We start from the raw sequence: 56,068 nt of genomic DNA, 5'->3' as shown, positions 1-56,068 counted from the left end.
GATTTGTTATATCGTGACATTTCTTTCGGTCTTGTTACTCTATTGGCAATGCGAACGTTATTATCCTTCATTAAATAAGATGAGACATTGACGATGAAACAGTTGCCGAAAGATTTTCTGTGGGGAGGCGCGGTCGCCGCGCACCAGGTTGAAGGCGGTTGGGATCGGGGCGGCAAAGGCCCAAGCATCGCCGACGTGCTGTCCGGCGGTTCGCACGGCGTCGATCGCGTGATGACCGACGGCGTGCTCGACGGCTACCGTTACCCCAACCATGAAGCGGTGGACTTCTACGGCCGCTACAAACAGGACGTGGCGCTGTTCGCCGAGATGGGTTTCAAATGCTTCCGCACCTCGATCGCCTGGACGCGCATCTTCCCGAACGGCGACGAAGCAACGCCAAACGAGGCCGGCCTGCAGTTTTACGACGATCTGTTCGACGAGTTGCTGAAATACGGCATCCAGCCGGTGATCACCCTGTCGCACTTCGAAATGCCTTACCATTTGGTGAAAACCTACGGCGGCTGGAAAAACCGCCGGGTGGTGGAATTTTTCGTGCGCTTTAGCGAAGTGGTGATGCGCCGCTACCGCGAGAAGGTGAAGTACTGGATGACCTTCAACGAGATCAACAACCAGAGCAACTACCGCTACCCGCTGTTCGGCTACTGCTGTTCCGGCGTGGACTACACCCAGGAAGACAACCCGGAACAGGCGCTGTACCAGGTATTGCACCACCAGTTCGTCGCCAGCGCGCAGGTGGTCAAACTCGGCCATCAGATCAACCCGGAGTTCAAGATCGGTTGCATGCTGGCCTGCGTGCCGTTCTACCCTTATTCCTGCAAGCCGGACGACGTGATGTACGCCGTGGAGGCGATGCACCAGCGCTATCTGTACACCGACGTGCAGATGCGCGGCTACTACCCAAGCTATCTGCTGCGCGACTGGGAACGCAAAGGGCTGAAGATCGAGATGCAGCCGCAGGACGCGCAGATCCTGCGCGAGGGCTGCACCGACTACATCGGCTTCAGCTATTACATGAGCAACGCGCTGCAGGCCAACGCGGTGGAAGGCAGCGACGGCATGTTCGGCTTCCCGGGCAACGTGCCGAACCCGCACGTCAAGGCTTCCGACTGGGGCTGGCAGATCGATCCGGTCGGGCTGCGCTACTCGCTGAACGTATTGTATGAACGTTACCAGAAACCGCTGTTTATCGTGGAGAACGGCTTCGGCGCCTTCGACAAGGTGGAAGCGGACGGCCAGATCAACGATGACTATCGCATCGACTATCTGCGCGCCCATATCGAAGAGATGAAAAAAGCGGTGATTGAAGACGGCGTAGACCTGATCGGCTATACGCCGTGGGGCTGCATTGACTGCGTGTCGTTCACCACCGGCGAGTACAGCAAGCGCTACGGCTTTATCTACGTCGATAAACACGACGACGGCACCGGCACGCTCGAACGTTCGCGCAAGAAAAGCTTCGACTGGTATCGCCGGGTGATCGCCAGCAACGGCGAACAGCTTTAACCGCACGGCAAACCAATCAGGGGCGATGTTCGCCCCTTTTTACTTTATATTGCGCCTTACTCAGCCGTCTGCCCGGCGGCGAGGTACTTCGCCATTTCCGCCGGCGGCACCATGCCGCCGCCGGTCGCCCACACCAGATGCGTCGCCTGCGCCAGGCTTTCCGCGCTCACCCCTTGCCCGCTAAGCTGTTGCGCATTGGCCACCATGCGCCACGGCCCGGCCATGCCCGCCAGGGCGGAGGGTTCCAGCTGGATATGCTCGTGCCTGTCCAACAACCCGAGCAACGCGAACATCTCTTCGTCGCTCAGCGTGTAAAATGCGCTCAGCAGGCGCTCCATCGCCCGGCCGACAAAACCGGAGGCGCGCCCCACCGCCAGCCCGTCCGCCGCCGTGCGGTTGTCGATGCCGAGATCTTGCACCGCAATGCCGTCATGCAACCCGCTGTAGACGCCGAGCAGCATGCAGGGGGAATGGGTCGGTTCGGCGAAAATGCAGTGAACGTGATCGCCGAACGCCAGCTTGAGGCCAAAGGCCACACCGCCCGGCCCGCCGCCGACGCCGCACGGCAGATACACGAACAGCGGATGCTGCGCGTCCACCACAATACCCTGTTCGGCAAACTGCCGCTTCAGGCGGCCACCCGCCACCGCGTAGCCGAGGAACAGGGTTTGCGAATTTTCATCGTCGATAAAGAAGCAATTCGGATCGTTCGCCGCCTGTTGGCGCCCTTGCTCGACCGCCACGCCGTAATCTTCGGCGTATTCCACCACCGTCACGCCATTGTCACGCAGCTTCTGTTTTTTCCACTCTCGCGCATCCGCCGACATGTGCACGCTGACATCAAATCCCAGGCGGGCGCTGATGATGCCGATGGATAATCCCAGATTGCCGGTTGATCCGACGGCGATGCGGTACTGGCGGAAGAACTGACGAAACGCGTCGGAACACAGCCGGGCGTAGTCGTCGCCACTCTGTAGCAGCCCCGCCTCCAGCGCCAGCTTCTCCGCGTGCGTCAGCACCTCATAGATGCCGCCGCGCGCTTTGATTGAACCGGAAATCGGCAGATGGCTGTCCTTTTTCAATAGCAGACGCCCGCCCAACGCCTGCCCATAGCGCCGATCCAACGCCTGCTGCATGGCGGGGATCGCCACCAGCTCGGATTCGATGATCCCCTTTGCCGGTTGGGTTTCCGGAAAGGCCGCGGCGAGATAAGGCGCGAAACGCGCCAGGCGCTGCTCGGCTTCGGCCACGTCGGCGGCGGTCAGCCCGACATGGGGCAAGCCGGCGGCCAGCGTGGTCGCACGCGGATTGAACCAGGTGATCGGCTCGAGAGCGACCATTCGCTGCAGCAGCGGATGCTGCGCAACCCACGCTTGAATCTGTGATTTTTGCATAAAAGTCCCTGACTGATTTGGCGTTGCCGTCACCATGCCGTGAACGCCGGCGGCTGACAAATGATAAATTCTGAGTTTGAGGTGCACTAGATTGATGCAAGCGCGACGTTAGCCGGCCGTCACGCCAAACAGCAGGCCGACGCCGGAAGAAACCGCCATCGCCAGTGCGCTCCAGATGAGGATGCGCGCCACGCCCGGCAAGATCGGCGCCCCGCCGGTTTTCGCGGCGATGCCGCCGAGAACGCCGAGGGAAATCAGCGCCGACGCCACCAGCGCCGGCCGCGTCCAGGTGACCGGTGCCCACAGCGCCACCAGCAGCGGCAGCAGCGCGCCGAGGGAGAAACTGAGGGCCGACGCCAGCGCGGCCTGCAGCGGCCGGGCGCGGGTGACGGAGGAAATGCCCAGCTCGTCGCGCGCGTGCGCCTCCAGCGCATCATGCGCCATCAGTTTTTCCGCCACCTGCCGGGCCAGCGCCGGATCCAGCCCGCGATGCACGTAGATTGACGTCAGTTCGCGAAACTCCCCCGGATAGTCTTCGAGCAGCTCCGCCTGCTCTTCCGCCAGCGCGGCCTTTTCGGTATCCGCCTGCGACGAGACCGACACATACTCGCCGGTGGCCATCGACATCGCACCGGCCACCCACCCGGCAACGCCGGCGATCATCAGCGCGGAATGCGCGGCGCTGGCCGCCGCCACGCCCAGCAACAGGCTGGCCGTCGAAACGATGCCGTCGTTGGCGCCGAGCACCGCCGCCCGCAGCCAGCCGATGCGTTCAATACTGTGCCGCTCTCGATGCATCCTTTCTCTCCTTCGTTCTCTTTCCGCTAGCCCCGCGCCGCCGCTTCCAGCCCGGCGATGTCGATTTTGCCCATCAGCAGCATCGCTTCCGTGACCCGCCGCACACGAGCGGCGTCGGGATCGTTCATCAACTCCGTCAGGCGCCGCGGCACAATTTGCCAGCACAGCCCCCAGCGATCGCGCAGCCAGCCGCACTGCTCCGCCTCGCCGCCCTCGCTCAACGCATCCCACAGCCGGTCGACTTCCGCCTGATCGTCACATTCCACCATCACGGAGAAACTGTGGTTGAACGGATCCAGCGGCCCGGCTTCGATCGCCGCGTAGCGCTGGTCCCCCAGCGTGAAAGAAGCCAGTTTCACGCTGCCGGCCGGGCCGCTCGGCGTATCCGCCGGCAGGTCGGAAAACCAGTTCACGGACGAACCGGGGATCAACGCGACATAGCAATTCAGCGCCGCTTCCATGTCTTTTTCAAACCACAGATGTTGCGTAATTCTGGCCATTTGCGCCTCCTTTACGCATCGAGGATCGGCGCGAACCCGCCAAAGATCATGCGTTTGCCGTCAAACGGCATCTCACCCAGCGCCTTCATGCGCGGATCGTGCATCATTTTCTCGTTGGCGGCGTCGCGCACCGCTTTGGAGGGGTACTCTATCCAGCTGAACACCACCACTTCACCTTCTTGCGCCTTCACCGCGCCGCGAAAGTCGGTGAGCTTGCCGTCGGGCACGTCATCGCCCCAACACTCCACGATGCGCGTGGCGCCAAACTCTTTGAACAGCGGCGCCGCTGCGGCCGCCAACCGGTGATAAGCCTCCTTGTTGGCGGCCGGTACCGCCACCACAAAACCGTCTACGTATTTCATCCTGGTATCCTCTTGTCTGATTAAGGACAGTCGGTTCAGCGCGGGCGACGTTGCCTGCGCCCCCCTACCAGTTTAGACGGCGGGCGCGCAACCCGGATCGGAAGTTCAGCGCTCAGGATCGTTCGGTGGGGCAGAGTCCGGTGTGGCGACCCGGTTACGGCCGGCGTTTTTCGCTTTGTATACCGCCAGATCCGCCAGTTTGAGCAGGTCGGCCAGGCTTTGGCCGGAACCGCCCGGGCAGGTCACCATGCCGATGCTGACGGTGATCTGCAGCGGATGGCCGGCCGGCATGGTGATCGATTCCGCCTCAATGCGTTGCCGCAGCCGTTCGGCCAGCTGCAACCCCTGCTGCGGCTGGCCGAGCGTCGAGACGATAGCGAACTCTTCGCCGCCCATGCGGCCGAACAGATCATCGCCGCGCAAATCGGCGGCGATCGCGCGGGTAAAGGCCATCAGCGCCTGATCGCCGCCGGCGTGGCCGAAACGATCATTGATCGATTTGAAGTAATCAATATCAAGCATCATGACGCATACCAACTCGCCCTTTTGGTCAATCATCCGCTCGCCGCGCTGCATAAACGCATTGCGCGTCAGCACGTGGGTCAGCGCATCGTGGTTCGCCACATGCTCCAGCGTGCGCAGCAGCGCGCTGCGCGCATAGTTCATGCTGGCCACGGCGATGGGCCCCAGCGCCAGCAGCGCGATGCCCAAACGCATCGATACCGCGTTTTGCAACACCTTCATGTCGAGCGTCGTGCTAAGCAACCCGAAATCGATAGCCAGATGGCACCACAGCACATAGATCAGCACCGCAATCATAGTGCAGAACAGTGAGAAGGACATCGCCAGCCACAGCAGCACCGGCATGGGAAAGATCACCGCCCCGGGGCCGCCGATCAGCACGCTGCACACCGCCGCCAGCAACAGCAGCGCCAACACCGTGAGTTTTCGCCCCGCCCGCGGCCATTGGCTGCGCTGGGTGAACATGGCGCCGGCCGCCGCAAGGCGACGTCGCCAATCGGCGGGAAACGCCAGAATAAACGGCATCAGCGTGACGTAGTTGGTGAACTCGGATGAGAACCACAGCGCCAGCGAGGTCAAATAGGGCCTGCCGAACAGCCACTGCGAGGCCGCCGCGCCCACCAAACCGGTCGCGGCGGCGGCGGCCAGACAGATGCCGAACAGGTACATGCTGGAGGCGCCACGCTGCAGCATACGCGCCGGCGGCGACAGCCGCATGAACAGCAGATACCCCACCACCACGCCGGTCAGATTGGCGGCGTTCAGCAGCAGCGCCTTTTGCAGCGAACTGCCGGTCAGCAGGTCCGCCGCCAGATAGCCCAGCACCGCTATGCCCCATCCGGCGCGCGTGGCCCACTGCGGGCGGCGCACCAGAACCGCCAGCAGTACGGCGTTTACCGGCCAGAATATCGCCAAAAATCCGACGGGGCGGCTCACGATGCCCAACAGGCAAACCGCGAACACCAACAGAAAGACGGTGAGTGCGGGCCAAATTTTCCGGGCATCGGACAACGAGGTGGTTTGCATCTTGGATCCAGAGACTTCTGCTGCGTAAGGTGACAATCTGTTCGTGTCACAACCGTCGACGATGAGGAGAAGATAAGCGGCCGACTCGCCTATTATTGCCAGTTTTGCCGGCCCGGACATCTGTTTATTCATCTAGGAAAAATATATTTGTGTATCAATATATTGACGACACCCGCATGCCTGGCGCAGAAACGGCTAAATCGGACGCTTCACTTTGAACATTTCACGCCTCATTCGGCCTGTTACCGGTAAAAACCGCCGTCTTTTTCCTCATAAGCAAAATAAGATTTTGCTATGTGGGGTTGTTTTTTCATCCCGCGTCAAAACGCCTTGCGATACATCACAAAACCGGGGCGCTCCGCCACCTTGTCGTACAGCCGCATGGCGATCTGGTTGGTTTCGTGGGTATTCCAATAGACGCGCGACAATCCCAACTGCTGCGCGCGCTCGTAAACCGCCGCGATCAGCGCCATAGGCCGCATACCAGATGTGCGCGCCGTCGTGTTTGACAAAGCCCTGCCTGGAACCGGGCGGCAACGGCGGCGCGCCCTGCGCGGCAAAGCGGATCAAATCGTCGTCGGTTTGCACCTTTCTCCCCTCATTCGCCGAGGTTGAGCATCAATACGGCATCCAGGGAGTATAGTTCGCAGCGGCAAGCGGTGCCGTTCGCTTTCCCGGCATATACTTAAAGGAGGAATCGCAATGGAGGACGGTGAGATGAAGAAGATAATTCTCGTGTTTTTGACGTTGATGCTGAGCGGTTGTATCGGCGGAGGCGGCGGCCCATCGAATGCGCCTTCGGCATCGCCAAATGAACCTTACACCTGCACCAAATCCAGCGCCAACAGCGACTGCTCGCAATCGGTGGAACCATCGATGTACTAGCCGCGCTCGGCGGGCCGTCGCTTAACGGCCCGCCGCCTCAAACCGGCACTAGGAGGAGTGCTCCTCTTCATTGGCCTGATATCGCGTCGCCTGCTGCTTCATAAACACCACTTCCTGCGGGCTGGACAGGCTCACTTCCTGCGCGCGCAGCAGCTTGAGGATATTGAACAGCAGTTCACTCTTGGTGGCGCCGACCATGCGCGGGCTCGGCACATAGCCGGTCACGCTCAGGATAATGCCGTCCGGTCCCAGTTGGCTGAAGCGCACGTAAGGTGCCGGCGTGTCCAGAATGGTTTCGTACTCGTTATAGGCGCTGAGCAAGATATTGCGCACCTGCTCCGGATCGATCGAGGTCGGGAACGTCAACGCGATGGTCACCACGCCTTGCGCGTTGCCCATGGTGGCGTTGCGCACGTTCTGCGAGATCAGCTGCGAGTTCGGTACGATCATGGTGGAGCGGTCGCTGAGCTGAATTTCGGTAGCGCGCACGTTGATGCGCCGCACGTCGCCTTCCACGCCGCCGATGCCGATCATATCCCCGACCTTCACCGGGCGTTCGGTCAGCAGGATCAGGCCGGAAATAAAGTTCTTCACAATCTCCTGCAAACCGAAACCGATACCGACCGACAGGGCGCTGACGATCCACGCCAGGTTGCTCCACTGGATGCCCAGCGCCGCCAGGGTGATCAGAATCACCAGCACATAGCCGATATTGCTGAACAGCGTCACCAGCGAGGCGCGGATGCCGACGTCCGAAATGGTCTTCGGCAACAGCTCAGAGCCAAGCCAGCGCCGTACCGCACGCAGGATGTAGATGCCGATCGCCAGGCAGATCACGGCGTTGAGCAGGTTGCCGGGCACGATGTTGAAACGCTGCAGCCCTTCGCCGGTCAGGATGGAGACGATTTTCTCCATCAGCGAGCCCGGCGTGGTGCTGCCAAACGAGCCGTTGAACAACGCGACGATCATCAACAGCAACAGTGAACATTTGGCCAGCGCGGTGGTGATGATCGACATCTGCTCCAGATGGCGATCCTTGAAGCTGAGCGTTTTCTTCAGCATCTTGCCGCTGACGGTCTGCGGCGAAAACAGCGCGGCGCACAGGTCGGTGGCGAACAGCACCATGAAGTAGAACGCCATCAGCACCAGCACCACCCAGATCAGCTGGTAGGTCAGGAAACGGGCGAAGGCGATGTAGCCGATAAGCAGGGAAAGCAGGATCACCACCGAACACACCAGGGTGACGATGTGCACCAGCCCGCCGACCAGCGTGCGTTTTTCCAGGTGCGCGCCCTGCTGCTCCAGACGGCGACGAATGCGCTGGCCGCGCAGCGGCGCCGCCAGCAGCACCATGCCGATCAGCCCCGCCACCAGGCCATTGCCGAAGATGGTGGTGGCCAATGAGGCGCTGACGACGTTGTTGATCAGCTCCACGGTGCCGAACGCCAGCGCCAGACCGGCCAGCAGCGGCGAGAAGTAACGCAGCCCGGCGGCCACTTCATTGTCCAGCGAAGCCAGACGCCACGACGGACGATTCAGCGACAGCGCCGCACGCCCCAACCCGGCGATCAGCGCGCAGAAAATCCCCAGACGGTTAAAGCCTTCGGCGAAGTCTTCCAGCATCACCGGCAGCGGCTGCACGCGGACAAAGACGTAATACAGCAGATTCAGCGCGATCGAGGTGGTGATCACCGTCACCGCCACGGTGACGATCGCCATGAAGCTGCGGCGCAGGCGCCCGTCCGGCAGGAAGCGAATGCTGACCCAGGCGAGGAAACGCTCGGAGAAATAACGCCCCCAGGACCAGACGATCACCGCCAGCGCCAGCAGCGCCAGCGAACCGTAACGCCATTCGTCCTGCCAACTGGCGTCCCAGGCCGCTTTCATCTCGGCGTTGAACTGGTCCAGCCGCTGCACGTCATCCGCTGACGGCTGCACCACCGGCGTCCAGAATTTGACGCCCAAAATGCTGCCGGTGTTCAGCGCCAGCTGGGTTTTGAACGCCACCCGGCGCAGATCGCTGATCTGCTGGCCCAGGTCGAAGGCGCTGGTCTTGATGGCCTGCGCGCGTTTTACCGCATCGTCCAGCTGCTTCTTGCTGTTGTTCAGCGCATTGCGTTGCTGGGCGACGGCCGGGGTTTCCGGCAGCGCGCCGGCCGCCGGAGCCGGCCCCAGCACGTCCAGCTGCGCCTGCAGTTTTTCCTGCACCGGCTGCAGATCGGTAGCGAGTTTGTCCATGCCGGCGACCAGATCGTCCGTCGCCAACCGCAGTTTGCTGAGCTGGGTGTCGGTCGTCGCTTTGGAAACCAGCTGCTTCATGCTGTCCAACTGCTTTTGCGCGGCTTTCAGCTGCGTAGCGGGATCGGGCGCGCTTTCGGCGGCGGGATCATCCTGGGGGGCGGCGACGGCGGCGAACGGCGTCAGTTGCATACCCAACAGCAATAATAACAACAGCAGGAACGGGCGAGGCTTTAACATAAATTCAGTGCTCAGCATCATTATCTGATAGACAGACGAACAGGCGGCGGATGAACCGTCGCTTAACCATAAACGCTAATTATAATAGCTGCTTAATGTCGGCCGAAATACAGTAATTATTCCCATTGTGTGCCACGCACCCGCGCTCGCCTTAGCTTGCTGATTATTCAGGCGCTTTTACACTGGCGATACGGCATGAAGCGCTCTATAATCCAGCCACCGATTAACCTGCAACCAATAAAAGGAGACTTACTATGCTGACGTGTGAATTGGTTTTTCACTCACACTTCTTTGGTAATCGTCGCCGCTCAAGCATTACCGGTATCGTGCTGCGATAACCCAGCTTGAGCGAAGCTTACTAAATCCAGGATCTTCCCTCCGGCTTACCGGGTTGTCGTCAGCAATGTTTGACGATAGGCATTGTCATGCCTGTAACTCTTGAGTAAGCAATGAGCACATTACTGTCTGCACAATCTGTCGGTTACGACAACGCGTTCGGCGTCCTGCTAAGCGAGATTTCCTTCAGCCTGAAAAAAGGCGACCGCATCGGTTTGATCGGCGATAACGGCTGCGGCAAAAGCACCCTGCTGCAAATTCTCAGCGGCGACCTGCCTGCGCACACCGGATCGGTGACATTGTCACATCAATGTCTGATGGCGCGCATTGAGCAGCATCTGCCGCCGGAGCTGCACGCCAGTACCCTGCTGGATGCGGTTCTGGCGCGGCTCCCTGCAGGCCAACACCTCAGCGAACGCTGGCGCTGCGAAGCGCTACTGGCCGAGCTGGGGTTTGAACCAGAGAGCTGGACGTTGACCGCCGGCGCCCTCAGCGGCGGTCAGCATACGCGGCTGCTGTTGGCGCGCGCGCTGATCCGCCAACCCGATCTGCTGCTGCTCGACGAACCCAGCAACCACCTGGACCTGCCCACGCTGCTGTGGCTGGAACAGTTCTTGCGTAACTGGACCGGCAGCTTCGTGCTGGTGTCGCACGATCGCTACCTGCTCGACCAGGTAACCAACTGCACCTGGATCCTGCGCGACAAAACGCTGCAGTTCTTCCGTTTGCCCTGCTCTGCGGCACGCGGCGCGCTGGCGGAACAGGACGCCGCGGACGAACAGCGGCGCCACGCCGAGCAAAAGGAAATCGACCGGGTGGAAAAAAGCGCCAAGCGCCTGGCGACCTGGGGCAAGGTCTACGACAACGAAGATCTGGCGCGCAAGGCCAAGCAAATGGAGAAGCGCGTCGATCGGTTGAAGGAAGAACAGACCACCCTGACCGCCGGCAGCCCGTGGCGGCTGCGGCTGCAGGGAGAAGCGCTGGACGCCGATCGCCTGCTGGCGCTGCCGCACTGGGCGGTGCGCCCGGCGCCGGATGCGCCGGTGCTGTTCAGCCTGGAACATCTGCGCGTGAAAAGCGGCGATCGCATCGCCATCGTCGGGCGCAACGGCTGCGGAAAATCGTCGCTGTTGCGCCTGCTGTGGCGCGAGTATCAGCAACAAACGCAGCGCCCGGCGCTGTTCCATCCGCGCGTGCGCATCGGCTATTACGATCAGAGCCTGCAACAGCTGCGCGATGAAGACACGGTGAGCGAAGCGCTGGTGCAGTTTGCGCCGCTGACCGAGGAACAGCGGAAAATGGCGCTGATCGGCGCCGGGTTCCCTTACCTGCGCCACCATCAGCAGATCCGTTCGCTGAGCGGCGGCGAGCGTTCACGGTTGCTGCTTGTCGGCCTGACGCTGGCCAACCATTCGTTGCTGCTGCTGGACGAGCCCACCAACCACCTGGATATGGCGGGCAAAGAGGAGCTGGCGGAAACGCTGCGTCAGTTCCCCGGCGCCGTCATGCTGGTCACCCACGATCGGATGCTGATCGAACAGAGCTGCAACCGCTTTTGGCTGATAGACCAACAAAAACTGGAGGAGTGGCACGATCTGGCGCCGGTGTACCAGCGTCTGGCGGGTGAAACGCCGGCGCTGCCGACGGCGCACGAGGCCAACGCAGACGCCCCGACGCCAAACCCGCAGTTGGAAGGCGAAGAGGCGTTGCTGACCGCCCTGTTTGCCCTCGAAAGCAAACTGGAGGCCGACCTGGCGCGTAAACCGAAGCATCAAAAACCGGAGCTTCAGGCGCGCTGGCGCCGCGAGATTGCCGACATCACCGCCCGGTTGCATCTGGGCTAATCCCACAGGCCGCCGCCCGGCGGCCTGTTTTTTCCTCTTTGCAAAAACCGCGTGCCGCCGGCGGCTTGAGGCGCGACACGCAGCGCTTGTTTTATCCGCAGCGCTGAGCGACACATTACTTTCATCATTCTCTGGCAGGCTACTGCCATTCTTTTTTTCGTTATCAGGCACTCCATGACGTCACTCTCTCCACGGGACATCGAGGCGCGCTACCGCTTCGCGCGTGAGATCGCCCGCGCCGCCGCCGATCTCGCCTTCAGCTTTTATCAACGCCGGCAAAGTCTGGCCGTCGAGTTTAAACAGGGCCTGCAGGACGTGGTCAGCGAAGCCGATCGCCGCGTCGAGTCGCTGATCCGCCGTATGATCAACCGTCGGTTTCCCCTGGATGGGGGTTTCTCGGCGAAGAGAGCGGCGGCAGCGGCGATAATGCCGCCTGTATTTGGGTGGTCGATCCGATTGACGGCACCGCCTGCTTCCTGAACGGGCTGCATACCTGGTGTATCGCGATAAGCGTGGTGATCGACGGTGAACCGACGATCGGCGTGGTCTACGATCCCAACCACCGCGAGATGTTCCGCGCCTGCCGCGGCCAAGGCGCCTTCCTCAACGGGGAACCGATCGGCGTGCATGCCGGGCGCAGCGTCGCGGATGGCGTGTTGGGCGTTGGGATCTCACCACGCGCCTCGGCGGCGGAATTCAGCGGCTTTCTCTGTCGCCTGCTGCAGGCGGGAGGGATGTTTGTGCGCAATGGTTCCGGCGCGCTGATGACCGCCCAGGTGGCCGCCGGGCGCCTGCTGGGCTATTACGAACCGCATATGAACGCCTGGGACAGCCTGCCAGGGCTGGTGCTGACGCGCGAAGCCGGCGGCGTGGCGAATGACTTTATGCACCACAACGGGCTGCGGCGCGGCAACCCGCTGCTGCTGGCCAACGCGGCGCTCTATCCGCAACTGGCCGAGCTGATTCAAACGCAGGGCTTGATCGGCTCGACGTGCCCTATCGCGCGTGAGATGGCCGGATAAAGCGCGCGCAGCCGCCGCTCGACCCGATCGACCGCATCGTGCGCGGCGGCGATGGTTACCGCCGGCGACACCCGGCAGTGGAAGTTGACGATGATGCCGCCGTCGGTTCTGCGCGCCCGGATGTTGTGCACGTCTTGCACCTTATCCCCCTGCTCCAGCGCCGACTGCAAAATCAGCCGGATATCGGCCAGCTCGGCGGCGGAAACATCCTCGCTGGTCAGCCAGTGCGGCGTCTGCGGCTCCAGATGGGTCTCTATCTCGGTGTCCTCGCCGATCGCCTGACGCAGGATCCCTTCTATCTCCGTGGCGATATCATGCGCCTGCGCCACGCTGGCGTTGGTCGGCACCGCCAAATCCATGCCGATCGCCATGTGCGTCGGCAACTGCTGCAAGGTGACATTCTGCACCTGCGCGCCGTGATTGGCGGCGATCGCCCGAATGCGCGTCGCCATGTCTTCGTCGCTGCGGGTCTGTGGCACCGCGATGACGGTAAACTCCGCCTTGGCATACTGCTCCCGCAGTCGTTCGACGATTTCTCGCTTGAGCGCATCGATGCGCTCCAGCGGCAAGGTGCGGCACACCGCCAGCGTGATCTCGACAAACAGTACGGCGCCGGCGTTGCGAATGCGCACGCTGTCGCAGGCCAGCACCGCCGGGAAGCTGTCCAGCGTGGCGCGAATCGCCTCGGTGGCTCCGGCGGGCGCGGTATCCATCAGCGAGTCGAAGGAGCGTTTACCCAGTTTGATTGCCGCGACAAAGATAAAACCGGCGACGATCAGCGCGGCGATGGCGTCCGCACGGCCAAAGCCCAGCAGCACAAACACCATGCCCAGCAGCACCACGCCGGACGAAAGCATGTCGGAGAAGAAATGCAGCGCATCCGCCTCTAGCGCCGCGCTGTCGGTCGCCTTGGCGACGCGGTTGAGCGCCTGCACGCGGAAAAAATCGACGCAAATGGAAATCAGCAGCACCGCGATCACCACCGGCGCCGCGACGATCTCATGCGGCTGCCCAAACAGGCTGCTGCCCGCCTCGTAGACGATCCAACCGGCGGCGCCGAGCAACAGCAACACCTCGAACAGCGCCGCCAGGTTTTCCACCTTGCCGTGGCCGAAGTGGTGATCGTCATCGGCGGGTTTATCGCTGATGCGCACCGCCAGCCAGGTGATGCTGGTGGCGATAAAATCGGTGAAAGAGTGGATCCCTTCGGATATCAGGCCAATACTGCCGGTAAAAATGCCGGCGACGAATTTGCCCGTGGCCAGCAACCCGCTGGCGATCATCGAGTTTCTGGCCACGGCCTGTTTTTCATTTTGCATGATGCTGCTCACATTCGGACGGTGATTTATTTTTTTACTTTAGAGGATAATTGCCAGACAAAGGCGATCAGCAGCATACTGCCAGAGAAAGTCAGCATGAGGCTAGTAAGAAAATTGGATTTTCCGGTGGAATAAAAATAAATCTCATTCACCCCCACCGAAATCATTAAAATGGCGTAGAGCAACCCCAGAATAAGAATCGTCATTATTATCAACTCCCGTATCAGGCCGCGCGTTCAGCGCGCCGCTAAATCCTCCCCATAATAAATAGCGGTTACGGGGAGGATGCATCTAGGCGGATCTTTAGCGTTCATCAATCATCCCATTTGGTGCTCATATAGGCCGCCAACAGGCCTAGTGAGCTGATCATTGCCAGGAATCCCATAAAAATAGTCATGTTTCCCATTATTTTGTCCTCAGGTTAAATGTTATCGATAAAATCCCCTTGCGTTAAATATCGGGGTTGGTCGGCGTCCATGGTTTTTAACGTCCTCCTCAGGTTTGTCACATTTCCGCCCTTTACGGGCGGAGCGGTTTAAATACCCAAAACGTGCTGGGCGATTTTGAAATAAATAATCAGGCCGGTGCCATCGATAAAGGTGGCGATAAACGGCGCCGACACCACGGCAGGATCGATGCCGAGACGTTTCAGCAGCATCGGGATGATCGACGAAACAATGGCGCTCCACACGGTGATCGCCACCAGCGACAGGCTGACCACCAGCGTCACCTCCATGCCGACGCCCATGATCCAGGCGCGCACCCAGGCCGCCAGGCCGATGGTGACGGCGATCAGCAGCGAGGTCGTGACCTCCTTGCGGATCACCGCGCCCAGGTTGCGCAGGCTGACCTCTCCCAGCGCCATGGCGCGCACCAGCGTCGAGGTGATCTGGGTGCCGCTGTTGCCGCCGGTGCCGATCAGCAGCGGGATAAAGAACGCCAGCGCAATCGCCGCTTCAAGCTGATCTTCAAACGCTTTCAGTACGTTGCCGGTGTAGGCTTCGGCCACGAACAACATCAGCAGCCACACCGAGCGTTTGCGCCACAGCGCCCACGGGCTGGTCTCCAGATAAGGCTTGTCCAGCGGCAGGCTCGCGCCTTGGCGTTGTGCATCCTCGGTGTTTTCATCCTCGACCAGCCGGGCGATCTCACGCTCGCCCAGTACGCCGACCAGCGTGTTATTGGCCACCACCGGCACCACGTCCAGCCCCCCTTTGCCCAGCAGATGCGCCACGTCGTTACGGTCATCGTCGGGTGAAACCTGGAAATAGCTGTAATCCATCATTACGCCGACGGCTTTATCCTGTTCTTCGCACTGCAACAGTTTTTTCACCGACAGTGTGCCGCGCAGATGATAATCGTCCGCGGTAATAAATACCCGGCTGGGAATTTCGTCCGTTTTGAGCTGCGAAAGTAAATATTCCCGGGCATGATTGACCGTCATCGTTGCGGGAACGGTAATAAAATCGGCGTTCATATAACCGGCGACCGAAGTCTCGTCGAGAGTTTCAGTCGCGTTCAGCGCCGGAGAAGAATAGTGTTGATGTGACTTGATCATTTTGTCAGTCCCTATTTCTGTTGTGAACTTCAACAGCGAATCGCATAGGGGCGTAACCACAGAGGGAGTGCAGACTGCCTATCTCCGCGTCCAGGTTTTAGCACTATACAACGTATCCGAGTTGTTGCTCGGAAGTTACTTTGGGCTGAACCTTAATCCGATAAAGCCTGTCTTAACCTTGGGCATCTCTCGATGTCGTCAGATCAGTAACCTGTGTTTGTATAGGAGCCTCGCCAAACGAGATACTGCATATAAACTACCGGCGCAGTATAGGCGTTGTTCTATCCGGCGGGAAGAAAAGATTGCCCGTCGTTTATGGAGTATTTAGGATAATGTTAATTAAACGGCCATTTATAAAAACGGCTGATATAAATCAGCCGTTTTTTATTTTTCAGTGTTCGAGAATGTAGACGTTTTTATCGTATAAGGCGCCCTGACGAGTAAAGTCGATCCCCTTCACGTAAGGTTTGATGAGCGTGGCGTTGGCTTCGTAGTACACCGGCGCGACCGGCGTATCGACGGCCAGCACCGCCTCGGCCTGCTGGAAATATTGCTGCACCAGCTGCGGTGTCGGCGCCGCCGTCGCCTGATGCAGAATGCGATCGTACTCCGGATTGCGGTATTTGGGGCTGTTCTCGCTGCTGTCGGAACGGAACACGTTCAGGAAAGTAGACGGATCGTTGTAATCCGCCAGCCAGCGGGTAAAGGCCACGCCGTACTGCCCGCGGTTGATATTGTCCAGCGTGACTTTGCGCTCCTGGCTTTGCAAGGTGGCCTCTGCGCCAAGGTTCTTTTTCCACATGGCGGCGGCGGCGATGACGATCTTCTTGATGGTGGCGTCGTTGCTGTACAGCACGGTAAAGCGCAGCGGATGCTCGGCGTTGAAACCGGCCTGCGCCAGCAGTTGCTTCGCCTGGGCGTGGCGTTGTTCCGGCGTCAAACCGGCCGCGGCGCCGGGCTGCAGGCTATAGCCGCCCGCCCCGGTTGGGGTAAAGGTCCAGGCCGGCTGCTGGCCGTATCCCAACACTTTGCCGGCGATAATCTCTTTGTCCAGCGCCAGGTTCAGCGCCTGGCGCACCCGCACGTCGTTAAACGGCGCCTGGCGGTTGTTGAAGGCGAAATAGCTGGTGGAGAGCAGCGGATAGGTTACCAGCTGTTGCTCGCCGAGCGTTTTTTTCAGCTGCTGATACAGCTCCGGCGGCGTGGTATACCCCAATTCAACCTCACCGGCGCGAAAACGCGCCACTTCAGGGAAGCCCTGGATCGGCAAGAAGGTGACCTTGTTGAGCACGGTATTGGCGTTATCCCAATACTGCGGGTTACGTTCCACCACCACCTTTTCGTTCACCACCCACTGGCTGAGGCGGAACGCCCCGTTGCCGACAAAGTGCGCCGGCTGCGTCCAGTTTTTGCCGTACTGCTCCACCACCTTGCGGTTAACCGGCAAAACCGGGAAATGCACCAGTTGCTTGAGCAGATAGGAATTAGGCTCCGACAGCGTCACCTGCAGAGTGTGCGCATCCGGCGCCTTGACGCCCAGCTCGCTCGGCGGTTTGCTGCCGGCGTTGATCGCCGCCGCATTCAGCACGTAGGCCGAAGCCAGATAGCTGCCGTACGGCGAGGCGGTTTTCGGATCGGTGAGGCGCCGCCAGCTGTATACAAAATCGTCGGCAGTCACCGGATCGCCGTTCGACCATTTGGCCTGCGGCCGCAGATGGAAAGTCCAGACGTTGCCCTGATGCTCCCACGTCTGCGCCAGTGCCGGGATCACTTCACCGTCTTTTCCGACGCGCAGCAAGCCTTCGAACAGATCGTTGAAGATGTAGAACTCCACATTGCTTTCGGCCAGGTTTGGATCCAGCGTCGCCGGCTCATACCCGTTGGCGCGCACCAGTTCTTGCACCGCCGCCAGTTTAACGCCTGCCGGCACCTCGGCGGCATGGGCAGCCGTAGCGTTAAAAGCCAGGAGGATTAAACCAGCCAGTTTCTTGCCATTAAATGAATATTTCACGTCGATATCCCTGATTAGTGTTTTATCGCGTTTAATATGCAATGAGGCAGTGGAATAAATTAAATCATTAATCGCTATGAGTCATAACCAAAAGCGGTGTTGAATTTCTTTCATTATCAAAGAAGTACTGGCGACAGAACGATGAAAAACACGAGGATAAACGCGGAGACCGGCATTGCCGTCAGGAACGCCGTGAACCGGCGGTGACATAAATTCAGGCAATCAATACAGATTATTCCAGCCGAAGCTTAACTTATCCTTAGGACAATTCATTTTGTGAGCGATCGTCAAAAATAATTTAATACGAATCGTTTTCACTATCATTATTGATGTTCTTGGCTAAAATCGGCCTGCTTGCGCTCGCCAGGCGATATTCGTTTTCTTCATTCGAACGCTAAAAAGGATAACTGCATGAAGCTGCGTATTTCATCTCTCGGCCCCGTCGCCCTGCTCGCCTCCTCGATGATGCTGGCCTTTGGCGCTCAGGCGGCCTCTGCCGACCAGGGCATCGTTATTTATAACGCCCAGCATGAAAATCTGGTGAAATCCTGGGTCGACGGATTTACCAAAGACACCGGCATCAAGGTGACGCTGCGCAACGGCGGCGACAGCGAACTGGGCAACCAACTGGTACAGGAAGGCAGCGCTTCACCTGCCGACGTGTTTCTGACGGAAAACTCCCCGGCGATGGTGTTGGTGGATAACGCCAAGCTGTTCGCCCCGCTGGACGCCGCCACGCTGGCGCAGGTGGAACCACAATATCGCCCAAGCCACGGCCGCTGGATCGGCATCGCCGCCCGCTCTACCGTATTTGTTTATAACCCGGCCAAACTGAGCGACGCGCAGCTGCCGAAGTCACTGCTGGATCTGGCCAAGCCGGAATGGAAAGGCCGCTGGGCCGCTTCGCCGTCGGGCGCCGATTTCCAGGCGATCGTCAGCGCGCTGCTGGAGCTGAAAGGCGAGAAAGCCACGCTGGCGTGGCTGAAAGCGATGAAAACCAACTTTACCGCCTATAAAGGCAACAGCACGGTGATGAAAGCGGTCAATGCCGGCCAGATCGACAGCGGCGTGATCTATCACTACTACCCGTTCGTGGACGGCGCGAAAACCGGCGAGAACAGCAAAAACATCAAGCTGTATTACTTCAAACATCAGGATCCGGGCGCCTTCGTCAGCATCTCCGGCGGCGGCGTGCTGGCTTCCAGCAAGCATCAGCAGCAGGCGCAGGCGTTCATCAAGTGGATCACCGGCAAACAGGGCCAGGAAATCCTGCGCACCAACAACGCCTTCGAATACGCCGTCGGCGTCGGCGCGGCCTCCAACCCGAAACTGGTGCCGCTGAAAGATCTGGACGCGCCGAAGGTAGACGCCGCGCAGTTGAACAGTAAGAAAGTTGTCGAACTGATGACCGAGGCCGGCCTGCTGTAAGGCCCGCCAGCAAACCGAGAGTTTTTGATCGTTATGTCAAACCTGAGTACCCACGCCGCGCAGACCGCGCGGCGTTATTCTGTTGTCCCCCGTCACCCGCGGCCAGGGGCGATCGTGGTGGTCAGCGCCGTGTTGCTGTCGCTGCTGGCGCTGTTGCCGCTGGGATTCGTTATCGGCGTGGCGGTTGAAACCGGCTGGCAAACGGTCAAAGCACTGGTTTTCCGCCCGCGCGTGGCGGAACTGCTGTTGAATACCCTGCTGTTGGTGGTACTGACGCTGCCGATTTGCGCCGTGCTGGGCGTGGCCCTGGCCTGGTTGACCGAACGCACCACGCTGCCGGGCCGCCGTCTCTGGGCGGTATTGGCGACCGCGCCGCTGGCGGTGCCGGCCTTCGTGCAAAGCTATGCCTGGATCAGCCTGGTGCCGTCGATGCACGGCCTGGGCGCAGGCGTTTTCATCTCGGTGCTCACTTACTTCCCGTTTATCTACCTGCCTGCCGCCGCCGTGCTGCGTCGCCTGGATCCCGGTATCGAGGACGTCGCCACCTCACTCGGCTCCCGGCCGCCGGCGGTGTTTTTCCGCGTGGTATTGCCGCAGCTGAAACTGGCGGTCTGGGGCGGCTCGCTGCTGATCGCGTTGCACCTGCTGGCGGAGTATGGCCTGTACGCCATGATCCGTTTCGATACCTTCACCACCGCGATCTTCGATCAGTTCCAGTCGACCTTCAACGGCCCGGCGGCCAACATGCTGGCCGGCGTGTTGGTGCTGTGCTGCCTGGGGCTGCTGTTGCTTGAGGCGATAAGCCGTGGCCGCGCGCGCTATGCCCGCGTCGGTTCCGGCAGCGCCCGCAGCCAAACGCCGCGCCGCCTTTCGCCGCCGCTCGCCGCGCTGGCGCTGCTGCTGCCGATCGCGCTGACTGCGCTGGCGTTGGGCGTGCCTTTCATCACCCTGGCCCGCTGGCTGTGGCTGGGTGGATTCGAGGTGTGGCGCAACGCCGATCTGTGGCCCGCGCTGTGGCAAACGCTGTCGCTGTCCGCCTCTGGCGCGCTGCTGATTACGCTGTGCGCCATTCCGATGGCCTGGCTGTCGGTGCGCTATCCGGCCCGGCTGTATCGGGTGCTGGAAGGCTGCAACTACGTAACCAGTTCGCTGCCCGGCATCGTGGTGGCGCTGGCGCTGGTGACCATCACCATTCACAGCTTCCGTCCGATTTACCAGACCGAAATCACCCTGCTGCTGGCGTATCTGCTGATGTTTATGCCGCGGGCGCTGATCAATCTGCGCGCCGGTATCGCACAGGCGCCGGTGGAGTTGGAAAACGTGGCGCGCAGCCTGGGCAAATCGCCGGCGCAGGCGTTGTGGAGCACCACGCTGCGGCTGGCGGCGCCGGGCGCCGCTGCGGGCGCGGCGCTGGTATTCCTGGCGATCGCCAATGAACTGACCGCCACGCTGCTGCTGGCGCCGAACGGCACCCGCACGCTGGCCACCGGCTTCTGGGCGCTGACCAGCGAGATCGACTACGTCGCCGCCGCGCCTTATGCGCTGATTATGGTGGCGCTGTCGCTGCCGCTCACCTGGCTTCTTTATTCTCAATCTAAACGCACGGCGGGACTATGAGCACGCTTGAACTGCACGGTATCGGAAAATCTTACAACGCCATCAGAGTGCTGGAACACATTGACCTGCAGGTTACCGCCGGCAGTCGCACGGCGATCGTCGGCCCTTCCGGCTCCGGCAAAACCACTCTGCTGCGCATCATCGCCGGCTTTGAAATCCCCGACGGCGGCCAGATCCTGCTGCAGGGGCAAGCCATGGGCAACGGCGGCGGCTGGGTGCCTGCGCATCTGCGCGGCATCGGCTTCGTTCCGCAGGATGGCGCGCTGTTCCCGCACTTTACCGTCGCCGGCAACATCGGTTTTGGCCTCAAGGGCAGCAAACGCGAGAAACAGCATCGCATCGAGGCGTTAATGGAGATGGTGGCGCTGGATCGCCGTCTGGCGGCCCTGTGGCCGCATGAACTGTCCGGCGGGCAGCAGCAGCGGGTCGCGCTGGCGCGCGCTCTGTCGCAGCAACCCCGGCTGATGCTGCTGGACGAGCCGTTCTCGGCGCTGGATACCGGCCTGCGCGCCGCCACCCGAAAAGCGGTGGCCGAACTGCTGACGGAGGCCAAAGTAGCGTCGATCCTGGTCACCCACGATCAGAGCGAGGCGCTGTCGTTCGCCGATCAGGTGGCGGTGATGCGCAATGGCCGGCTGGCGCAGGTGGGCGCGCCGCAGGATCTTTATCTGCGCCCGGTCGATGAACCGACCGCCAGCTTCCTTGGCGAAACGCTGGTGTTGACCGCTGAACTGGCGCACGGCTGGGCCGACTGCGCACTGGGGCGCATCGCCGTCGACGATCGCCAACGCAGCGGCCCGGCGCGCATCATGCTGCGCCCGGAGCAGATTCAAATCGGCTTGTCAGATCCGGCGCAGCGCGGCCAGGCGGTGATCACCGGCATTGATTTCGCCGGCTTCGTCTCTACGCTCAACCTGCGGATGGTCGCCGGCGGCGCGCAAATCGAGATCAAAACCGTCAGCCGCGAAGGCCTGCAGCCCGGTTCTCAGGTCACTCTCAACGTGATGGGCCAGGCGCATATTTTCGCCGGCTGACTCACTTAAGGCCGGGCTGCTCCCCGGCCTTCTCAGCGGCAAATCTTGTCACGGCGCGGCTTTTTCGGCGCCAGCAGATAATCCACCACGCTTTCGTCAACGCAGCTGTCGATGCCGTTCAGCGCCAGCGTATGCCCGTCGCGTTCGCGGGTGATCAGCGGGCTTTTAAAGGCGGCGGCCATCACTTGCGCGTTGCGGTACGGGGTGGTCGGATCGTAGCGCTGGGCGACGAACAGCAGCGGCGGCAGCGCGGCGGACGCCGCCGGGGTGTGCGGCCGATCTTTGCCGCGGTACGGCCACAGATCGCACATTTCCAGCGGGTATTCGTGCAGCGGCAGATAGTGGGCATACAAAGCGGCGGTATTGATCTCCTGCCGCTGCCGGCGCAACTGCTGCGGATCGGCCGTCGGGTTGGCGACGTCGGCGCAGGTGATGACGTTCAGGGCGTCATCGGCATCCGGCGAATAGCTTTCGTCGATCAGATCGGAAACCTGCTGCCCGGCGATGCCGGCATCGAGCTGGCGCAGCACGGTGGCCAGCTCATGCCAGCGCTCCGGCCACAATAACAGCGAACGCGTGACCGTCAACACGTCGTCGGCGGAGATTTCATAGCCCGCTGCGGTGACGAACGGTTGATCGTGCAGCTTGCGCAGCAAGGCGTGATAGCGCTGCAGCGCCTGATTGGCGCCGCCGCCCAGCTGACAGCTGTCGGTTTTACCGCAGTAGGCGGCGAAGCGCAGGAAGCTTTGCTGGAAACCCCGTTCCTGGTTTAGCCGCTGGGTGAAATCGTCCTCAGCCAGATCCACCACCCCGTCCAGCACCAGCGCGCGCGTTTTCTTCGGAAAACGCTCGGCATACAGCGCCGCCACCTTGGTGCCGTAAGAGTACGCCACCGCCGTCAGCCCTGGCTCGCCCAGCGCGTGGCGGATCGCGTTCAGATCGTTGACCGCTTCGTCGGTGCCGATATGTTGCAGCACGTCCGCGCCGGTCTGTTTGATGCAGGCGGCAATCAGGGCGCGCGTCTGGTTCTCCGCGCCGGCCACGTCGTTGTCGTCCGGTTCAGGGAGTTCGTCACCTTCAGCCAGCTGGCAGGAGATTTTCGGCGTCGATTGGCCGACGCCGCGCGGATCGTAACCGATGATATCGTAGGATTTACGCAGCCTGGCGACGTGGGCGTCGTTGCCTAAATAGGGGTTGATGCCCGGCAGGCCCGGCCCGCCGCTGATCGTCACCACGCTGCCCTTTTTCGGCCCGGTGGCGGGCAGCAGGGTCAGCGCCAGGCGCACGGTCTGTTCGCCCGCCTGCGCCGAATGGGCGGGAGGCGTGGCGTACGCCAGCGGCACCTCGAGATAGCCGCAGCGCAGCCCCGCCGGCGGCGCTTCATCGAACCAACGCTGAAAGCCGCTGTTGAGACAAGATTGCCAACGAATGCCGTTCCCGGCCGCCGCCCCGTGGAGCGCAGGCTTAGCCTGAGCGGGCAACGCGGCGGCAGTCGCGGCGAGCAGCGCCAGAATACGCAGTACTGACATGGGGAGTCCTTTCAACTCAACGAATCGGTCAAAGGGTAACGGTATCCGGTTAAACCGCTAGCCAATAGAACACAAAAAGCCGCGCGGGTGAAGCCGTCACCGCGCGCCCGGCAAGACTTTTCTCTGCTCGGATTGCTCTTATAACGCACAGAATGCTGCAAAAAACGTCGTTTGCCTGCTAGGCTTAGGGTTCATTATCCCACAAGGAACAGGAGAGCAGCATGTTTGGAAAAGCGGAAGACAAAGCCAATGAAGCCGCGGGCGCGGTAGAAGAAGCGTTCGGCAAAGCCGTTGATTCGCCGGAGCATCAGGTGCGCGGCGCGGCGCGCAAATACGCCTCCCAGGCCAGCTATGCCGCCCGAGACGCCGCGGACAGCGTAAGAACGCAGGTGGAAGCCAACCCGCTGGCCGGCGTGGCCGTTGCGGCAGCGGTCGGCATCGTTTTCGGCTTCCTGCTGGGACGCAAATAAGCGGCGAACGCCGCTCGACAACAGGCCCGTTATGGGCCTTTTTTTCGCCTTTTCTTCGCCTGCGTGCAAACTTTCATCTATCACAGCCATCGCTTAAAAAAACCAACGCCTTCAACTACGATTAGTTTGTGACCAGAGCGAGGCTCTGCGATCCGACGGATAACCCTATGAGGATTATCACCATTATCCATGCTGTTTAAGCCGCTCTCCTTCACGCGGCTAAGAAAGGTTGATTATGGCTCGCACCACCCCTATCGAACGTTACCGCAATATCGGCATCTCCGCGCATATCGATGCCGGCAAGACCACCACCACCGAGCGGATTCTGTTTTACACCGGGGTCAGCCACAAGCTGGGTGAAGTGCATGACGGCGCGGCGACCATGGACTGGATGGCGCAGGAACAGGAGCGCGGCATCACCATCACCTCGGCGGCCACCACCTGCTTCTGGAACGGCATGCAGCATAACTATCCGCAGCACCGCATCAATATCATCGATACCCCCGGGCACGTCGATTTCACCATTGAAGTGGAACGTTCGATGCGCGTGCTGGACGGCGCCGTGATGGTCTATGACTCGGTGGGCGGCGTGCAGCCGCAGTCGGAAACCGTCTGGCGTCAGGCCAACAAGTACAAGGTGCCGCGGCTGGCGTTCGTCAACAAGATGGACCGCATCGGCGCGGATTTTTTCCGCGTGCGCAAAATGATGATCGAGCGCCTGAAAGCCAACCCGGTGCCGATCGTTATCCCTATCGGCGCCGAAGATCACTTCAGCGGCGTGGTGGATCTGGTGCGGATGAAGGCCATTCTGTGGGACGAAGCCTCGCAGGGCATGAACTTCAGCTTCGAAGAAATCCCGGCAGAGCTGCGCGATTCGGCGCAGGAGTGGCGTGAAAACATGATTGAGGCCGCCGCCGAAGCCTCGGAAGAACTGATGGAGAAATACCTCAACCAGATGCCGCTGAGCGAAGAGGAGATCGTCCACGGGCTGCGGGTGCGCACCGTCGCCGGTGAAATCCAACCGATGCTGTGCGGATCGGCGTTCCGCAACAAAGGGGTGCAGCGCATGCTGGACGCGGTGATCGAGCTGATGCCCTCGCCGCTCGATGTGCCGCCGATGGAGGGCCACGGCGAACACGATGAAATCATCACTCGCAAAGCCGACGACAACGAAAAATTCTCGGCGCTGGCGTTTAAGCTGATGACCGACCCGTTCGTCGGCCAACTCACCTTCGTGCGCGTCTATTCCGGGGTGCTGGCCAAAGGCAGCAGCGTTTATAACCCAATCAAGGGCAAAAAGGAGCGCATCGGCCGGATCGTGCAAATGCACGCCAACGATCGTAAGGACATCGACGAGCTGCACGCAGGCGACATCGCCGCCTGCGTCGGCCTGAAGGACGTCACCACCGGCGATACGCTGTGCGATCCCGGCGCCATCATTACGCTGGAGCGCATGACCTTCCCCGAGCCGGTGATAGCCCAGGCGATCGAGCCGAAAACCAAGGGCGACCAGGAGAAAATGGGCATCGCGCTGCAGCGCCTCTCTTCGGAAGATCCGTCGTTCCGGGTGCGCACCGATGAAGAATCCGGCCAGACCATTATCTACGGCATGGGCGAGCTGCACCTGGAGATTATCGTCGATCGCATGCGCCGTGAATTCGGGGTGGAGACCACCACCGGCAAGCCGCAGGTGTCGTACCGCGAAACCATCCGCAAACGGGTGGCCGATGTGGAAGGCAAGTTCGTGCGTCAGTCCGGCGGCAAGGGGCAATACGGCCATGTGGTGCTGACCGTCGAGCCGAACGAACCCGGCAAAGGCTTCGAGTTCTTCGATGAGATCAAGGGCGGCGTCATTCCGGGCGAGTTTATCCCGGCGGTGAAAAAAGGCGTGCTCGAGGCACTGAACAACGGCGTGCTGGCCGGTTACCAGGTTGTGGACGTCAAGGTGCACCTGACCTTCGGTTCTTACCATGACGTCGACTCGTCGGAACAGGCGTTCCGCATGGCGGCAATCTTCGGCTTCAAGGAAGCTTGCCGTCTGGCGGATCCGGTGATCCTGGAGCCGATCATGTCGGTGGAGGTAGAAACGCCGGAGGATTACGCCGGCAACGTGATGGGCGATCTCTCCTCACGCCGCGGTCTGGTGCAGGGCATGGAAGAGATCCCGGGCGGTGGCGGCAAGGAAATTCGCGCCAAGGTGCCGCTGTCCGAGATGTTCGGCTACTCGACCACTCTGCGTTCGATGTCGCAGGGCCGTGCCACCTACACCATGGAATTCAGCCACTACGCCGAAGCGCCGCGCAACGTGGCCGAAGAGATCATTCACCACAGCAAGCGTTAACCCCCGCGCCCGCCGCTGCGGCGGGCGTCACCTCGGCTTGTCCTCCAACGCCACCACCACCGGCTGCGGCTTGATGCGCATGGCGTACACCACGCCGGCGATCAAACAGACGATGCCGGCCAGCGTCAGCAACGGCGGCCAGGCCTGGCGCAGCAGAAAGGTATACGCCAACCCCGCCAGAATTTCGAACACGATGAGCGGCCCCACCAACACCGTCGGCAGCCGCTGGCTGGCTTCGTTCCAGCACAGCGCCCCCAGCCAGGAGCAGAACACGCCGATGATCAGCATCAGCGGAATAAACACCTCAGGGCGCGGGCCGAACGGCAAGGCGAACGCCGGCTCGCTCAGCGCCAGCTGGCCGCAGACCGCCAGATAGCCCAGCAGCGCCAGCGGCAGCGTCACCAGCCCCTGCGCCGTGGCCCAGGTGGCCGGCCGCTGCGTCGGGTTCTCCCGCAGCCAGCGTGAATTGCGCAGCGGGAACCAGGTCCAGCATGCCACCGCCAACACGGCCAGCCCAAGACCGCTGAGATAGCGCCAGCCGTCGATCGATACCGCATTGCCGCGCAGCTCGGCGACGTTCACGCACGCCAATCCACAGACGATCAGCAGCAGCGCCGGCGCCAGCTTGCCCCAGGCCAGGCGCCCGTCGTGCCGGCCGTAAAACAGGTTGGCGCAGATGGCGATCACCACCGGCAAGGTGCCGATGATCATGGTCGAGACCGGCGCGCCGGTGCGCTGAATAGCGCTGGCCAGGCACAGGTAGTACAGCAGATTGCCGATGGCCGTCAGCTTGAGCGCTTCCCACCAATCCTGGCGCCGCAGCTTGCGCAGACGGCGGCGATCGAACCAGGCCAGCGGCAAGGCGATCAGCCCAAAGGCCAGATAGCGCCCGGTGGACTGCAGCGCGGCGGGATAGTCCGGTACCAGCAGCGGGCCGACGAAAATCAGTCCCCACATCAGCCCGGCGGCCAGGGCAAACACAACGCCAATGAACATAACGACTCCGACAAACGGCCGGCGCGGCCAACCCGCCCGACAAGACAGTGGCAGAGTAGCGAAAACGCGGGGAGGAATTATTGTAGCAGGTTGCTGTTTTAGCCCAATTTCACCTGTTTCTGGAAACGCACTGGCGTGACGCCGTAACGGTTAGCGAACGCGCGCGTCAGGTGCGCCTGATCGGTCAACCCCGCCGCCGCCGCCACCTGTGCGGCGGGCATGCCGCGCTCCAGCATGCGTTTAGCCTGCGACAACCGGATCGCCATCAGCATCTGCTGCGGCGAGACATGATATTCAGCCTTGAACCTGCGCTGGAAATGATAGGGGCTGAGCGAGACCAGATCGGCCAGTTGGTGGAGGGTTATGGCCTCGGCGTAATTATCGTGCAGGTAGCTTTTCACCACCTCGAAACGGTGCGCCGCCTCGGCTTTCTCTCGCTGCCCGGTGCGGATGTGCGGGTGCAGCAACTCGACGGCCTCCAACAGCAGGCCGTCGAGCGTGAGCGGATCCTCGGTTTGCCACAGCATGGCGAGAATGGCGGACAGGCGCTGCGCCGCCCGCGGATCGTGACGCACCGCATCAGTAAACCACTGGCTCCGATCGCCGGACAGCTGCTCCAGCGCCTCGGGCGCCAGATAGAGCATGCGATAACACCAGCCGCCCGGCGTTTCGGCTTCGCCGGTATGCAGCTCATCCGGGTTCATCAGTACCAGCGCGCCCGGCGCCGCCAGGTGCTGCGCCCCGCGATAGCGAAAACGCTCGGCTCCGGTATCTACGGTGCCGATGGCGAAGGCGTCGTGGGTATGCGGCTCGAAGGCATAGCGCTCAATGTGCGCCTGATAGAGTTCGACGCCGGGCAGATGCGACAAATGCCGGAACTGCGCGCAGTCCTTCTCGAACGGAAACTGTTGTGGAACCCCTTGCACCCGACCTCCTCATCCGTGCTGACAATCTGCTCAGCATAGCCAAAACATCGCCGGTTGAGTAGCCGCCCTGGTCCTTTCGTGCCCCTCGCCTGGACGATCGCCGCCATTCGGCGTAGGGTTAAGGTCCCTGTCCCTTTCAGACGGGCCGCATCGCAAAACTCATCGGCCCCTGACACTCCGCAAACAAGAGGCAACAATGTATCCGGATACTCAACTGTATATCGATGGACAATGGCGCAACGCGCTGGCCGGGAAAACCCTGCCGGTCTCCAACCCCGCTACCGACGAGATCATCGGTCAGGTGGCGCACGCCGCCACAGAAGATCTCGATCTGGCGCTGGCCGCCACCGAGCGCGGGTTTAACGTTTGGCGAAACACCGCCGCACACCAGCGCGCCGACCTGATGCGCAAAGCCGCTGCGCTGCTGCGCGAACGCGCCGACGCCATCGCCGCCATCATGACGCAGGAACAGGGCAAGCCGGTGGCGCAGGCCAAGATTGAAATTCTCAACGCCGCCGACGTTATCGACTGGTTCGCCGGCGAAGCCACCCGCACCTACGGGCAGATCATTCCGTCCCGCGCTCGCGACGTGCAGCAGCAAACCCTCAAGCTGCCGGTCGGCCCGGTGGCCGCCTTCACACCGTGGAACTTCCCGATTAACCAGATCGTGCGCAAGCTGTCCGCCGCTCTGGCGGCGGGCTGTTCCATCATCGTCAAAGGCCCGGAAGAAACCCCGGCCTCACCGGCAGAGCTGATCAAAGCCTTCGCCGACGCCGGTATCCCAGCCGGGGTGATCGCACTGGTGTACGGCACCCCGGCGGAAATCTCGGAATACCTGATCCCGCATCCGACCATTCGCAAGATCTCCTTCACCGGCTCCACCCGCGTGGGCAAACATCTGGCGGCGCTGGCCGGCCAGCATATGAAAAAGGCCACCATGGAGCTGGGCGGCCACGCGCCGGTGCTGATCTTTGACGACGCCGATCTCGACGCGGCGGCCAAAGAGCTGGCGCAGTCGAAGTTCCGCAACGCCGGCCAGGTCTGTATCGCCCCGACCCGCTTCCTGATCCAGCAAGGCGTTTACGAGGCCTTCGTGGAGAAATTCACCGCCGCGGTGCGTGAGCTCAAGCTCGGCAACGGGCTGGAAGACGGCGTGACGATGGGCCCGATGGTGCTGGGCCGCAGCGTCGACAATATCGAGGCGCTGGTGCAGGACGCTATCGCCCACGGAGCGAAGGCCAGCACCGGCGGCAAACGCGTGGCGGGCAAAGGCAACTTCTTCGAGCCGACGGTGCTGCGCGACGTGCCGCTGAGCGCGCGCGCCATGTCGGAAGAGCCGTTTGGCCCGGTCGCCCTGCTGCGCCCGTTCGCCACCTACGACGAGGCGATCGCCGAAGCCAACCGACTGCCGTACGGGCTGGCCGCCTACGCCTACAGCCGTAACATCGCCACCGTCAATGCGCTGGGGCGCGACGTGGAGAGCGGCATGCTGAGCATCAACCACATCGGTTTTGGCCTGCCGGAAACGCCGTTTGGCGGCGTGAAAGACTCCGGTCACGGCACCGAAGGCGGCAGCGAAGCGATCGAATCCTACCTGGAAACCCGTTTCGTCACCGTCGCCGGCCGTTAATCGCGCGCCGGATGAATAGCCAGAAAGCCCCGCAATGCGGGGCTTTTTTTTACTCGCGAGCCAGCTCGAACAGGCGCCGCGCCGCCGGGGTCAGCCCCAACATGTGAATACAGGCATGCACCACGCCCGGCAACCGTTCGCAGCGTACCGCCACGCCCGCCTCGCGCAGCCGCTGCGCATACTCCTCGGCCTCATCGCGCAGCGGATCATATTCGCAGCTCAGAATGGTGGCCGGCGGTAACCCGCGCAGCGTGGCGGCGTGCAGCGGTTCGCCGTAGGGTTCGCGCCGCTGAGCCAGATACTGCTGCCAACAAAATACCATCGCGTCGCGCGTCAGAAAGTGCCCCTCGGCAAACTCGCGATAGCTCTCCGTCGCCATTTCGCGGCTGAGCGCCGGGTACAGCAGCAGCTGGCGCTCGATATGCGGGCCGCCGCGATCCCGCGCCAGCAACGCGACCGCCGCCGCCAGATTGCCCCCGGCGCTGTCGCCGCCCACCGCCAGGCGCTGCGCGTCGATCCCTAACTGCGGCGCCTGTTGCACCACCCAGCAGAGCGCCTGGTAGACATCTTCCAGCGGCTGCGGAAACGGATACTCTGGCGCCAAACGGTAGTCGACCGACAGGATCACCCGGCCGGTGGCGTTAGCCAGCGCCTGGCAGGGCTGGTCATACAGCGACAGCGAACCGAGGCACCAGCCGCCGCCGTGGGCGAACAGCATCGCCGGTTGTGCGGCAGCGCGCCTTTCCCCCGCCGGTAGATAGGCGCGCAGCGCAATCCGGTGCCCATCGGCGGCGACCACCGTATAGTCCCTGACGCCGCCGCTCGCTGCCGTTTCGCCCTGCAGCAAGCGCAAACCGGTTTCCGTGGCCGCGCGCATTTCCGCCAGCGACGCGGGCGGCGGCACATCGGCCGATGCCGTCAAAAAGGCGGCGATGCGTTCATCAAGCGGCATGTTGTTCTCCCGCCAGGAACGGCGTAATCAATGCGATAAACGCTTCATGACACTCCTCGGTGATGAAATGGCCGCAGCCGGCGACCGTTTCGCCCCGCAGATCGCACGCATTGCCCTGCAGCGTCGTCAGCGGCGCGTCGCCGGTGGCGTGCTCCGCCCCCACCGTCAGCACCGGCATCGTCAATGGCGTGGCGGCGCGCTCTCGGTTCTGGCGAACGGTCTCCGGGATCGCCCGGTAATAGTCGAATCCGGCGCGCAGGCCGCCCGGCGCCGAATAGGCGGCGATATAGACCTCAGCCGCCACCCGGTCGCGCCGATAGGACCAGCGGTTGAAGATATAGCCAAGATACTCCCGCTCGCGCCCCTGGGTCAGGGTCTCCGGCAAATCCGCCAGCTGGTTGAACATGAAATGCCACAGGAAGATGTTCTCCTCCGGCGCGACGAAAATCGGCGGCGGCGGCGCCAGACCGGGGATCACCGCCTCCGTCAGCACCAGGCGCTCCACCGCCTGCGGGAAGTCGCTCGCCATGGCGTAACCGATCCACATGCCGATGTCGTGGCCGACCAGTTGGTAACGTTCGTGGCCCAGTTGCGCCATCATCGCGTGCAATGCCGCACCGACGCTGCCGGTGTCATAGCCACCGACGGGCTTGTCAGAGTCGCCGATGCCCGGCGGATCGACGGCGATCGCCTGAAAACCGGCCGCCGCCAAGGCGCGCATCACATGGCGCCAGGTGTACCAGGTTTGCGGCCAGCCGGGGATCAGCAACACCGGCAGCCCTTCACCGGCTATCACGCAGTGGATACGTTGGCCATTGACCTGGGTATAGACGTGTTCCGCCCCGAGATCCTGCAACAGGATCTCGTTCTCTTGTTGTTTCATGGGGTGACTCCCTGTGATGGACTGGCTCAGCGAATGCCGAGCAAGGCATTAATCTGCTGTGGGTTGACCGGTGCGCCGGCGAAGTCATCGAACACTTTGTCGGTGACATGGATGATGCGATCGCGAATGAAGGCCGCGCCTTCGCGCGCGCCGTCCTGCGGATTTTTCAGGCAGCATTCCCACTCCAGCGTCGCCCAGCCCTGATAGCCATACTGCGTCAAACGGGAAAAAATGCCGTTGAAATCGACCTGGCCGTCGCCCAGCGAGCGGAAGCGGCCGGCGCGATCGATCCATGACTGATAACCGCCGTAAATGCCCTGGCGCCCGGTCGGGTTGAACTCGGCGTCCTTAACGTGGAACATGCCGATAACCTCTTTATAGATATCGATAAACTCCAAATAGTTGAGCTGCTGCAGCACCATATGGCTCGGATCGAACAGCACCCGGCAACGCGGATGATGGCCAACGCGCTCAAGAAACATCTCGTAGGTCACGCCGTCATGCAGATCTTCACTCGGGTGAATTTCGTAGCACAGGTTGATGCCCTGCTCGTCGCAGGCGTTGAGCACCGGCAGCCAGCGTTTGGCCAGCTCGTTGAACGCGGCGTCGATCAATCCTTCCGGGCGCTGCGGGAACGGGAACAGATAGGGCCAGGCCAGTGAACCGGAAAAGGTGCCCAGCTCGCTGAGCCCGAGCCGCGCCGAGGCTTTTACCGCCAGCTGCATTTGCTGCCGCGCCCACTCGCCGCGCGCCTGCGGATTACCGTGCAGCGCCGGCGGCGCGAAGCTGTCGCACAGCGCATCGTAAGCCGGGTGCACCGCCATCAGTTGGCCGAAAATATGGCTGGTCAGTTCGCTGACCACCAACCCATGCTCCGCCAACATACCGGTCAGATCGTCGCAGTAGGTTTGGCTTTGCGCAGCGGTGGCCACGTCGAATAAACGCCGATCCCAGGCCGGGATCTGCAACGCGCTAAAACCGGTCTGCGCCGCCCACTCGGCAATGGCGGGCAGGCTGTTGAACGGCGCTGTCTCATCGCTGAACTGCGCGAGATGCAGGCTTGGACCTTTGAGGGTTTTCATCGTAAACTCCTATTAGTTGTCGATTGACAAACAATGGGAGCAAAGCGCGGCGACCGCAAGCGAAATTTATAAAGGCATTGGTATTCCCGCCGATTTAGGCGATCCTATGTCGCTGAATGGCAGGTAAATTGGAGCAGCGAATGGCAGGCAGACCGCGCGAGTTCGATCGCGAACAGGCGCTCTTGAAGGCGCGAAACTTATTTTGGCGGCAGGGTTACGAAGGCACCTCGATGTCGGATCTGGTGGCGGAATTGGGCATTGCTTCCGCGCGCATCTACAAAGCGTTCGGCTCCAAAGAGCAGCTGTTCCGCGAGGCGATCGCCAGTTACGAAACCAAGGAAGGCGGCTTTGCCGATCGCGCCTTCGCGCAGGAAAGCGGCATTCGCCCGGCGATCAAACGCCTGCTGGAAGATGCCGTGCGGCTCTATAGCCGGCCGGATCTGCCGCAGGGCTGCATGGTGGTCTCCTCCGCCGCCAGCGTCAGCGCGGAAAACGACGGACTCAAAGTTTGGCTGGCAGAGCATCGGCTGCAGCGCACGCAGCAGATCGTCGAACGGCTGCGCCAGGCGGTGCAAACCGGCGAACTGCCGGCCGACACCGACGCCGACAGCCTGGGGGACTATTTCGCCGTCTTCTTGCACGGCCTGTCGATTCAAGCGCGTGACGGCGTCACAGAAGCGCGGTTATTGGCGGCGGTGAACGTGGCGCTCAGGGCTTTGGGCGGCGCTTAATCTTCCGGCAGATCGACAATCACCAGCGTGCCTTCGCTGCCCGGCAACACGCGGTGCGGTACGCCGGCCGCGGCCTGATACAGCTGCCCGGCCCGCACTACCATCGTTTCCCCCGCCACCTGCAGCCGCAGGTGGCCGCTGATCACCAGCAACCCTTCACTGTAATCATGCACTTCATCCGCAATGCTGCGCGCATCCATACGCAGCACTTTGATATTGGCCGCACCGACGCGGCCCAGCACGGCGGAACGCCAGGCCTCGGGCAGTTCGGCTGCCTGCCGGTTTAAATCGAACAGCATCGTCATCCCCAGCTGCATGAAAAAACGCACTCTAGCCTGATTCTGTGCCACAGGGAAAGACGCTTTGGTTGCAGGTTATGACCGTTGGTTCTGAGGCGAGATGCGCCGGATGAACGCTTAAGACAGCAGCGCCGCGGCCTCCCGATCGGCGATAATCAACAGGTCCGGATGCAACATCAAAATGCTGGCGGGCACTGCGGCGTCGACAGAGCCGGTGACAATGCGCCGCAAAATGTCCGCTTTGTGCGAACCGTTGACGATCAGCACCAGCTTTTTGGCGGCCATCACGCTCGCAGGCCCCAGGGTGACGTAATGATCGGGCAGCCATTCAGTGCGGCCGCCCACCTCTTTGAGCAAAATGTCCGCCATATCCGGCCTGGCGGAAACCGGCACCCGACAAGTGCGGTCTTCGAAGGCAGTGGTGCCCGGCAGATTGCCGCAGAAATGCCCGTCCGCTCCGACGCCCATTACGATTGCATCCAGCCCGCCATCCTCGGCGATACGCCGATCGTGCTGGAGGTAGTTGTCCGAATTCAAGACGTGCAGTTGCCGCTCGGGGATCGCCGCCGGGCCGAAGAACATATGGTACAGATTCTCCATGGTGACGCCATAGCCCGATCGGCCGGCGTAAGGAATTTCATCGAAATTATAGTAATGCACGTTGGCGAATTCCGCGTGGCCCTTGACGCGCGGAGCCAACAACTCATACATCCGTTTAGGCGTCGAGCCGGCGGTGATGGCCAGATTGACGCGCTGCGGGCGCAGCATGTAACTCAACAACAGGCTGGCGGCCAGCTCACTCATTTCCTGGTAGTCATTAGCGACGACAAGTTTCATTCCCTTCTCCTTTTGCAAAAAAAAACCTAACCGCCCATCCGGCCATGTTCGATGCCGGGAGAGAAGTTAGGTTTTGCCTGATCGCGTCAGTAACAATCCGTTTCTTGTCAGGTTATGGCGGCCAGGAATGAAATGCAATCTGCACGGTGTGATAGGCGCCGCAGTTGTGACATTTCTTTTCTTGCCGGCTATCAAGCCGCGCAAATCGCCGCGCCAGGCTGGGCGGTTCGAAGGTTCCGCGCCGCCATGGCCAAACGGCGCTTAATCCCCTCGGCTTTCCGCCGCCTCACGGCGCAGCCACTGCCGCAGATTTTCGCCTTCCTGCGACAGTTCACTGTCCAGCCGAGCGCACAGGTAATAATCGCGGCCGTCGTCGATCGGCAGATCGAACATTTTGATCAACTCACCGCTCTCAAGGTAGTGGGCGATTAACGGTTCACGCATCAACGCGCACCCTAACCCCGCCTGCACCGCCGCCAACGTCAACAATCCATCCTCGAACATCGGGCCGATACTGCGCAGCGGGCGCTTGACGCCGGCCTGCTGAAACCATTGCATCCAGGTATTGCGCTCCTCGTCGTGCAGCAGCGGCAGCGTCGCCAGCTGATCCGGCGTATCGAGCAGACCGTGCAGTTTACTGAATGCCCGGCTGCACACCGGCACCATTTTTCCGGACATCAGCTTCTCGCTGCGATAGCCGGTCCACTGCCCGATCCCGAAGCGGATCGACAGATCGGCGGCGTCGCTCAGGTAATTGCGGTGGTTGGCGTAGACCACATTGATGTCGATATCCGGGTTTTCGCGCAGAAAGCCGCGCAGCCGCGGAATGAACCAGCCCATGCCGAACAGCGGGATCAGACTGATGGTCACCTGCCGCGACGCGGATTGTTCACGCACGTGTTCGGTCGCCTGCCGCAGCACGTTGAACGCCGAGCGAATCGAACGGTAGTACTCCCGCCCCTCGCTGCGCAGCACCAGGTTGCGCCCCTGCCGTTCAGTCAACGGCATCTGCAAAAATGCCTCCAGCGTTTTGAGTTGATGACTGACCGCCGAAGGCGAAATCATCAGCTCGTTAGCCGCCGCGCTGATGCCACCCAGGCGCGCGATGGCTTCGAACGCCCGCACGGCGCGCAGCGGCGGATCGTTCGGCAGCATCGGCAATGGCTCATCGTACTGTTCTGTTTTTTTCATATATTGACTGTTTTTGGGAAATCGACACTGAAGGAATGGATTCAATATACATAAAAATCAATGTATTAAAATCACTCGTTTTTTGTATAAGAAAGTATTTTTCCGTATTTTACAATTTTTTTAAATTCTCTACTGTGAGCCTCTGACTCATTATCTCCGGACTCTCCTTATGGATACGCTGGTACAGCAAACCGTCAACGGTTTGATGCTCGGCAGCATTTATGCGCTGATCGCGCTCGGCTACACCATGGTGTACGGCATCCTGCGCATCATCAACTTCGCGCACGGCGACGTGCTGATGGTCGGGGCGCTGAGCGCGCTGTCGGCGATAAGCGTGTTGCAACACCACTTTCCCGCGTTATCGCCCTACGCCACGCTGCTGCTGGCGGCCCTGTTCGCCATGGCGGTCTGCGCCATCACCTCGATGGCGATCGAGCGTCTGGCCTATCGCCGGTTGCGTAATGCACCGCGCCTGGCCCCGCTGATCAGCGGCATCGGCGTCTCGCTGCTGTTGCAAACCCTGGCGATGCTGATCTGGTCACGCAATCCCCTGATGTTTCCGCAGCTGTTGCCGATGACGCCCATCGCCCTGACCGCAGGCAGCGCCGAACATGCGCCGGCGGTGATCACCGGCACGGCGATCGTCACGCTGGCGGTGGCCGTAGCGGTGATGGCCGGCCTCTGGCTGCTGGTCGAACACAGCCGTTTCGGCCGCGCCATGCGCGCCACGGCGGAAAACCCGCAGGTCGCCGGCCTGATGGGCATCAGTCCTGACCGCATCATCGTTCTGACCTTCGCGCTCGGCGGCGCGCTGGCGGCGGTGGCCGGCATCATGATGGCCAGCAACTACGGCAATGCCGGTTTCTCGATGGGCTTTCTGCCCGGCATCAAGGCGTTTACCGCCGCCGTGCTCGGCGGCATCGGCAACCTGCGCGGCGCGATGCTTGGCGGTTTGCTGCTGGGGCTGTTCGAATCGCTGGGCACCGGCTATCTCGGCGAGCTGACCGGCGGCGTGTTCGGCAGCAACTACCAGGACGTGTTCGCGTTTCTGGTGCTGATCGCCGTGCTGGTTTTCCGCCCCTCCGGGCTGTTGGGCGAACGCATCGCCACGCGCGCATAAGGACATCACCATGACCGTTTTGACTCCCCCCGCTCCTCTGGCCAGGCCGCGTCGCGCCGGGTTGGGGCTGACGTTGTTCATTCTCGCCCTGCTGCTGGCGCCCTGGGTGGCGGGCGCCGCCGGCGGCAACTATTGGGTGCGCGTTGTCGACTTCGCCTTGCTGTACCTGATGCTGGCGCTCGGACTGAACATCGTGGTGGGCATGACCGGATTGCTGGACATGGGCTTTATCGCTTTTTACGCCGTTGGCGCCTATCTGGCCGCGCTGCTGTCGTCACCGCATCTGACGCAGCAGTTCCCGCTGCTGCTGCAGTGGTTCCCCGACGGACTGCATCTGTCGATGCTGTGGCTGCTCCCGCTGGCGGCGCTGCTGGCGGCGGCGTGCGGCATCCTGCTCGGCGCGCCGACGCTGCGGCTGCGCGGCGATTATCTGGCGATCGTCACGCTGGGCTTCGGCGAGATAGTGCGCATTCTGATGCGCAACCTGGATCGCCCGGTCAACCTCACCAACGGCCCCAAAGGCATTTCCGGCGTCGATCCGGTCAGCCTGTTCGGCCTGAAGTTTTCCGGCATGCATGAGTGGTTCGGCGTGCGTTTTTCCGGCCTGTACCTGTATTACTACCTGTTCGCCGCGCTGCTTCTGGCAATCCTGTTTATCAGCCTGCGGCTGCAGAATTCGCGCGTTGGCCGCGCATGGACGGCAATCCGCGAAGACGAGGACGCCGCGCGGGCGATGGGCATCAACACCCGCAACTTCAAGCTGCTGGCCTTCGCCATCGGCGCCACCTTCGGCGGCGTGGCCGGCGCGCTGTTCGCCGCGTTTCAAGGCTTCGTGTCGCCGGAATCCTTCACCCTGCAGGAATCGATCGCCGTACTGGCGATGGTGGTGCTCGGCGGCATGGGGCACATCCCCGGCGTGATCCTGGGCGCGCTGCTGCTGGCCGCCCTGCCGGAGCTGCTGCGCAGCAGCATGGGACCGCTGCAGCAGGCGCTGTTCGGCCAGGTGCTGATCGACCCGGAAATTATCCGCCAACTGTTCTACGGCCTGGCGCTGATCCTGGTGATGCTGTATCGCCCGGCGGGCCTATGGCCGGCTCGCCATGCCGGGAGGAATGCCGCATGACGCCGCTGCTCACTTTAAATCACGTCAGCAAACGTTTCGGCGGCCTGACGGCGGTGGATGACGTCAGCATGAGCATCCGCCAGGGGGAAATCTACGGCCTGATCGGGCCGAACGGCGCCGGCAAAACCACCTGCTTCAACCTGATCACCGGCCTGTATCGCGCCGACGAGGGCGAGTTCAGCCTGTTGGGCCAGCGCTATAAACCACAGGCGATCGACAAAGTGGTGCAGGCCGGCATCGCCCGCACCTTCCAGAACCTGCGGTTGTTCAACGAAATGAGCGTGCTGGAAAACGTGATGGTCGGCTGCCATGTGCGCACCCGCAACGGCCTGTGGGCGGCGATCGCTCGCCACGGGCGCGCGAAAGAGGAGGAACAGGCGGTGCGCGATAAATCTCATGCGCTGCTGGAGTACGTCGGCATCAGCCAATTCGCCCATTACCGCGCCGGCGATCTCGCCTATGGCCACCAACGCCGTCTGGAGATTGCCCGCGCGCTGGCGACCGAGCCCCGGCTGCTGGCGCTGGACGAACCGGCGGCCGGCATGAACGCCGGAGAAAAAGTGGCGTTGCGCGAGCTGCTGCTGCGCATCCGCGACAGCGGCAAAACGCTGCTGCTGATCGAACACGACGTCAAACTGGTGATGGGTCTGTGCGATCGGCTGACGGTGCTGGATTACGGCAAAGCGATCGCCGAAGGCGAGCCGGCGCAGGTGCGGCGCGAACCGGCGGTCATTCAGGCCTATCTGGGAGGCGGCGCGCATGTCTGAAGCCCTGCTGAGCGTTAAACGACTCAAAGTGTCTTATGGCGGCATTCATGCGGTCAAAGGCATCGATTTTATGGTCAACGCCGGCGAACAGGTGACGCTGATCGGCGCCAATGGCGCGGGCAAGAGCTCCAGCCTGCGAGCGCTGACCGGCCTGCAGCCGTTCGAAGGCGACATCCTGTTCGACGGTTGCTCGATTCGCGGCGTGCCGCCGCACCGGTTGCTGCAACGGGGGCTGGTGATGGTGCCGGAGGGACGCGGCATTTTCACCCGTTTGACGGTGCGGGAGAACCTGCAGCTCGGCGCCTATGCACGGCGCGACAAATCGGCGGTGCGGCAAGATTTCGAACGGGTGTGCGCCACTTTCCCGCGGCTGAGCGAGCGCCTGCACCAACCGGCCGGGCTACTTTCGGGCGGTGAACAGCAGATGGTGGCGATGGGCCGCGCGCTGCTCAGCCGCCCGCGGTTGCTGATATTGGACGAACCCTCGATGGGGCTGGCGCCGATTGTGGTGGAAGCCATTTTCACGGTCATCAAGCAGTTAGCTCGTGACGGCGTCACGCTACTATTGGTCGAGCAGAACGCCCGCCTGGCGCTGGAGTCCACCGATCGCGCCTACGTGTTGGACAGCGGCAGCCTGAGCCACAGCGGCCGTTCCGCCGACATGCTGGACGATGAAAAAATCAAACAGATCTATTTGGGTGAATAACCGTTGTTTCTTTTAACCGCACCAGGAGTATGACATGCAACAGAACATTCGCATCAAACCGTTGGCGCTGGCTGCCATGACAATGATTCTTAGCCTCCCGGCGCTGGCGGCCGACACCGTGCTGATCGGCCTGGCCGGGCCGCTGACCGGCTCTTCCGCGCGCATCGGCAAAGATCTCGAAAACGGCGCGCAACTGGCGATCGCCGACGCTAACGCGCAGAAACCGACGCTGAACGGCAAACCGGTCACCTTCAAACTGGTGTCCGAGGACGACCAGTCCGATCCGCGCACCGCCGTGGCCGTGGCGCAGCGTTTGGTCGACGAAGGCGTCGCCGGCGTGGTCGGCCACTGGAACACCGGCACCAGCATCCCGGCGGCGCGCATCTATCACGACGCCGGGATCGCCCAGGTGGCGCCGGTCGCCACCGGTCACGGCTATACGCAACAAGGTTTTGACACCAGCTTTCGCGTGATGGGCCACGACGACGACGGCGGCAACTACGCCGGGCAATATGCGGTGAAGACGCTGAAAGCCAAGCGCATCGCAGTGATAGACGATCGCACCGCTTTCGGCCAGGGGCTGGCGGACGAGTTCATCAAATCGCTGCAGGCCCAGGGCGTGCAGCCGGTCGCTCGTGAATACGTCGATGACAAGACCGTCGATTTCAGCGCCGTACTGACCACCGTGCGCAGCAAAAACGCCGATCTGATCTTCTTCGGCGGCGTAGATTCCCAGGCGGCGCCGCTGGCGCGCAAACTGAAACAGCTGGGCATGAACGCGCAGCTGATGGGCGCCGGCGGCTTTGTCAGCCAAACCTTCCTGACGCTGGCGCAGCAGGAAGGTGAAGGCGTGGTGGCGCTGGAGCCGGGGCTGCCGCTGGAACAGATGCCGGGCGGCAAGGCGTTTGAGCAAGCCTACCGCGATCGTTACCACACCCACATCGAACTGCATGCGCCCTTCGCCTACGACGCCACCCGAGTGCTGATCGCCGCCATCGAACAGGCCGGCTCGGCCAACCCGGCCGATTATCTGCCGAAACTGCGCGCCATACATTACCAGGGCGTGACCGGCGCCATCGCCTTCGATGCGCAGGGCAACCTGCAACAGCCGAGCTTCACCCTGTATCGGGTGGTTGACGGCAAATGGCAGCCGCAAACCGTGTTGGGCGGCGCCAAACCACAATAAATCAAGAGGAGCAAGGCGATGAGCTGTGCAAACAACGAGTTGGGCATTTTGGCCCGCAGAAAAATCGAGGCGGAGATCATCAAACCGATCTACCAGATCCTGGTGCGTGAAATCGGCAAGGCGCGCGCCCAGGCGGTGATCGGCGAGGCCATCGAGAATGCCGCCATCGCGGCGGGCAAACAGTTCGCCGCTCAGGAACCGAACGGCGCGGATCTGCGCAGCTTCGCCGCCTTGCAGTACCTGTGGGAAAAAGACGATGCGCTGCGCGTCGAGGTGATCAATCAGGACGAACAGCACTTCGACTATAACGTCACCCGCTGCCGCTACGCCGAGATGTATCACGAGATGGGGCTTGGGGAGATCGGCCACCTGCTCTCCTGCGCTCGCGACAGCCAGTTTATCGTCGGCTATGCGCCTGACGTTGAACTGCAGCGCACCCAGACCATCATGTCCGGCGCCCCCTGCTGCGATTTCCGCTACACCGCTAAAACGCCGGGAGAAGATCAATGACGTATCGAGTCAACGGCGAGCGCCTGTGGCAAAGCCTGCAGACGATGGCGCAGTTCGGCGCCATCGCTGACAACGGCGTCACCCGCCTGGCGCTCAGCGAAGAGGATCGTCAGGCGCGCGACCAGCTGCGCCGGTGGGCGCTGGAGGCCGGTTGCAGCGTGCGCGTCGATCGAATGGGCAACATGTTCCTGCGCCGTGAAGGCACGCGGCCCGAGCTGGCGCCGGTCATCACCGGTTCTCACGGCGACTCGCAGCCCCGCGGCGGCCGTTTCGACGGCATCTACGGCGTGCTGGCCGGATTGGAGGTTATTCGCAGCCTCAACGATCGGCAGATCGTCACCGAACGCGCGATTGAAGTGATCAACTGGACCAACGAAGAAGGCGCACGCTTCGCGCCGGCGATGATCGCCTCCGGCGTGTTCGCCGGGGTATTCGACCTGGAATACGGCCTGACGCGCCGCGACGAGCACGGCGTCAGCCTCGGCGACGCGCTGGAACGCATCGGCTACGCCGGCGAGCACCCGGTGGGCGGCATGCCGATCCATGCCGCCTTCGAGTTGCACATCGAACAGGGGCCGATTCTGGAAGCGGAGCATCTCGACATCGGCGTGGTGACCGCCGCACAAGGGCAGCGCTGGTATGAACTGGAGGTCGTCGGCTTCAGCGCCCATGCCGGCACCACGCCGATGGACCGCCGCCGCGACGCCCTGCTGGGCTTTGCGGCGCTGGTTACGGCGGTCAATCGCATCGGCTGGGATTTCGCGCCCGACGCGCGCGCCACGGTGGGCATGGCGCAAATTACCCCCAACTCACGCAATGTGGTGCCGGGACGCGTCTTTTTCAGCGTCGAATTCCGCCATCCAGAGGAGTCAATTCTGGAGCAGATGGAGCAGCGCCTGCTGGCGGCGGTGAACGCCGTCAACGACGGCAGCCTGACCGCGCGCGCCGAGCGCATCTTCCAGTATCCCCCGGTCGCTTTCGATCGGGGCTGCATCGACAGCGTACGTCATGCCGCGCAAGCGTTGGGCTATCGCCATCGCGACATGATTTCCGGCGCCGGCCACGATGCCTGTTACCTTAACCGCGTCGCTCCGACCGCCATGATTTTCATTCCCTGCGTGGACGGCATCAGCCACAACGAGCGGGAAGATATCACCCCCGCCTGGGCCGCCGCCGGCGCCGACGTATTGCTGAACGCCCTGCTGGCGCACGCCGGCGCCTGATCCTTGCCCCGGTTTCTCGCCGGGGCAAAAAATATTCAACAAAACGGTTGAATATTAGCCCGCCTGTTCTATATTCAACCATATGGTTGAATTATCTTCCTCACAGCTGGACGCCATTTTTCATGCGCTGGCCGACCCGACCCGCCGCTCGATGTTACGCGCGCTGGCCGGCGGTGAGCGCAGCATCGGCGAACTGGCCGCGCCGCTGCAGATGTCGTTCGCCGGCGCCTCCAAGCACGTGAAAGCACTGGAACATGCGGGCCTGGTGCAACGCACCGTGCAAGGAAGAAACCATATCTGCCGGCTCGAACCCGAGCCTATGGCGCAGGCCATGCACTGGCTGCAAACCTATGAACATTTCTGGACTGAACGGCTGGATGCGCTCGAACAGGCGCTGTTGCAGCCCGAACAGCTTCCTCCCAAGGAGTGAACCATGAATGATTACGGCATGATTATCGAACCCGGCACGCTGCGCATCCAGCGGCTGCTGCCCGGTCCCATCGAGCGGGTGTGGGCTTACCTGACCGAATCCGACAAGCGCGCCACCTGGCTGGCGGCCGGCGCCATGAAGTTGGAAAACGGCGCGCCGCTGGAGCTGGAGTTTCGCAACTCCGATCTGGCGGGCGAGCACGAGCCACCGCCGGCCAAGTACAAACAGCACGGCGGCTGCGTCAGCAACCGCGGCCACATCACCTGCCTGTTCCCGCCGCGCCTGCTGAGCTTTACCTGGGCCGAACAAGATCAGGGCCGCCCTTCCGAGGTGACCTTCGAGCTGACGGAACAGGGAAACGCGGTGCTGCTGACGGTCACCCACCGGCGCCTGGCCAACCGCGACGAGATGCTCAGCGTCGCCGGCGGCTGGCACACCCATCTGGATATCCTGCTGGATCGTCTGCACGATCGGGCGCCGCAGCCGTTCTGGAGCACCCATGCCCGGCTGGAAGAAGAGTACCGCGCCCGCCTGTAATTACGACTCGTCCCTGCGCCTGAACGCCAGATAACCGGCGATCAGCGTAAAACTGCCGACCAGCAACACCAGCAGGATAAAACCGTGGTGATTGCTGGCCAGCGGTATCCCTCCGACGTTCATGCCGAAGAAACCGGCGACGATGTTGATCGGCAACGCCAGCACGGTGATCACCGTCAGGGTGTAGAGCGTGCGGTTATTCTGCTCCATCAGCTTGGCGCCCAGTTCTTCCTGCAGCAGCCGGATGCGTTCGGTCAGGCTGGCGAGATCGTTCAACACCACGGTGAACTCTTCGGTAAACTGCCGCAGATCCTGCACCACCTCGCGGCTCAGCCAGGCCGGCGGCCGGTTCAACAGGCGAAACAGCGCGGCCGGTTCCGGCGCCAACAGGCGCTGAAAGCGCAATAGCATGCGGCGCATGCGCCCCAGCTCGGCGCGGTTGCGTTTGACGCGGCGGGTCAGCAGGCGATCCTCGATGGTATCGACATACTGGTTAGCCTGCCGCACCACCTGTTCCAACACGTCCTCCTGCTCTTCCAGCAGGTGCGCCAGCAGCTCGGTAGACGACGCCAGCTCCAGCGCCGTCAGGCGGCCAAGCAGCCGTTCAATCAATCGCACCGGTTTGTGACGCACGGTGACCACCAGCCCACGGCAGCAATAGAGCCACAGCGTCGCCGTTTCCGGGTTGCTGTCCTCAGGGTGGAAAATCACGTCGTTGAGCACCGCGAACAGATCGTCGCCCTGGCGCTCGATGCGCGTGGTGTGGGAACCGTGCCGAATTTCGTGGAAGAAAAAATCGGAAATGGCGAAATGGTTTTTCAGCCACTTCTCCGCCGCCGCGTGGTTGAGATTGAGGTGCAGCCAGACAAAGCCGTCGCCGGACGGCAAAGCCTGGTAGGCCTGACAGACCTGCTGCGAGTTCAGGCGCGCCGGCGGCTCACCGGAACGAAACACATGGCCGTAGATCAGCCCGGTCACTTCATCATCGAAATCAAGCTTGTGCATCTTTTCCGCTAACCGTTGCACCATAACGCCTTATCCTGCCTGTTGCCGTTAACCCAAGATCGTCTCCGCTGTTATAACAATCTTTATTTATCGGCGTTAATGATTTTCGCCGTTCCCGATGATTAATATTTTCGTCATAAAAAAGCCACATTCATTCAGAATACTTTTCAGGCGACAGCTACCGCATTCAATCCTCTCAGGAAGGTCATTATGAGCGATAACAGCGCCGTTCAAACGGGTGTGCCGGCCGCATCCAGCCTGCCCAAGCTGCATCAAAAGAACAGTCGACTCACTGTTCTTTTTTTTGTGTTTTTATTAATTCTGGGGATCGCGTTCGCCGGGGTGAACTTATTTAACGACGTCAGCGACACCGGCGCCGTCTATACCAGTTACATTCCGTTTTTATTATTGGGGCTGGCGCTGCTGATCGCGCTGGGCTTTGAATTCGTCAACGGCTTCCACGACACCGCCAATGCGGTCGCGACGGTGATTTACACCCACTCGCTGTCGCCGATGGTCGCCGTGGTGTGGTCCGGTTTCTTCAACTTTCTCGGCGTGTTGCTCTCCAGCGGCGTGGTGGCCTTCGGCATCATTTCGCTGCTGCCGGTCGAGCTGATCCTGCAGGCCGGCACCGGCAACGGCTTCGCCATGGTGTACGCCCTGCTGTTCTCCGCCATCATCTGGAACCTCGGCACCTGGTGGCTCGGGCTGCCCGCCTCGTCGTCGCATACGCTGATCGGCTCGATTATCGGCGTTGGCGTGGCCAACGCCCTGATCCACGGCCGCACCGGCACCAGCGGCGTGGACTGGGGCCAGGCGATCAAGGTGGGCTATGCGCTGCTGCTGTCGCCGGTGATCGGCTTCGTGTTCGCCGGCCTGCTGCTGCTGGCGCTGAAGCTGTTCGTCAACAACCGCCAGCTGTACAGCGCGCCTAAAGACAATAGCCCGCCGCCGCTGTGGATCCGCGGATTGCTGATCCTCACCTGCACCGGCGTTTCCTTTGCCCACGGCTCCAACGACGGCCAGAAAGGCATGGGCCTTATCATGCTGATCCTGGTGGGCACCATGCCGATCGCCTACGCCCTGAACCGTTCGATGCCGCCGGAGCAGATCCCCCGGGTGGCGGCGCTGGCGGAGGTGACCAAAAGCCAGCTGCTGCGCCAGTTCCCGGCCGGCGGCCAAACGCCGCCGCGCGAGGTGCTGACCGGCTATGTGCGCACCAGCGATCTGACGCCGGAGGTGGTGCCGGCGCTGGCGCAACTGACCGGCGCGATCGGAGATCAAATTCGCCAGTACGGCTCGGTCGACAAGATCCCGGCGCAGGCGGTGTCGAACACCCGCAACGACATGTACCTGGCGTCCGAGACCATCAAGCACCTGAAGGCAGAGCATCAGTTGCAGATCAATCCCGACACGCAGCGCAACCTCGACGCGCTGAAGGGCGAACTCGACAACGCCACCCGCTTCATTCCCTTCTGGGTGAAAGTGGTGGTGGCGATTGCACTGGGGCTCGGCACCATGGTCGGCTGGCGCCGCATCGTGGTGACGGTGGGCGAAAAGATCGGCAAATCGCACCTGACCTACGCCCAGGGCGCCAGCGCCGAACTGGTGGCGATGACCACCATCGGCGCGGCCGACGCCTTCGGCTTGCCGGTTTCGACCACTCACGTACTTTCATCCGGCATCGCCGGCACCATGGCAGCCAACCGCTCCGGCCTGCAGATGGCCACCCTGCGCAATCTGCTGATGGCCTGGGTGCTAACGCTGCCGGCCTCAGTGCTGCTGTCGGCGGTGCTGTACTGGATCTTCAACCACTTCTAACACCGGGCCGATACGGAGAAAATCTGATGACCATGCATGAATTCAACCGCGAAGACGGATTCAACCAGCGCCTGCTGCAAGAATTTTACGACAGCTACGACGAAGAGCTGGAAATGGAGCTGGACGACCTGCGCTTCGACGCGGCAGAAGTCGACAGCGACGCGAAGAAAGCCTGGCGCAAGCAATACTTCCGCGAACTGCTGCGCCTGCAGGGCGAACTGGTAAAGCTGCAGGACTGGGTGATGCGTACCGGCCATCGGCTGGTGATCCTCTTTGAAGGCCGCGACGCCGCCGGCAAGGGCGGCGTGATCAAACGCATTACCCAGCGCCTCAACCCGCGCACCTGCCGCGTGGCGGCGCTGCCGGCGCCGAACGATCGCGAACGCACCCAGTGGTATTTTCAGCGCTATATCGCGCATCTGCCCGCCGCCGGCGAAATGGTGCTGTTCGACCGCAGCTGGTATAACCGAGCCGGCGTGGAGCGCGTGATGGGCTTTTGCAACGACGAAGAGTACGAGGAGTTTTTCCGCAGCGTGCCGGAATTCGAAAAAATGCTGACGCGCAGCGGCATCCAAATCGTCAAATACTGGTTTTCGATCACCGATGAGGAGCAGGAACTGCGTTTCCTCAGCCGCATTCACGATCCGCTCAAGCAGTGGAAGCTCAGCCCGATGGATCTGGAAAGCCGCCGCCGCTGGGAGGACTACACCGAGGCCAAAGAAATCATGTTAGCGCGCACTAACATTGCCGAGGCGCCCTAGTGGGTGGTTCAGGGCGTCGACAAGAAAAAGGCCCGCTTGAACTGCATCACTCACCTGCTGCAGCAGGTGCCTTATGAGGAAGCCGAAGGTAACGTCATCACGCTGCCGCCACGCAAACGCAGCCCGGAGTACCACCGTAACCCAGTGCCGGACAACATGGTGGTGCCGGAAATCTACTGACCGTAGCGCAGAGAGGCGGTTGCCGCAGCTCTGCGCAAATACAACGCTTTGATTTCTCTCACGCTAAGGGGCCAGACCCCATGTTAAAGTGGTTGCTTTCCATTTTGACAGGAGTTTTCCATGCGCCAACGCATCATTGTCTGCCCGCTAATTGAAAACGATAACGCCTTCCTGCTGTGCAAAATGGCGGCGCACAAGGGCGTGTTTCCCGGCCAGTGGGCGCTGTCCGGCGGCGGCGTCGAGCCGGGTGAACAAATAGAACAGGCGCTGCGGCGCGAAGTGCGCGAAGAGTTGGGCGCCGCGCTGATCCTCGACAACATCACGCCCTGGACTTTCCGCGATGACGTGCGCATCAAAACTTACGCCGACGGCAGCCGGGAGCAAATCTACATGATTTACCTGATTTTCGACTGCCATGCCGCCAACCGCGACGTGACGATCAACGACGAGTTCGATGACTACGCCTGGGTGCCGCGCGAGCGCCTCGCGGACTACGATTTGAACGAGGCCACCCGCTTCACCCTGCGGCAAAAGGGATTGTTGTAACAGTTTGAGCGATTATCGCCCTATTTCCTTCACATTTGCCCGGCAGACTCTTTTGATATTTTTTAATCACTTAGGGTCACTATTGCCGCCGTTATGCTTTTATCTCACGCTTTTCTCCGTCTGCCTGTCCGGCGCTTCGGCGCCGCCCTGCTGTTCAGCCTGCTGTTCGTTTTGGCGCCCGTGCATGCCGCCACGCCGCCGCTGGTGCTGAATGCCAAATCGGTGCTGGTCGTCAATCAACGCACCGGAAAGACCCTTTATCAGAAGCAGCCGAACCGCGTGCTGCCGATCGCCTCGCTCACCAAACTGATGACCGCCATGGTCGCCCTGGACAGCAAACGCCCGATGGGCAGCAAGCTCAAAGTCACCGCCGCCGATCGCGATCTGCTGAAAAAAACCCATTCGCGCCTGACCATCGGCTCGGTGCTCAGCCGCCGCGACATGCTGCACATCGCCCTGATGTCTTCGGAGAACCGCGCCGCCGCCGCGCTGAGCCGCAGTTATCCCGGCGGGCGCAAGGCCTTCGTGGCGAAAATGAATCAGAAAGCGCGCGCCATCGGCATGAAACGCGCCCGCTTCTACGATCCGACCGGGCTGACGCCGCGCAATGTGGCGACCGCCAACGATCTGCTGAAGATGGTCAATCACGCCTATCGCTATCAGTCGATTCGCCGCTTCAGCACCGACAAGCAGCAGATCGTGCGCCCTGGCCGCGGCCAGTTGGTTTACCGCAGCTCCAACGGCCTGATCAACAACCCCGCCTGGAAGATCCAGCTGCAGAAAACCGGCTTTACCGACGAGGCCGGTCACTGCCTGGTGATGCGCACCACCATCAAAGGGCAGCCGGTGGTGATGATCCTGCTCGGCGCACAGCCGCGCTACGGCCACTACCGTGACGCCATTCGTCTGAAGGCCTGGCTCAAGGGGTAACATCGCGGCGCTTTACCGTTCTGCGCATATCCAAATCCGTTTTGGATCAATGGAATATCCTATCGCCAATCAGTATTAAGGCGTGCGCCGCCCGCATGGTATTTGTCAGGCATATCTGATGAGGAAAGGAGCGGGAAAATGGCTTATGCCTTGAGCATATTGGAAAAGAGTCCGATCGCCGAAGGGGAAAGCGCCGCACAGGCGCTGGCGCGCACGCTGCATCTGGCGCAACAGGCGGAACGCTGGGGATATCGGCGTTTCTGGTTAGCGGAGCACCACAATACGCCGCAGCTCGCCTGCCCGTCGCCGGAGGTGCTGATCGGTTATCTGCTCGGCCAAACGTCGCGCATTCGCATCGGCTCCGGCGGCGTGATGCTGCAGCACTACAGCGCCTACAAGGTAGCCGAAAACTTCAACCTGCTGGCGGCGCTGGCGCCAGGGCGCGTCGATCTCGGGGTGGGCAAAGCGCCCGGCGGGCTGCCGCTCGCCACTCAGGCGCTGCAGGCCGCCCATGACCGGCAAAACAAACCGACCTTCCCGCAGCAGCTGTCGCAGCTGACCGCTTACCTGAACGACGACGCCGAACCGGGTCTGAGCGCCACGCCGTTGCCGCCGCACGCCGCCCAGCGCTTTTTGCTCGGCGCCAGTAAAGAGAGCGCGACGCTGGCGGCTGAATCCGGCTGGGCCTTCGTGTTCGCCGCGCATCTGAACGGCAATCCGCAAGACATTAGAGAAGCGCTGGAGCACTACACCGCACACAGCGGCGGCCGCAAGGGGCTGCTGGCGGTGGCGGCGATCGTGGCGCAGAGCCCGGAGCAGGCGGCGGCGCTGGCGGCGGAGATTCAGCAATACCGCGTGCACGTCGCCGGTGAGCAGAGCGTGACCGTCGGCAGCCTGGCGCAGGCCGAGAGTTTCGTGCAACAGGCCGGCGCCACCGACTACCGCATCGAGCCGCGAGAAAGTCATGTTCTGCTCGGCACCGCGCAGCAGGTGCATCAGCAACTGGCGCAGCTGCAGCTGCAGTACGGCGTGGACGAGTTCATCATCGACACGCCGATCGCCGAACCGACCGCCCGGTTAGCCTCGCTACAGCGGCTGGCGGAGGAAAACCTGACGCCGGCTTAGTTGATCGCCGCCTCGGCCCGCATGGCTTCGGACAGATCCTGCGCCAGCGGCGCCAGCTGTGCCGGCACCACGTTGGCCAGGCTAATGCGGAGCGCCGGGCCGCCCCTCAGGCGGAAAGGTTCACCGCCCTGCACCAACCACCCCCGCTGCGCCATCAGCTGCGCGGCGGCGCTTTCCGACCTCACCGGCAACCACAGATGCAACCCTTCACCGACCGCCAGCGCCGTGTGATTCAATGCATTGAGCCGCTGCACCAGTTCATCCCTTCTGGCCTGATATGCCTGTTGCGCCCGCGGCAGTTGCCCTTCCTGCAAGGCCTGTCTCCACAGCCTGGCGGCGATCTGTTGCAAGATATGGCTGACCCAGCGTTCGCTGATGTACTGATCGGCGCGCATCGCCTGCAGCAACGTCGGGTTGCCGCAGGCCAGCGCGATGCGCAGATCCGGGCTGAGAAACTTGCTCAGCGACAACACGTACAGGCCGCGATCGCCGTCGAACGGCAGATGCAGCGGCTGCTGCGACAGCGGCCCCCAGAAGTCGTCGACGATCGCCAGACACTGCGGGTTGTCGCGCAGAAAACGCCGCCACTGTTGCGCGCGCTGCGCAGAGAGCGAAGCGCCGGTCGGATTGTGAGCGCGCGGCGTCAGGATCACCGCGCCGGCGGCCCCGCTTTCCGGCAACCGACAGCCCTGTTCATCTACCGCCAGCGGCAGCGGCCGTAGACGCAGATGGCGCAACAGCGTCAATAGCGGCGGCCAGCAGGGATCTTCCACCCACACCGCCGCCCCCGGCTGCACATGGCAGCGCAGCGCCTTTTCCATCGCGTCCAGCGCGCCGGAGAACACCGCCGGTTCCCCCAGCGTGACGCCCTGGCGGCTGAGCCACTCGCGTCCCAGACCGGTCAATACCGGCAGATCGCCACTGATGTCATAACCATTTTGCTGCGGGAACACCTCCGCCGCGCCAAGCGCCAATGCCGGCAACAATGCGGCATCCAGATTGCCGCTGGCCAGATCGCACATTCCCGCCGGCACCTGACGCGGCTTATAGGCCGCACTCACCGCCGCCAGCGGCGGCTCCAGCACCACCGTTCCCGCCCGCCCGCGCGTCGCCACCAGGCCGGCATCGCGCAATCGGGCATAAGCGCTGGCGACGGTATTCGGATTGACCTCCAGCTCCGCCGCCAGTTGGCGTACCGGCGGCAACAGCTCGCCCGGCCGCAGCGCGCCGTCTTTGATGCGTGCGGCGATCTGCTCGGCAATCTGGACAGCGCCGCCGCCTTTTGCATACAATAAACCCATACATAAATCCTTTTGTACTAGTTCAAATAAGATTAGCAGCTTCCGCGGCCAAAAGTAAGGGGTTCCATGGATAAACATTACGTGCTCGACATTCAGTATGCAGGAAAAGCCTTTGCCCGCCTGGAGATGTTCACCCCCTGGGCAGCCGATCAGTTGGAGCAGGCGTGCGCGCTGTTCCCGGCCGCGCAGGGTTATCAGGTGCAGCTCAGCCAGGTCAGCGAACGCCGCATCGTCTACCAGAGCGGCGCGCAGGGCATCACGGTGCTGGGCGAGTCGCTGGCGCTGACGCCGTTCACCCACGCTCACGAGGTTAAACAATGAAAAAAGCCGTCGCCATTCGACACGTCAATTTTGAAAACCTGGGTATTCTCGGTTCCCTGCTCTCGCTGCGTGGCTATCAGATCGACTATTACGATGCCGGTCGCGATGATATTCGTGCTATCAATAATGAAGAGACCGATCTGTTGGTGGTGCTCGGCGGGCCGATCAGCGCCGCCCGGCACTTTTCCGGTGAGCAGCGCTATGATTTTCTCGACCATGAATTGGCGCTGGTCAAACAGCGCCTGGCGCAGCGGCGGCCGACCCTCGGGGTGTGTCTCGGCGCTCAGGTGATCGCCCAGGCGCTGGGCGCCGACGTGATTTCGCTCGGCGTCAAAGAGATCGGCTTCGCTCCGCTGACCACGCTCGCGGCCCAAGACGACTCGGTGCTGGCGCCGCTGGCCGATACGCCGGTGCTGCATTGGCACGGCGATATGTTCATGATCCCGGACGGCGCCCGCTGCCTGGCCAGCACGGCGATTTGCCCGCATCAGGCTTTCGACTATCAGGGGTTCGCGCTCGGTCTGCAGTTCCATCTGGAGGCGGATCACCGCGATATCGAACGCTGGTTGATTGGCCATGCCTGCGAGCTGGAGCTGGCCGGCGTCGCGCCCCAGAGCCTTCGCGAACAGGCGGCGCGCCACGGCGCACAGCTGGAACAGCGCGCGCGGCAGGTGTTCGCCCGCTGGCTGGATAATAACGAACCAAGGATGTAACTCATGCAACAGGCTTCACCCTTGCGATCACCGCCCATCGACGTGATCAGCATTCAATCTCAGGTGGTTTACGGCAGCGTCGGCAACGGCATCGCCTACCGCGCCCTGCTGAAAAAGGGGCTGGAAGCGCTGCAGGTGCCCAGCGTGCTGTTCGGCTGCCCGCCCTATTACGGCAAGCCGCATGGCGGCGTCATCTCCGGCGAGTGGTTCGGCGGCTTTCTCGACGATCTGATCGCCCGCGGCGTGATGAAGCGCACCCGGGCGGTGATCGTCGGTTACCTGGGCGACGTGATGCAGTGCCATATTCTGGCCAACTGGCTGCAGCGGGTGCGCGCCCTCAATCCGCAGATAAGGATCTATATCGATCCGGTGATGGGCGATTACGGCGAAGGGATCTACGTGGATGAGCGCATCGTCAATTGCTATCGTTCACCGTTCCTGCGGCTGGCCAACGGCCTGACGCCGAACGGCTTCGAACTGGAGCAGCTGTGCGGCCGCTCTCTGAGCAGCCGGGAGCAGACGCAACGCGCCGCGCAGGCGCTGTTGAACGACACCACCGAATGGGTGCTGGTCACCAGCGCGCCGGGCGTGGCACAGCACGAAGACGAAGTGGGTTTAATGTTGGTCACCCGGCAGGAAGCGCAGTGCTTTACCCATCCGAAGGTCAAATCGGCGGTCAAAGGCACCGGCGATCTGTTCACCGCACTGCTGGTGAGCCATCTGCTGCAGGGCGCCGCGCTCGACGCGGCCGTGATCGCCGCCGGCGGCGAAGTGTGCGACGTGCTAGCCGAAGCGGCGCATTTCGGTTGGGAAGAGATCGGCAGCCTGCGGGCATTAAAACCGTAAGACCTGTGGAGAGTCAGGGGCAGCATGCCCGCCCCTGATAAATATCAGCGTTTTTTCTTTTTGTTGAAATCCAGCTCGAAGGCGAACACCGCGCTCTGAATTTTGCGCTCCATCGCCAGCCCCAGCTTGAGGAAACGGCACGACAGGCGCGAGAAGTGCACCACCTGGTCGTTATCGTCGGTTTCCTGATCGTCGTTGACCACCACCAGCTCCATATTGACCTTGAAGCTGCCGTAGCTGCCCAGATCCAACACCGCTTTCTTGAACTGCAGACCCGGCTGGAAGAAATCCGGCAGTGGACCATCGAAGCGCAAACCGACGCCGCCGGCGGACAGATCGTGGATACGCAGCTCATAAGGCGTGCCGTCCGGGTATTCGCCGGTACAGAAGAATTGGCGCCAGTGCGGCGTGGTGATGCGGAACTGGCGGCGGCGCTGGATGTAGACCAACTCCTGCGGCAGCCGGGTCGAGCAGGCCTGGACGCCCTGATGTTCGGTCAGCTCCGCCTGGCCGACGGAAAACTCGATTTTGGCGTCGTGGCTTTCAATCACGATGGTGCAGGCGCCGTCGATGGCGTTTTCCGCTTCCTCACCGCTAAACACGATATTGTCCGGCCCGACGCTCAATAACAGACTTTGAAACCGGTGCTGCTGATTTTCTACGCGCAGCGGCGTGCGTTGTTTGCAAATTTCACGCAGAATCGCCAGAACTTCAAAACGCTCCCGTTTGATAAACAGTCCGTTATCGCTGTGCTCCACACGTCTCTCCTGACTTTTTTTTCTAATGACGTCTTATGTATTCCTTATGGTTATCATCTCTGGGAATATTCCTAAAGTCAAATTTGCCAGCGTTGCCAGGCCTGCGGCAGCAGGCGCGCGAAACGTTTCGCCCATGCCTGTTGCCCGCGTTCGTCGGCGATCAGATCCTGGCGAATTTCGATGCCGACGTAAGGCAACCCGCGCCGTTCCGCGTGCACCGGCAACGTGTAGTCGGTGGCGTCGGTCATTGCATAGGGCTCGTTGATCCCCACCTGCAAATCCCCCTCTTCGCGCAGCAGCTCGGCCAGCAGCCGGGCAAATTCCGGGTAGCGATTAAACAGCAACCCCACCTGCCAGGGGCGCGATTCCCCTTTGAACACCGGTGTGAAACTGTGCATGGCGATCACCGCCGTCGGCAGTTCGCGCAGCTGACGTTGCCCCAGATGCTCGTCGATGGCGTGGTGATACGGCAAAAATACCTCGCGCTCACGCGCCAGCGCGTGTTCGGCGTCGATGCCGATATTGCCGGGTATCGGCGTCAGTTCAGACAAATGCGGGATCGAGCTGGCGATGCCGGGCGCCCGGTTGCAGTCGATCACCAACCGTGAGTAACGCTGATGAATCAGCGTGGCGTCCAGTTGGCGGCTCAGATGGCGCGATACGCCCAGCGCACCGATATCCCAGCCGATGTGGCGCTCGATCTCCCCCGGCGGTAAGCCGAGATCGCCAAGAGATTGCGGTATCGCCTTACCGGCGTGATCGCATAGCAGCAAAAATGGCGCTTTGCCGCGCGGGGTTTCAACGGCGGCGGCGGGCGGTTCATCGGCGGACAATAACGGCGGGATAAACGAATGAGGCATGAAAGGCTCCGGCGGTGGAAAGCAAAACGTTTATCGTAGCGCTATCCCGTCGCCGGCCCCAAGGTCGTGCTTAGATCAAAAAGGCATGAGTCAGACTGTAGTCATGCCGTCTCGGCCGGCTGCGGCTGGTGCACCGCGATGTAACGCTGATACCGCGATGGCTTGAGCCGCGTGGTATCCACCAACACCAGCCCGTCGATACAGTTGTTGAACGCCGGATCGGTGCCAAAGTCGATAAACTGTACCCCGCCCGGCTCGCACAGTTCGGTGTACTGCTTGTACAGCGTTGGGATCGAGCAGCCGATATTGCTGAGCAGGCTCTTCAGCCGCACCAGATCTTCCTGGTAGTTGTCCCCGGCAAACTGCGCCAGCACCTGCGGCAGTGACGCCGGATAAGGCCGCCGCGACTGCGCGAACGCGTGATCCGGCGAGAAATAGAGCCGATAGAAGGCGATCAGCAAATCACGTGCTGCCAGCGGCATGCCGCCGGAGATCGACACCGGGCCGAACAGATAGCGGTACTGCGGGTATTTCGACAGATAGGCGCCGATGCCCAGCCACAAATAGTCCAGCCCGCGCTTGCCCCAATAGGCCGGCTGAATGAAGCTGCGCCCCAGCTCGATGCCCTGCGCCAGGATCGGTTCCATATCGCGGTCATAATGGAACAGGCTGTTGCTGTAGATGCTCTCCAGGCCCTTACGCGCGATTTGTTCGGCGGTGGGGATAAAACGATAGGCGCCGACGATCTCCAGCTCCTCCTCGTCCCACAGCACCAGGTGATAGTAATCGTCGTCGTAGCTGTCCAGATCGCGGCGGCGGCCGGATCCTTCCCCCACCGCGCGGAAAGCGATCTCGCGCAGGCGCCCCAGCTCGCGCAGGATTGGCGTACGCGCTTCGTCATGGCGACGATAGAGATAGATGGTTTTACCGTCCGGCGTTACCCCCAACCGTTCGCAGTTCGCCAGCGCCTTTTTCAGCTCCAGACGATCTTCCGGCAGCGCAATCGGCGATTCGCTGGCGAACAGCCCCGGCTTGCCCTGGCCCAGACGATAGACGTGGCGGCGAAAACGCTCCGCCAGATCCTTGGCGCTGGTGTGGCCGTCGTGCCAGTTGGCGAACGGCACGCGGCCGCCGACGCGGATCTTGATGCGCCCGCCCCGCTGCTGGAACATTTCGCGCACCAGCAGCAAGGTCGACAGCGGCCGGTAGACCAGAGAGGTAAAGTAGAACAGGTTGCTGTTGCGTGCGCTGATGTGGATCGGCACGATCGGCGCGCGCGCTTTGGCGGCCAGGCGCAGAAAACCGGTATGCCAGTGGCCGTCGCGGATGCCTTTCGGGCTCATGCGCGACACTTCGCCTGCCGGGAACAGGATCAGCGCACCCTGGTTGTCCAGCTGCTGCTGCATGCCTTCAATCTGTTTGCGGCTGGTTTTATAAGCGACGTTATCCACCGGCACGAACAGGCTGCGCAGCGGTTCAATGTAGGTCAGCAGCTGGTTGGCCACCACTTTCACGTCCGGGCGCACCGCGGCAACGGCGCGCAGCAATACCAAGCCGTCGAGCGAGCCGATCGGGTGATTGGCCACGAGCACCACCGGCCCCTGGCTCGGGATGTTTTCCAGATCGCCGTCCACCAATTCGCAGCTGAGGTTAAAGTAGTCCACCACCTGCTCGATCAGATCGAGCCCTTTCAGATGGGGATAATCGGCGGCGAACTGTTTGAATTCTTTTTCGAAGAGAAGGGTTCTTAGCAGGCTGCGCTGCCAGGCGGGGG

The 56,068-nt window shown here is 61.9% G+C and carries 52 protein-coding genes, 2 pseudogenes and 1 riboswitch (1 of these 55 running past the window's edge); of the genes and pseudogenes, 28 read left to right on the top strand and 26 right to left on the bottom strand.

The window, feature by feature from the left end; all coding sequences use genetic code 11:
* Positions 1 to 87: 87 nt before the first annotated feature.
* Positions 88 to 1,524 (top strand): 6-phospho-beta-glucosidase, encoded by a 1,437-nt coding sequence (locus ACJ8OK_RS05380; protein ID WP_031299656.1) that lies wholly within the window; start codon positions 88 to 90, stop codon positions 1,522 to 1,524.
* Positions 1,525 to 1,580: 56 nt separating this feature from the next.
* On the opposite strand, the gene ACJ8OK_RS05375 is transcribed toward ACJ8OK_RS05380, so the two are convergent.
* From ACJ8OK_RS05375 to ACJ8OK_RS05350, 6 genes are all read right to left on the bottom strand, one after another.
* Positions 1,581 to 2,918 carry a D-serine ammonia-lyase gene (locus ACJ8OK_RS05375; RefSeq protein WP_082996779.1) on the bottom strand — a complete coding sequence of 446 codons (1,338 nt, stop codon included), beginning with the start codon at positions 2,916 to 2,918 and terminating at the stop codon, positions 1,581 to 1,583.
* 108 nt (positions 2,919 to 3,026) lie between these two features.
* A complete protein-coding gene (locus tag ACJ8OK_RS05370; RefSeq protein WP_033632990.1) occupies positions 3,027 to 3,716 on the bottom strand; it encodes a VIT1/CCC1 transporter family protein in 690 nt (229 codons plus the stop codon).
* Between the two features lie 26 nt (positions 3,717 to 3,742).
* Positions 3,743 to 4,216: a VOC family protein gene (locus tag ACJ8OK_RS05365; protein ID WP_015377932.1), complete on the bottom strand. Its 474-nt coding sequence runs from the start codon at positions 4,214 to 4,216 to the stop codon at positions 3,743 to 3,745.
* An 11-nt stretch (positions 4,217 to 4,227) separates the two neighbouring features.
* On the bottom strand, positions 4,228 to 4,578 hold the full coding sequence (locus tag ACJ8OK_RS05360; protein ID WP_048323593.1) for a DUF1428 domain-containing protein: 351 nt from the start codon (positions 4,576 to 4,578) through the stop codon (positions 4,228 to 4,230).
* A 105-nt stretch (positions 4,579 to 4,683) separates the two neighbouring features.
* On the bottom strand, positions 4,684 to 6,126 hold the full coding sequence (locus tag ACJ8OK_RS05355; RefSeq protein ID WP_048323596.1) for a GGDEF domain-containing protein: 1,443 nt from the start codon (positions 6,124 to 6,126) through the stop codon (positions 4,684 to 4,686).
* Between the two features lie 320 nt (positions 6,127 to 6,446).
* Complete coding sequence (locus ACJ8OK_RS05350) at positions 6,447 to 6,599, bottom strand: GNAT family N-acetyltransferase (protein ID WP_238545852.1); 153 nt, start codon at positions 6,597 to 6,599, stop codon at positions 6,447 to 6,449.
* A 229-nt stretch (positions 6,600 to 6,828) separates the two neighbouring features.
* On the opposite strand from ACJ8OK_RS05350, the gene ACJ8OK_RS05345 reads away from it, so the two are divergent.
* Positions 6,829 to 7,011, top strand: coding sequence for a hypothetical protein (locus tag ACJ8OK_RS05345; RefSeq protein ID WP_004938091.1), 183 nt, complete (start codon positions 6,829 to 6,831; stop codon positions 7,009 to 7,011).
* 48 nt (positions 7,012 to 7,059) lie between these two features.
* Here the strand turns inward: ACJ8OK_RS05345 and ACJ8OK_RS05340 are convergent, their stop codons facing one another.
* Positions 7,060 to 9,489, bottom strand: a complete 2,430-nt coding sequence (locus ACJ8OK_RS05340; protein ID WP_260952803.1) for a DUF3772 domain-containing protein — start codon at positions 9,487 to 9,489, stop codon at positions 7,060 to 7,062.
* A gap of 449 nt (positions 9,490 to 9,938) precedes the next feature.
* Between ACJ8OK_RS05340 and ACJ8OK_RS05335 the strand changes: the two genes are divergently transcribed.
* On the top strand, positions 9,939 to 11,669 hold the full coding sequence (locus ACJ8OK_RS05335; protein WP_442530425.1) for an ABC-F family ATP-binding cassette domain-containing protein: 1,731 nt from the start codon (positions 9,939 to 9,941) through the stop codon (positions 11,667 to 11,669).
* A gap of 174 nt (positions 11,670 to 11,843) precedes the next feature.
* Positions 11,844 to 12,691, top strand: a pseudogene (locus ACJ8OK_RS05330) (inositol monophosphatase family protein).
* On the opposite strand, the gene ACJ8OK_RS05325 reads toward ACJ8OK_RS05330, so the two are convergent.
* The 5 genes from ACJ8OK_RS05325 to ACJ8OK_RS05305 all read right to left on the bottom strand — a co-directional run bounded on the left by ACJ8OK_RS05325 (position 12,634) and on the right by ACJ8OK_RS05305 (position 17,579).
* The gene (locus ACJ8OK_RS05325) at positions 12,634 to 14,010 is read right to left on the bottom strand and encodes a cation diffusion facilitator family transporter (RefSeq protein WP_442530424.1); all 1,377 of its coding nucleotides are present in this window, start codon (positions 14,008 to 14,010) and stop codon (positions 12,634 to 12,636) included. The pseudogene ACJ8OK_RS05330 and the gene ACJ8OK_RS05325 overlap by 58 nt on opposite strands.
* Before the next feature lie 26 nt (positions 14,011 to 14,036).
* The gene (locus tag ACJ8OK_RS05320; RefSeq protein ID WP_004938106.1) at positions 14,037 to 14,216 is read right to left on the bottom strand and encodes a hypothetical protein; all 180 of its coding nucleotides are present in this window, start codon (positions 14,214 to 14,216) and stop codon (positions 14,037 to 14,039) included.
* 107 nt (positions 14,217 to 14,323) lie between these two features.
* Positions 14,324 to 14,407: a protein MgtS gene (gene mgtS / locus ACJ8OK_RS05315; RefSeq protein WP_369803928.1), complete on the bottom strand. Its 84-nt coding sequence runs from the start codon at positions 14,405 to 14,407 to the stop codon at positions 14,324 to 14,326.
* A 138-nt stretch (positions 14,408 to 14,545) separates the two neighbouring features.
* Positions 14,546 to 15,568, bottom strand: coding sequence for a magnesium transporter (locus ACJ8OK_RS05310; protein WP_004938111.1), 1,023 nt, complete (start codon positions 15,566 to 15,568; stop codon positions 14,546 to 14,548).
* Between the two features lie 75 nt (positions 15,569 to 15,643).
* Positions 15,644 to 15,817: riboswitch (M-box (ykoK) riboswitch) on the bottom strand.
* Positions 15,818 to 15,959: 142 nt separating this feature from the next.
* Positions 15,960 to 17,579 carry an ABC transporter substrate-binding protein gene (locus ACJ8OK_RS05305; protein ID WP_099032646.1) on the bottom strand — a complete coding sequence of 540 codons (1,620 nt, stop codon included), beginning with the start codon at positions 17,577 to 17,579 and terminating at the stop codon, positions 15,960 to 15,962.
* A 411-nt stretch (positions 17,580 to 17,990) separates the two neighbouring features.
* Between ACJ8OK_RS05305 and ACJ8OK_RS05300 the strand changes: the two genes are divergently transcribed.
* From ACJ8OK_RS05300 to ACJ8OK_RS05290, 3 genes are read left to right on the top strand one after another with little or no spacing between them, the layout of a single operon-like run.
* Positions 17,991 to 19,007 carry an iron ABC transporter substrate-binding protein gene (locus tag ACJ8OK_RS05300; RefSeq protein WP_082996773.1) on the top strand — a complete coding sequence of 339 codons (1,017 nt, stop codon included), beginning with the start codon at positions 17,991 to 17,993 and terminating at the stop codon, positions 19,005 to 19,007.
* Between the two features lie 33 nt (positions 19,008 to 19,040).
* Positions 19,041 to 20,624 (top strand): ABC transporter permease, encoded by a 1,584-nt coding sequence (locus tag ACJ8OK_RS05295; protein WP_442530423.1) that lies wholly within the window; start codon positions 19,041 to 19,043, stop codon positions 20,622 to 20,624.
* Complete coding sequence (locus tag ACJ8OK_RS05290; protein ID WP_021503743.1) at positions 20,621 to 21,658, top strand: ABC transporter ATP-binding protein; 1,038 nt, start codon at positions 20,621 to 20,623, stop codon at positions 21,656 to 21,658. The genes ACJ8OK_RS05295 and ACJ8OK_RS05290 overlap by 4 nt, the downstream gene beginning before the upstream one ends.
* A gap of 32 nt (positions 21,659 to 21,690) precedes the next feature.
* On the opposite strand, the gene ACJ8OK_RS05285 is transcribed toward ACJ8OK_RS05290, so the two are convergent.
* Positions 21,691 to 23,187 (bottom strand): alpha/beta hydrolase, encoded by a 1,497-nt coding sequence (locus ACJ8OK_RS05285; protein WP_033632981.1) that lies wholly within the window; start codon positions 23,185 to 23,187, stop codon positions 21,691 to 21,693.
* Between the two features lie 221 nt (positions 23,188 to 23,408).
* Between ACJ8OK_RS05285 and ACJ8OK_RS05280 the strand changes: the two genes are divergently transcribed.
* Both ACJ8OK_RS05280 and fusA read left to right on the top strand, forming a co-directional pair.
* Positions 23,409 to 23,657, top strand: a complete 249-nt coding sequence (locus tag ACJ8OK_RS05280) for a glycine zipper domain-containing protein (RefSeq protein WP_004938127.1) — start codon at positions 23,409 to 23,411, stop codon at positions 23,655 to 23,657.
* A gap of 235 nt (positions 23,658 to 23,892) precedes the next feature.
* Entirely contained in the window at positions 23,893 to 25,998 is a 2,106-nt protein-coding gene (gene fusA, locus ACJ8OK_RS05275; protein ID WP_103085303.1) for an elongation factor G, read from the top strand.
* Between the two features lie 27 nt (positions 25,999 to 26,025).
* Here the strand turns inward: fusA and ACJ8OK_RS05270 are convergent, their stop codons facing one another.
* A complete protein-coding gene (locus ACJ8OK_RS05270; RefSeq protein ID WP_265260707.1) occupies positions 26,026 to 26,994 on the bottom strand; it encodes a DMT family transporter in 969 nt (322 codons plus the stop codon).
* A gap of 98 nt (positions 26,995 to 27,092) precedes the next feature.
* Positions 27,093 to 27,920, bottom strand: coding sequence for an AraC family transcriptional regulator (locus ACJ8OK_RS05265; RefSeq protein WP_171454073.1), 828 nt, complete (start codon positions 27,918 to 27,920; stop codon positions 27,093 to 27,095).
* Positions 27,921 to 28,116: 196 nt separating this feature from the next.
* Between ACJ8OK_RS05265 and ACJ8OK_RS05260 the strand changes: the two genes are divergently transcribed.
* On the top strand, positions 28,117 to 29,550 hold the full coding sequence (locus tag ACJ8OK_RS05260) for an NAD-dependent succinate-semialdehyde dehydrogenase (protein WP_442530422.1): 1,434 nt from the start codon (positions 28,117 to 28,119) through the stop codon (positions 29,548 to 29,550).
* A gap of 49 nt (positions 29,551 to 29,599) precedes the next feature.
* On the opposite strand, the gene ACJ8OK_RS05255 is transcribed toward ACJ8OK_RS05260, so the two are convergent.
* The 3 genes from ACJ8OK_RS05255 to ACJ8OK_RS05245 are packed head-to-tail and all read right to left on the bottom strand — an operon-like array spanning position 29,600 to position 32,467.
* Positions 29,600 to 30,502, bottom strand: coding sequence for an alpha/beta hydrolase (locus tag ACJ8OK_RS05255; protein WP_442530421.1), 903 nt, complete (start codon positions 30,500 to 30,502; stop codon positions 29,600 to 29,602).
* Positions 30,492 to 31,385 carry an alpha/beta fold hydrolase gene (locus ACJ8OK_RS05250; protein WP_048323630.1) on the bottom strand — a complete coding sequence of 298 codons (894 nt, stop codon included), beginning with the start codon at positions 31,383 to 31,385 and terminating at the stop codon, positions 30,492 to 30,494. Before ACJ8OK_RS05250 ends, ACJ8OK_RS05255 begins: the two co-directional genes overlap by 11 nt.
* A gap of 26 nt (positions 31,386 to 31,411) precedes the next feature.
* Entirely contained in the window at positions 31,412 to 32,467 is a 1,056-nt protein-coding gene (locus ACJ8OK_RS05245; protein ID WP_033632974.1) for a sugar phosphate isomerase/epimerase family protein, read from the bottom strand.
* Positions 32,468 to 32,607: 140 nt separating this feature from the next.
* Between ACJ8OK_RS05245 and ACJ8OK_RS05240 the strand changes: the two genes are divergently transcribed.
* Positions 32,608 to 33,198 (top strand): TetR/AcrR family transcriptional regulator, encoded by a 591-nt coding sequence (locus ACJ8OK_RS05240; protein WP_033632973.1) that lies wholly within the window; start codon positions 32,608 to 32,610, stop codon positions 33,196 to 33,198.
* Here ACJ8OK_RS05240 and ACJ8OK_RS05235 read toward each other — a convergent pair.
* The 3 genes from ACJ8OK_RS05235 to ACJ8OK_RS05225 all read right to left on the bottom strand — a co-directional run bounded on the left by ACJ8OK_RS05235 (position 33,195) and on the right by ACJ8OK_RS05225 (position 35,525).
* Complete coding sequence (locus tag ACJ8OK_RS05235; RefSeq protein ID WP_033633644.1) at positions 33,195 to 33,497, bottom strand: cupin domain-containing protein; 303 nt, start codon at positions 33,495 to 33,497, stop codon at positions 33,195 to 33,197. The genes ACJ8OK_RS05240 and ACJ8OK_RS05235 overlap by 4 nt on opposite strands.
* Before the next feature lie 117 nt (positions 33,498 to 33,614).
* Positions 33,615 to 34,334: a glucosamine-6-phosphate deaminase gene (locus tag ACJ8OK_RS05230; protein ID WP_033632972.1), complete on the bottom strand. Its 720-nt coding sequence runs from the start codon at positions 34,332 to 34,334 to the stop codon at positions 33,615 to 33,617.
* Positions 34,335 to 34,595: 261 nt separating this feature from the next.
* Entirely contained in the window at positions 34,596 to 35,525 is a 930-nt protein-coding gene (locus tag ACJ8OK_RS05225) for a LysR substrate-binding domain-containing protein (protein WP_033632971.1), read from the bottom strand.
* 169 nt (positions 35,526 to 35,694) lie between these two features.
* On the opposite strand from ACJ8OK_RS05225, the gene ACJ8OK_RS05220 reads away from it, so the two are divergent.
* From ACJ8OK_RS05220 to ACJ8OK_RS05180, 9 genes are all read left to right on the top strand, one after another.
* A complete protein-coding gene (locus ACJ8OK_RS05220) occupies positions 35,695 to 36,645 on the top strand; it encodes a branched-chain amino acid ABC transporter permease (RefSeq protein ID WP_021503755.1) in 951 nt (316 codons plus the stop codon).
* Positions 36,646 to 36,655: 10 nt separating this feature from the next.
* Positions 36,656 to 37,768, top strand: a complete 1,113-nt coding sequence (locus ACJ8OK_RS05215; protein ID WP_033632970.1) for an ABC transporter permease subunit — start codon at positions 36,656 to 36,658, stop codon at positions 37,766 to 37,768.
* A complete protein-coding gene (locus tag ACJ8OK_RS05210) occupies positions 37,765 to 38,535 on the top strand; it encodes an ABC transporter ATP-binding protein (protein WP_033632969.1) in 771 nt (256 codons plus the stop codon). The genes ACJ8OK_RS05215 and ACJ8OK_RS05210 overlap by 4 nt, the downstream gene beginning before the upstream one ends.
* Positions 38,528 to 39,241, top strand: a complete 714-nt coding sequence (locus tag ACJ8OK_RS05205) for an ABC transporter ATP-binding protein (protein ID WP_033632968.1) — start codon at positions 38,528 to 38,530, stop codon at positions 39,239 to 39,241. Before ACJ8OK_RS05210 ends, ACJ8OK_RS05205 begins: the two co-directional genes overlap by 8 nt.
* A 76-nt stretch (positions 39,242 to 39,317) precedes the next feature.
* The gene (locus ACJ8OK_RS05200; protein WP_375542430.1) at positions 39,318 to 40,427 is read left to right on the top strand and encodes a branched-chain amino acid ABC transporter substrate-binding protein; all 1,110 of its coding nucleotides are present in this window, start codon (positions 39,318 to 39,320) and stop codon (positions 40,425 to 40,427) included.
* An 18-nt stretch (positions 40,428 to 40,445) separates the two neighbouring features.
* A complete protein-coding gene (locus tag ACJ8OK_RS05195; protein ID WP_033632966.1) occupies positions 40,446 to 40,937 on the top strand; it encodes an L-2-amino-thiazoline-4-carboxylic acid hydrolase in 492 nt (163 codons plus the stop codon).
* Complete coding sequence (locus ACJ8OK_RS05190) at positions 40,934 to 42,160, top strand: Zn-dependent hydrolase (protein ID WP_033632965.1); 1,227 nt, start codon at positions 40,934 to 40,936, stop codon at positions 42,158 to 42,160. Before ACJ8OK_RS05195 ends, ACJ8OK_RS05190 begins: the two co-directional genes overlap by 4 nt.
* An 82-nt stretch (positions 42,161 to 42,242) precedes the next feature.
* Positions 42,243 to 42,590, top strand: coding sequence for an ArsR/SmtB family transcription factor (locus ACJ8OK_RS05185; RefSeq protein WP_004938187.1), 348 nt, complete (start codon positions 42,243 to 42,245; stop codon positions 42,588 to 42,590).
* 3 nt (positions 42,591 to 42,593) lie between these two features.
* A complete protein-coding gene (locus ACJ8OK_RS05180; protein WP_015377962.1) occupies positions 42,594 to 43,127 on the top strand; it encodes an SRPBCC family protein in 534 nt (177 codons plus the stop codon).
* Here the strand turns inward: ACJ8OK_RS05180 and ACJ8OK_RS05175 are convergent, their stop codons facing one another.
* The gene (locus ACJ8OK_RS05175) at positions 43,128 to 44,156 is read right to left on the bottom strand and encodes a transporter (RefSeq protein ID WP_048323656.1); all 1,029 of its coding nucleotides are present in this window, start codon (positions 44,154 to 44,156) and stop codon (positions 43,128 to 43,130) included. It abuts the gene before it with no gap.
* Between the two features lie 186 nt (positions 44,157 to 44,342).
* On the opposite strand from ACJ8OK_RS05175, the gene ACJ8OK_RS05170 reads away from it, so the two are divergent.
* From ACJ8OK_RS05170 to ACJ8OK_RS05150, 5 genes and pseudogenes are all read left to right on the top strand, one after another.
* Positions 44,343 to 45,953, top strand: coding sequence for an inorganic phosphate transporter (locus ACJ8OK_RS05170; RefSeq protein ID WP_033632963.1), 1,611 nt, complete (start codon positions 44,343 to 44,345; stop codon positions 45,951 to 45,953).
* Positions 45,954 to 45,979: 26 nt separating this feature from the next.
* Positions 45,980 to 46,894 (top strand): annotated as a pseudogene (ppk2, locus tag ACJ8OK_RS05165) (polyphosphate kinase 2).
* 120 nt (positions 46,895 to 47,014) lie between these two features.
* Positions 47,015 to 47,440, top strand: a complete 426-nt coding sequence (nudI, locus tag ACJ8OK_RS05160) for a nucleoside triphosphatase NudI (protein WP_004938207.1) — start codon at positions 47,015 to 47,017, stop codon at positions 47,438 to 47,440.
* A 93-nt stretch (positions 47,441 to 47,533) separates the two neighbouring features.
* On the top strand, positions 47,534 to 48,370 hold the full coding sequence (gene pbpG, locus ACJ8OK_RS05155) for a D-alanyl-D-alanine endopeptidase (RefSeq protein ID WP_442530420.1): 837 nt from the start codon (positions 47,534 to 47,536) through the stop codon (positions 48,368 to 48,370).
* Between the two features lie 138 nt (positions 48,371 to 48,508).
* Positions 48,509 to 49,495: an MsnO8 family LLM class oxidoreductase gene (locus tag ACJ8OK_RS05150; protein WP_442530419.1), complete on the top strand. Its 987-nt coding sequence runs from the start codon at positions 48,509 to 48,511 to the stop codon at positions 49,493 to 49,495.
* Here the strand turns inward: ACJ8OK_RS05150 and ACJ8OK_RS05145 are convergent.
* Entirely contained in the window at positions 49,492 to 50,796 is a 1,305-nt protein-coding gene (locus tag ACJ8OK_RS05145) for an aminotransferase class I/II-fold pyridoxal phosphate-dependent enzyme (protein WP_442530418.1), read from the bottom strand. The genes ACJ8OK_RS05150 and ACJ8OK_RS05145 overlap by 4 nt on opposite strands.
* A gap of 66 nt (positions 50,797 to 50,862) precedes the next feature.
* On the opposite strand from ACJ8OK_RS05145, the gene ACJ8OK_RS05140 reads away from it, so the two are divergent.
* From ACJ8OK_RS05140 to ACJ8OK_RS05130, 3 genes are read left to right on the top strand one after another with little or no spacing between them, the layout of a single operon-like run.
* The gene (locus tag ACJ8OK_RS05140) at positions 50,863 to 51,117 is read left to right on the top strand and encodes a hypothetical protein (protein WP_004938217.1); all 255 of its coding nucleotides are present in this window, start codon (positions 50,863 to 50,865) and stop codon (positions 51,115 to 51,117) included.
* Complete coding sequence (locus ACJ8OK_RS05135) at positions 51,114 to 51,830, top strand: glutamine amidotransferase (RefSeq protein WP_033632958.1); 717 nt, start codon at positions 51,114 to 51,116, stop codon at positions 51,828 to 51,830. The genes ACJ8OK_RS05140 and ACJ8OK_RS05135 overlap by 4 nt, the downstream gene beginning before the upstream one ends.
* Before the next feature lie 3 nt (positions 51,831 to 51,833).
* Complete coding sequence (locus tag ACJ8OK_RS05130; protein ID WP_033632957.1) at positions 51,834 to 52,676, top strand: PfkB family carbohydrate kinase; 843 nt, start codon at positions 51,834 to 51,836, stop codon at positions 52,674 to 52,676.
* Positions 52,677 to 52,720: 44 nt separating this feature from the next.
* Here ACJ8OK_RS05130 and ACJ8OK_RS05125 read toward each other — a convergent pair whose 3' ends face one another.
* The 3 genes from ACJ8OK_RS05125 to olsF form a co-directional block, all read right to left on the bottom strand.
* A complete protein-coding gene (locus ACJ8OK_RS05125; RefSeq protein WP_033632956.1) occupies positions 52,721 to 53,434 on the bottom strand; it encodes a flagellar brake protein in 714 nt (237 codons plus the stop codon).
* Positions 53,435 to 53,511: 77 nt separating this feature from the next.
* Complete coding sequence (locus ACJ8OK_RS05120; RefSeq protein ID WP_033632955.1) at positions 53,512 to 54,294, bottom strand: N-formylglutamate amidohydrolase; 783 nt, start codon at positions 54,292 to 54,294, stop codon at positions 53,512 to 53,514.
* Positions 54,295 to 54,395: 101 nt separating this feature from the next.
* Positions 54,396 to 56,068 carry the 3' portion of an ornithine lipid synthase OlsF gene (olsF, locus tag ACJ8OK_RS05115; protein ID WP_015377973.1) on the bottom strand. Its footprint extends 49 nt past the window's final position, so 1,673 of the gene's 1,722 nt are visible here — the last part of the coding sequence; the start codon falls outside the window, past its right edge — the gene reads right to left on this strand; it ends in the stop codon at positions 54,396 to 54,398.

Origin of the sequence: Serratia sp. CY71090, assembly GCF_052166845.1 — a bacterium.
In the GTDB taxonomy this organism is placed as follows: domain Bacteria; phylum Pseudomonadota; class Gammaproteobacteria; order Enterobacterales; family Enterobacteriaceae; genus Serratia; species Serratia nematodiphila.
The sequence above is the reverse complement of the archived record's forward strand: the minus strand, read 5'-3'. Positions and strand labels throughout refer to the sequence as shown.

Coding starts and splice junctions, on each gene's coding strand:
- ACJ8OK_RS05375 (WP_082996779.1), bottom strand. CDS start 2,918: ATGCAAAAATCACAGATTCAAGCGTGGGTTGCGCAGCATCCGCTGCTG.
- ACJ8OK_RS05370 (WP_033632990.1), bottom strand. CDS start 3,716: ATGCATCGAGAGCGGCACAGTATTGAACGCATCGGCTGGCTGCGGGCG.
- ACJ8OK_RS05365 (WP_015377932.1), bottom strand. CDS start 4,216: ATGGCCAGAATTACGCAACATCTGTGGTTTGAAAAAGACATGGAAGCG.
- ACJ8OK_RS05360 (WP_048323593.1), bottom strand. CDS start 4,578: ATGAAATACGTAGACGGTTTTGTGGTGGCGGTACCGGCCGCCAACAAG.
- ACJ8OK_RS05355 (WP_048323596.1), bottom strand. CDS start 6,126: ATGCAAACCACCTCGTTGTCCGATGCCCGGAAAATTTGGCCCGCACTC.
- ACJ8OK_RS05350 (WP_238545852.1), bottom strand. CDS start 6,599: ATGGCGCTGATCGCGGCGGTTTACGAGCGCGCGCAGCAGTTGGGATTG.
- ACJ8OK_RS05345 (WP_004938091.1), top strand. CDS start 6,829: ATGGAGGACGGTGAGATGAAGAAGATAATTCTCGTGTTTTTGACGTTG.
- ACJ8OK_RS05340 (WP_260952803.1), bottom strand. CDS start 9,489: ATGTTAAAGCCTCGCCCGTTCCTGCTGTTGTTATTATTGCTGTTGGGT.
- ACJ8OK_RS05335 (WP_442530425.1), top strand. CDS start 9,939: ATGAGCACATTACTGTCTGCACAATCTGTCGGTTACGACAACGCGTTC.
- ACJ8OK_RS05325 (WP_442530424.1), bottom strand. CDS start 14,010: ATGCAAAATGAAAAACAGGCCGTGGCCAGAAACTCGATGATCGCCAGC.
- ACJ8OK_RS05320 (WP_004938106.1), bottom strand. CDS start 14,216: ATGACGATTCTTATTCTGGGGTTGCTCTACGCCATTTTAATGATTTCG.
- mgtS (WP_369803928.1), bottom strand. CDS start 14,407: ATGACTATTTTTATGGGATTCCTGGCAATGATCAGCTCACTAGGCCTG.
- ACJ8OK_RS05310 (WP_004938111.1), bottom strand. CDS start 15,568: ATGATCAAGTCACATCAACACTATTCTTCTCCGGCGCTGAACGCGACT.
- ACJ8OK_RS05300 (WP_082996773.1), top strand. CDS start 17,991: ATGAAGCTGCGTATTTCATCTCTCGGCCCCGTCGCCCTGCTCGCCTCC.
- ACJ8OK_RS05295 (WP_442530423.1), top strand. CDS start 19,041: ATGTCAAACCTGAGTACCCACGCCGCGCAGACCGCGCGGCGTTATTCT.
- ACJ8OK_RS05290 (WP_021503743.1), top strand. CDS start 20,621: ATGAGCACGCTTGAACTGCACGGTATCGGAAAATCTTACAACGCCATC.
- ACJ8OK_RS05285 (WP_033632981.1), bottom strand. CDS start 23,187: ATGTCAGTACTGCGTATTCTGGCGCTGCTCGCCGCGACTGCCGCCGCG.
- ACJ8OK_RS05280 (WP_004938127.1), top strand. CDS start 23,409: ATGTTTGGAAAAGCGGAAGACAAAGCCAATGAAGCCGCGGGCGCGGTA.
- fusA (WP_103085303.1), top strand. CDS start 23,893: ATGGCTCGCACCACCCCTATCGAACGTTACCGCAATATCGGCATCTCC.
- ACJ8OK_RS05270 (WP_265260707.1), bottom strand. CDS start 26,994: ATGTTCATTGGCGTTGTGTTTGCCCTGGCCGCCGGGCTGATGTGGGGA.
- ACJ8OK_RS05260 (WP_442530422.1), top strand. CDS start 28,117: ATGTATCCGGATACTCAACTGTATATCGATGGACAATGGCGCAACGCG.
- ACJ8OK_RS05255 (WP_442530421.1), bottom strand. CDS start 30,502: ATGCCGCTTGATGAACGCATCGCCGCCTTTTTGACGGCATCGGCCGAT.
- ACJ8OK_RS05250 (WP_048323630.1), bottom strand. CDS start 31,385: ATGAAACAACAAGAGAACGAGATCCTGTTGCAGGATCTCGGGGCGGAA.
- ACJ8OK_RS05245 (WP_033632974.1), bottom strand. CDS start 32,467: ATGAAAACCCTCAAAGGTCCAAGCCTGCATCTCGCGCAGTTCAGCGAT.
- ACJ8OK_RS05240 (WP_033632973.1), top strand. CDS start 32,608: ATGGCAGGCAGACCGCGCGAGTTCGATCGCGAACAGGCGCTCTTGAAG.
- ACJ8OK_RS05235 (WP_033633644.1), bottom strand. CDS start 33,497: ATGCTGTTCGATTTAAACCGGCAGGCAGCCGAACTGCCCGAGGCCTGG.
- ACJ8OK_RS05230 (WP_033632972.1), bottom strand. CDS start 34,334: ATGAAACTTGTCGTCGCTAATGACTACCAGGAAATGAGTGAGCTGGCC.
- ACJ8OK_RS05225 (WP_033632971.1), bottom strand. CDS start 35,525: ATGAAAAAAACAGAACAGTACGATGAGCCATTGCCGATGCTGCCGAAC.
- ACJ8OK_RS05220 (WP_021503755.1), top strand. CDS start 35,695: ATGGATACGCTGGTACAGCAAACCGTCAACGGTTTGATGCTCGGCAGC.
- ACJ8OK_RS05215 (WP_033632970.1), top strand. CDS start 36,656: ATGACCGTTTTGACTCCCCCCGCTCCTCTGGCCAGGCCGCGTCGCGCC.
- ACJ8OK_RS05210 (WP_033632969.1), top strand. CDS start 37,765: ATGACGCCGCTGCTCACTTTAAATCACGTCAGCAAACGTTTCGGCGGC.
- ACJ8OK_RS05205 (WP_033632968.1), top strand. CDS start 38,528: ATGTCTGAAGCCCTGCTGAGCGTTAAACGACTCAAAGTGTCTTATGGC.
- ACJ8OK_RS05200 (WP_375542430.1), top strand. CDS start 39,318: ATGACAATGATTCTTAGCCTCCCGGCGCTGGCGGCCGACACCGTGCTG.
- ACJ8OK_RS05195 (WP_033632966.1), top strand. CDS start 40,446: ATGAGCTGTGCAAACAACGAGTTGGGCATTTTGGCCCGCAGAAAAATC.
- ACJ8OK_RS05190 (WP_033632965.1), top strand. CDS start 40,934: ATGACGTATCGAGTCAACGGCGAGCGCCTGTGGCAAAGCCTGCAGACG.
- ACJ8OK_RS05185 (WP_004938187.1), top strand. CDS start 42,243: ATGGTTGAATTATCTTCCTCACAGCTGGACGCCATTTTTCATGCGCTG.
- ACJ8OK_RS05180 (WP_015377962.1), top strand. CDS start 42,594: ATGAATGATTACGGCATGATTATCGAACCCGGCACGCTGCGCATCCAG.
- ACJ8OK_RS05175 (WP_048323656.1), bottom strand. CDS start 44,156: ATGGTGCAACGGTTAGCGGAAAAGATGCACAAGCTTGATTTCGATGAT.
- ACJ8OK_RS05170 (WP_033632963.1), top strand. CDS start 44,343: ATGAGCGATAACAGCGCCGTTCAAACGGGTGTGCCGGCCGCATCCAGC.
- nudI (WP_004938207.1), top strand. CDS start 47,015: ATGCGCCAACGCATCATTGTCTGCCCGCTAATTGAAAACGATAACGCC.
- pbpG (WP_442530420.1), top strand. CDS start 47,534: ATGCTTTTATCTCACGCTTTTCTCCGTCTGCCTGTCCGGCGCTTCGGC.
- ACJ8OK_RS05150 (WP_442530419.1), top strand. CDS start 48,509: ATGGCTTATGCCTTGAGCATATTGGAAAAGAGTCCGATCGCCGAAGGG.
- ACJ8OK_RS05145 (WP_442530418.1), bottom strand. CDS start 50,796: ATGGGTTTATTGTATGCAAAAGGCGGCGGCGCTGTCCAGATTGCCGAG.
- ACJ8OK_RS05140 (WP_004938217.1), top strand. CDS start 50,863: ATGGATAAACATTACGTGCTCGACATTCAGTATGCAGGAAAAGCCTTT.
- ACJ8OK_RS05135 (WP_033632958.1), top strand. CDS start 51,114: ATGAAAAAAGCCGTCGCCATTCGACACGTCAATTTTGAAAACCTGGGT.
- ACJ8OK_RS05130 (WP_033632957.1), top strand. CDS start 51,834: ATGCAACAGGCTTCACCCTTGCGATCACCGCCCATCGACGTGATCAGC.
- ACJ8OK_RS05120 (WP_033632955.1), bottom strand. CDS start 54,294: ATGCCTCATTCGTTTATCCCGCCGTTATTGTCCGCCGATGAACCGCCC.